Below are 56,628 nucleotides of genomic sequence, written 5' to 3' on the forward strand. Positions count from 1 at the left end.
TCGAAAGCATCGTCGATGGCGAAGACACCGAGCAAGGCGCCCCGAACGTCGACGACGGGGACGCGACGTATGCCGGCCATCCGCATGCCTTGCAGAACATCGCTCAGGTCTTCGTTATCGTTCGCGATCAGTGGTTGTCGCGTCATGAGATCGTCGACGCACAGGGCCTCCGGGTCCACTTTCTTGGCGATGACTTCGACGATGATGTCACGATCGGTCAACACACCGATCGGGCGGCGAAGGTCGTCGCCGAACTGGTAAATGACCAGGAAGCCGACATGCCGCTCCCGCATCAGTTGCGCCGCAGCCGTGATGCTTTCGGTATTGGCGATCGAAATGGCGTCTCGCTGACAAATCGCACCGACTTTCATGACACCCTCCAGAACTCGTTGGAAGACTCCGCTGCGAGCAGTGTTCATCCTCACGTCGCGGCCAGCCATGCGGGGAAGGCCGTAAACGCTACGGGTACGGCCCCGTCTCGCTCAGGCCTCGATTTCCGCCGCCGGAGCTTTCTTGTCCACCGGGATCTCGGTCATGGTCGCTTCGGTGAGCAACAGCACGCTTGCGACGGAGACAGCATTCTCCAGCGCAACGCGCACGACTTTGGTCGGATCGATGATGCCGGCCTCGAACAGATCCACGTAGCGATTACGCGCAGCATCGAAACCGACATTCGAATTCGTTTCCAACATCTTGCTGACCACGACGCCGCCATCGACAGCGGAATTCACGGCAATCTGCCTCGCCGGCGCTTCGAGCGTGCGCCGTCTGGCCGCGCTGCCTTTAAGGAAAACTGGCAATCCAACGCGGCTTCCCCGGGGATTGCTGCCGCAAAGTCGCGTTCTGCGGGGTTTCCAGCAGGCGCTCACGGGTTGTCCGTGTGTCCACTGCTGTCACGCAGACCACAATTAACAAGAAATATCGACAACACTCTCTGGAGGAACCATGCCGCAGTTGATGAAAGCCGCTGTATTCGTCGAGCCGGGTCGCATCGTGCTGGAGGAGCGTCCCATTCCCGACATCGGGCCGCTGGACGCCCTGCTTCGCATCACGACGACCACGATCTGCGGGACCGACGTGCACATCATGAAGGGCGAGTATCCGGTCCGGCGCGGATTGATCGTCGGCCATGAGCCGGTGGGCGTGATCGAAAAGCTCGGCTCGGCCGTGCAAGGTTATCGCGAAGGGCAACGAGTCATCGCCGGGGCCATCACGCCCAGTGGACACAGTCACGCCTGCCTTGCTGGTGTTGGCGCGCAAGATGGCGCAGGCGCAGCTCATGGATGGAAGCCGATGGGCGGCTGGAAGTTTGGCAACACCATCGATGGCTGCCAGGCCGAGTACGTGCGGGTGCCCGACGCGATGGCCAACCTGGCGCCGGTGCCCGATGAGCTGACTGACGAACAAGTGTTGATGTGCCCCGACATCATGTCGACCGGTTTCGGCGGCGCGCAGCGAGGTCGCATTCAGATCGGCGATACCGTCGCCGTGTTCGCTCAAGGCCCCATCGGCCTGTGCGCAACCGTCGGCGCGAGGTTGATGGGTGCGACCACGATCATTGGGGTAGAAACAGTTGAAGCTCGGGCGCGTGTTGCTCGCCAGCTCGGAGCGGATCACATCGTCGACTTTCGCAAGGAAGATCCCGTGGAAGCCATCATGAGACTGACGCGCGGCCGAGGTGCGGATGTGGCCATCGAAGCGCTCGGAACGCAAGCAACGTTCGAGGCTGCCCTGCGAGTCCTGAGACCTGGCGGCACGCTTTCCAGTCTTGGCGTGTATTCCAAGGATTTGAGTATTCCGCTGGGCGCATTCGCCGCAGGCCTCGGCGACCACACCATCGCAACCACGCTGTGCCCGGGCGGCAAGGAACGCATGCGTCGGCTCATGGAGGTCATCGCGTCCGGTCGCGCCGATCTGAAGCCGCTGGTGACTCATCGGTTCAAGCTCGAGCAGATCGAGCAGGCTTATGAGCTATTCGCGCATCAGCGCGACGGCGTGCTGAAGGTGGCCATCACACCCTGATTTCATGATCCCTGCGGCGCAGATCAGTGCGGGATCTGCGCCACTTCCTCGGCAAGTTGATGTTGACGCTGCGAGACCTTCACCGGCGCTTGCAGCACGTGCTCCAGCGTACGGTATGCTGGCGGCAGTCTGGCCAGCTGCTCGGCGCAAAAAGCCCGAACGTCGTCGAGAGCCGGAGCGCAACACAAGCGGCGGCCATTCGTCATCACTTCGTGCAGCAGTGGCTGACCCTCGATCACCTCGTCCTCGCAAGCAAGCACGTCCCCCCCTAGGTAGCCGCTCGAGTCATACTGACGATAGACCTGCCGCGGCCCCGGCCAGGTTTCCTTCCACTGCGACAGCTTGCGCAACGGGCGGCCGGCGTATTGCTGCAACTTGTAAGCGCAGTCCAGCGATGGCGCATCTTCGGACACCGTCAATCTCGTGCCGAGACAGAACGCATCGATGGGCGCCTTGGCCGCGACCAAGCCATCGATGGCGTATTCGTCAAGATTGCCGCTGACGAAGATGCGTATGTCTTTGCAGTCGCCGCGATCCAACACGGCTCGAACCTTGCGCGCCAACTCTCCCAAGTCGCCACTATCGATCCGAACGCCCTGGATCCGAATGCCGTCGCTGCGTAAGCGGTGCGCCACCTCCACGACCCGCTCCGCTCCGCGGACTACGTCGTAGGTATCGATGAGCAAAACGATGTTCTGTGGATGACATCGCGCAAAATTCAGGAAGGCCTGCGATTCGAGCTCATGCGCCTGCACGAACGAATGCGCCATGGTACCGGCGCGTGGGATGCCGTATCTGTAGGACGCCTCCACCGTCGCGGTTGCATCGATGCCGGCAATGTAGCTCGCACGGCTCGCAAGGCAACCCGCCTCTGCGCCGTGCGCGCGACGCATTCCGAAATCGATGAGCTGAGCCTTGGGTGCAGCGAGCCTGCAGCGCGCCGCTTTGGAGGCCACCAATGTTTGATAGTGAAGCAAGCTCACGATGCGGCTCTCGACCAGCTGCGCTTCGGGCAAGGGCGCTTCCACTCGCAAGATCGGCTCGCTCGCGAAGAACACCGTTCCTTCGGGGACCGCGAACACTCGCCCCGTGAAACGGAACGAAGCCAGCCGCTTCAAAGTGCTGCTGCTCAGCTGCTTGGTGGAGGCAAGCCAGGCGATCTCTTCGGGCGTAAAGCGCACGTTCTGCAAGTAATCCAGCACTTGATCCAGGCCCACCGCCAGCAGAAAACTGCGCTGCTGGGGCAGGCGGCGGACGAAGAACTCGAAGATCGCTGTCTGCTCCATGCCCAGCCGGTAATAGGCGTCGAGCATCGATAGCTGATACCAATCCGTCAGCAGCACGGCAGACAGATTGCCAGACGCACTCTGGGTCGACTCGTGTGTCGTCATTTCCAGCTCCTGAAACCTGCTTCTCATAGGTCGGTCCGTTCGCGCACCAGCAGGACGGGCACCGGCGTCGAGCGCACCACCAGCTCCGCGTCGCTGCCCATGGCCAGGCGCGACATGCCGCGCCGACCGTGCGTTCCCATCACGATGAGGTCGGCACCCCATTGGGTGGCGGCTGCGACGATGCAATCGGACGCTCTGCCACCTATGGTTTCGAGCAACTGCGTTTCTACGTCCGCGCCCTGCCTCCTGGCGATGGTCTGCGCCTCCGCGAGGGTCGCCTTGCCAGCTTCTCGAAGGGTCTCGATCAATCGATCGTGATATTCGGAAGGAGCCAGGGCCGGCTCGGAGATCAGCTCGTTGACGACGTGGATCAGCTTGATGCGCGCCTTCAACAAGGCGGCGAGCTTGATCGCTTCTTCCAGGCCTTTGAGAGAACAGCTGCTGCCGTCGATCGGAACCAGGATTCGGCTGTACATGATTGCCTCTCGCGAAGGTGGCTGCCCTGGAGCTCGCCGCTCGAGCGCCTGGTCCGATGGACTCTAGGCCCGACTGCGTCGCTGCCGAACCGGGACTTCTGCGGAATCGACACGCACTTTTCGCGGACCCTGCAACGCTGCCTGCTAAGGAGCGCCGCGTAGATCACCTCGGGAACGCTCAGGTTCCCGGAGTTGTCGAGGCGCTCATACTGCTCAGCACGATGATCACGGAGCCCGCTTCATGGTGCGTGTTGCTGTCCTGACGAGTGGCGGAGACGCGCCCGGAATGAACGCCGCGATACGCGCGGTCGTTCGCTGCGGCGTGTTGCAGGGCCTGCAGATGTTTGGCGTCCGCCGCGGCTATGCCGGGCTGATTGGCGGCGACCTCACTCACCTCGGTCCGCGCGAAGTCGGCGGCATCGTTCATGTGGCCGGCACGATGCTCGAAACCAGCCGTTGCGAAGAGTTCAAGACCGATGCCGGCCAACGCATGGCGGTTCAGCAGTTGCACGACCACGATATATCGAACCTCGTAGTGATTGGCGGCAACGGATCGCAAGCCGGCAGCCACGCGCTCGCCTGCCGCGGCATCCGCGTCGTGGGGATTGCATCGACCATCGACAACGACCTGTGCGGCACCGACGTTTCCATCGGAACGACCACCGCGCTGGGCACCGCCCTCGACGCAATCGATTGCTTGCGAGTCACTGCCGCCTCGCATGAGCGAGCATTCATTGTCGAGGTCATGGGACGGCACAGCGGTTATCTCGCCGTATCCGCCGCAATTGCCGGCGGCGCCGAAGCCGTGATCATCCCGGAAGCGGAAACCTCGCCCGAGGATCTCGTGCGACAGCTGCATGCATCCAGGGAGCGCGGCAAGAAACATGCGATCGTGGTGGTTGCCGAAGGTGCGAAGTACAACGCGGACGCGCTGGTGCGCTACTTCGATCTGCATGCGGCCAAGATCGGCATTCAACTGCGCATGACGCGGCTCGGCCACGTGCAGCGGGGCGGAACGCCTGGCGCGTTCGACCGCATTCTCGCCAGCCGACTGGGCGCGGCGGCCATCGATTTGATCGGGCGCGGTCAGTCCGGCTGCCTGGTCGGCATCCAACGCGGTGACATCGTCTCGACGCCCTTATCGGAAGTGGCCGGGCACAGCAAGCCGCTCGATCCCCATCTGCTCGAGCTTGCCCGGGCTCTGGCCACCTGACCGACGGAGGTATTCGTCATGAACTTGAAAGAACTCTGTGTCCTGGATGTCGCCTGCTGTCACAAAGAAACCAGCGTCGCCGAGGCCGCCCGGCTGATGCGCCAGCATCACACTGGCGATCTCGTCGTCACCGATGAGAGCGACGGCACGCGCGAACCCGTCGGTGTCGTCACCGATCGTGACATCGTCATGGAAGTCATTGCCAAAGGTCGCGACCCGGAACGGACGCGAGTTGGCGAGGTGATGGGTAGTCCGGTCGTGCTCGCATCCGGCTCGGAGAACCTCGCGACGGCGATCGACCGCATGCGCGCGCACGGCGTGCGCCGGCTTCCGATCGTGGACGACAGAGGCGCCGTCTTCGGCATCGTCACCTTGGACGATTTGTATCGGGTGCTCGCCGAGCACACGGCCGCCCTGGCGGCCATCGTCAGTAAGGAACAGACGCGGGAACAAAGGGGCCGGCGCTGACCGGCTCGGGCCCGCTGCATCATCCCCAAACATCACAACGCGCAGGAGTCGGACCATGAAAACAGATGAACAGCTCGAGCGGGACGTAGAAGCCGAGTTGAACTGGGATCCCAGCATCAACGATAGCGGCATCATCGTGTCCGCCAAAGACGGCGTGGTCACGCTCGGAGGTCATGTGCCGTTTTACGCCGACAAAGTCTTTGCGGAAAAGGCTGCCAAGAACGTCGCCGGCGTCCGCGGCGTGGCGAACGATATCGAGGTCAAACCGAGCATGGCGCATCAGCGCCCGGACTCGGCCATTGCCGAGTCGGCCGTGAGCGCGCTCAAGGCGAGCGTCGCCGTACCCGCCAACGACATCAAGGTCGTCGTCCGTGACGCATGGATCACGCTGGAGGGCAACGTTTCGTTCAAGTATCAGAAGAGCGCCGCTGAATCCGCGGTGCGAACGCTCTGGGGCGTCAAAGGCGTCACCAACTCGATTACCATCACCCCGTCAGTGAGCGCCACGGACATACGCAGCAAGATCCATCGCGCCTATCAGCGGCACGCTGCTGTCGACGCCAACAAAGTAAACATCGACGTCTCCGGCAGCACCGTGACCTTGAGTGGCGAAGTCCACTCCTGGCACGAAAAAGACGATGCCGAGAACGCGGCGTGGGCCGCGCCGGGCGTCAAGGTCGTGCATAACCATCTTTCTGTAGTCACTCTTTGACCGAGACGATCCGAGGGGCCGGCGGAAACGCCCGCCCCTCTCACTTATATATGCGTGCAATCAGCAATTCAGTCCGCCTGAGCTTCTACGGCGCCGCCGGAACCGTCACCGGCTCGCGCTACCTGCTGGAAACGGGCGAGCAGCGGATCCTGGTCGACTGCGGTCTGTTCCAAGGTTACAAGCAACTGAGGCTGCGTAACTGGGCGGCCCTGCCTTTCGACGCACGCGCAGTCGATGCGGTTATCTTGACTCACGCGCACATCGATCACAGCGGCTTTCTTCCGGCGCTGACGCGCGAAGGTTTTCGTGGCCCGATCTACTGCTCGGAAGGAACATTGGAGCTTTGCAAGATCCTGCTCCCGGACAGCGCTCATCTGCAGGAGGAAGACGCCCGATTCGCGAATCGACACGGGATATCCAAGCACAAGCCGGCGCTGCCGCTGTACACGCAGAACGACGCTCTCGCCTGCTTGCAGCAGTTTCAAGCTGTACCGATCGACAGAACGACGGCGCTGAGCGCCAGCACGTCCTTCACGCTCAGGCACGCTGGCCACCTGCTGGGCGCCTGCTTCGCGCGCCTCGAATGCCGCGGGTTGTCCGTCACTTTCACGGGCGACCTGGGCCGGCCGAACGATCCGATCCTGCAGCCTCCCGCCGATCCCTCTGCGACGGACTACCTGGTGTGCGAGTCGACGTATGGAGATCGCACGCATCCGGCAGTCGAACCTGAAGTCGAACTGGGACGATGCCTCGCTCCAGCGATCGCGCGAGGCGCCGTCGTCGTCGTGCCTGCATTTGCCATCGGTCGCGCCCAGACGCTGTTGCTGCACATCGCCCGTCTCAAACACAAAGGCGCGCTGCCCGACATTCCTGTGTATCTCGATAGTCCCATGGCGATCGATGCCAGTGGGCTGTATCGCCGCTTCATGCACGAGCATCGGCTCAGCGCAGCGGATTACGATCTGCTGTGTCACGCGGCTTCTTTCATCAACACGGCGGAACAATCGAAGTCGCTCGATCGCCGCACCGGCCCGATGATCATCGTCTCCGCCAGTGGCATGGCGACTGGCGGCCGCGTCATCCATCACCTGAAGTCATTCCTCGGCGACGAACGCAACTTGATCCTGCTTACCGGCTTTCAAGCGCCCGGCACGCGAGGTGGTTCGCTTGCGAGCGGAGCCTCGACAGTGCGAATCCACGGGGAAGACTTTCCGGTCCGGGCAGAAGTTCGCCAGCTGCAGGCAGGCTCTTCGCACGCCGACGCCAATGAAATCCTGGCCTGGATGGGCAAGCTGCCGAAGCCGCCGCGGCAGACGTTCATCACACACGGCGAGCCAAGCGCCAGCGATGCGCTTCGTCAACGCATCGAGCGGCAGCTGGGTTGGTCAACGCTGGTTCCGGAGTATCGGCAGACGGTGGAGCTTACGCCGCCGTCCGGATGAAGGGTTGCGGCGGCACGCCGACGCGCCCCGCGCTACCACATGTCCCTAGTGCTTGCACTAGGGCGGATGTGTACAGGTTCCAGTGAGCTGTCAGCCCGCCATCGGGCTCTGGAACCAATCGGATTTCCCCGCCGAATAGCTGTCTGAGAATCAACCGGGCCTCGAGCGCTGCGCGCGGCTCTCTTTCGAGCCCAAGCGTGATCTGTCGCCTGTAGGCTTCCGCTGCCTTCGGCAGCATCGTGAACGCCTTCATCGCTGGCGCGGACGCCGCATCCAGAACCCCAAGTTCTCTGGCCTTTGCTTCGGCCCTTTCGATGGCCGCTTGCAGCTCATCCGCAGTCATGTCCGGGTCGCCTCGGTTAAGACGGGCCCGCAACCGATCGAGCTGCAATTCCTGCGGTCGCTGCGTCTCTCGCATCTGAACTGCACGCAGGTGCTCCACATACGAAGCCCGCATTTCCTTCGCCATGCGCTCGACCCGCTCGGGCGAGAGCAAGCCCTTGCGGATCGGGTCGAGCAGTACAGCTTCCGCGCGGTGACGACGAACACGGACGCCGTTGGAACACGCCCGGCCATCGTGAAAGCTGGAACAACCGTAGCTGCGCTGGTCAGTGACGACGTAATGCGCTCCACAGGTGCCGCAGACTAGAAGCCCCGAGAGCAGAATTTTCGGCTTGCCGCCTGACCTGATGCGTTCGCCTTCCTTCACCGGGCGCATGCGCCGCTGAGCGCGCCCCCAGAGTTCGTCCGAGACGATCCGCAGCGATTCATCGACGGAGCTGATCCACTCGGCACGAGGGCGCATCACTCGCTTGCGCTTACCGGTATCTGGGTCCTTTCTCCACTGACTGCTGTTCCAGTGAACAACCCCGCGATATCGCTCATTCCGAACGATCACGCGTATCCCGGAGCCCATCCAACCTTTCGCTCGACGCTGCAATCGTTTCCAGCTCGCGCCCGGCGACGGGATGCGTCGCGCGTTCAAATCTGCGGCAATCGAACGCTTTCGATGGATGATCTGACAGAAGTCCCCTTTTTCGCCACCAGATTTCCACCACGCTTAGACCCTTCAATTTCGTTTCGTCTCGATCGCGATACTGCATTCGTCGGGAGAAGCCGGCGGATGAAATGCCGTGTGCAGGCACACGAAGCCAATCGTGTGGAATTCTGGACGGTATTCCATGGGGTCACCAGTGTAAGGATTGCGCCAGCGCGAAGATGAAACCACGGCTTCAACGTCTGGTCCCGGCTTCGGCTCCAATTCCGCCTGGAGCATCACAAGGGAAATTCGCCCATTCTGGTCTTGCACGCGAGCGACGAACTGCTCGGGATCCCAGTTCGCGTTGCGAAACGCGGTGCGCCCTCCCCAATTGAAAAGTGAAAGTGGACGCTCGCGCAGATCATGTTTCAGCGGCCGGTACGCACCTTGTCTGTAATACTCCTCAGGCGTCAGGGCCGATCGGAGCCGCATCGGAACGATGATCTTCAAATATAGATCGTTCAATGTTGCGTTTTTCTGAAGGGTCCGCTGAATGAACCAAGATGAGCCGATCGCCACGGGTGGCGTTTCGCTGAGTACGGCGATGCGCGCTTCGGACAAGAATGCCTGGCCTATGTCGGATTCTTCCGCGGTCATCGGCCGCAAAAAATGACGAATGGTCTGAATTTCAGTTTCGGTCAACTCGCGTTGCCTCATCAAGGCTGAGAGAAAGTCCAGGGTATTTTGCATTCCGGCAAGCGATATCATTTTCGCGACGAGAGTGTCGCCCTCTCGTAACATGGTCGTCCAAAAGCGAAAGTCTTCCGCTGCTTTAGTTAGCAGGTCCGAAGTGGAGTTTTGTCGAAGGCTCATCGCCAATCGGATGCGCCCTACATCGAGAATACGGCCGTACGGTGGGCCTGGCGTGTAGGCATCGCGCTCCTGGCTCTCGACGAAGTGCTCCTCGCGGATCATCAATTCGTAGCGATTCAGAAGCACCCCAAGACGAGCGTCCTTTGTATCCAGCGGTGTGACCTCTGCAATCAGGCGGTCCGCACAGTCCAAGTGCACCCGTGCGTTACAGTCGAGACTCTTGAATCGGGTTTGCCAGACGTCGCGCTTCGCTGTCCCGCCGAGGAACGCGTTCATCTCTTCGGTATCGAGGATGATTGGTTTACCACGCAGAAAGCGTTCGTGTAGAGCCTGAAGGATCTTCTCCCCGGCGGCCCGAGGGTCCAGGCCGTCGGCCGCAATGAATCCAAGCGCAATCGGGTACGCATTTTCTTCAAGTAGCAGCGGTTCAACTTTCTTGAGTCTTGCCAGTTCCGGGTGGAGTGTCGCGTCAAACCATGAAAGATTGACGAGTAACGCAACCGCCCCGAGGAGAAGCAGCCCTGCAACCAGCGAACCGACCGCAAAGATCAGCGAGCGAATCAGACTGCGTGCGAACACGACAGTGCGCTCGAAATGCAAAAGTCCTGCAGATGTTTCGCCGACCCGTGAGCGACGCCTTCTCGCTGGAGTCCAATGATCCGCTCGATAGTTCGGTTCGTCACTTTGTCCTCATCGAGAATGGCCGATACCTGTGCACGGCACTGATCGACAATGACAGAACAGTCACAGCGTGATTGACCAAATGCAGCGGATGCGATCATCCAGACCTAACCGCAAGTATTGCTCTAGCGAAAATGTACTATTCTTCTGCCTTGTTTTCGAGCGCTAGGATGATTAGGACACCGCTCTCGGGACGTAACTTGGGAATCAAGTGCCTTTCGACCAACCAACACGCTGATGCTTACTTCAAACGCGCTGACTGCGCAAGGGGCGGGACAGCCCACATCACGCCCGCGCTAGCTTCAGCTTTCAGCCATTCTCACGGACCATCAGCACGGGAACCGGCGCCGATCGCAACACCATCTCCGCATCGCTGCCCAATGCCAGGCGCTGCAATCCGCGACGGCCATGGGTCCCCATGACGATGAGATCCGCCGGCCACCTTTTCGCAGCCGCGACGATGCAGTCGCAGGCTCTGGCGCCGATCGTTTCGACCAGTTCGGCATCGACCTCTGTATGCTGCTGTTTAGCCAGCGCCTGCGCGCTCCGCAACGCTTTCCGGCCGCACTCCCGCATGTTCTCAATGGAATGCTCGTAGTAGACCGACGGAACCATGGCGGGATCGTTGATCAGCTCGTTCACGACATGAATCAATTTGATCCTTGCCTGCAGCGCCCTGGCGAGCTTCAATGCCTCGGCCAAACCCTTGAGCGCTGTGTCGCTACCGTCGACGGGGACCAGGATTCTGGTATACATGGTAGTCCGTTGCTGGGTGGATGATCAGGCGCTTCAGTTATTCACGGTCCCGTCGCTGTTCATCCTGTCCCGGTCCCTCACTGGACCTCGCATGCGCGACAGATAATCAGCGACGGCAGTGGCCTCTTCGGTGTCCAGGCTGTCGAGAAATCTCACGAGGTCCGCGTCGACATTGAGTCGATGCCACGAGGCGATGCTCCGCATTTGACGCACCAAGTACGAATAGTGCTGATCGCGCACGGAAGGAATGAAGCCGTCGTCATCGCCGCGCCCATCCTCCTCGTGACAATACGCGCATTGTTCCTGAAAGATGGCTTCGCCGAGCTCCAGGCCGCGCCCGTCGCCCGTCTGCGGAAAGCTGGCCCGCGGCAAAGAGTTCAGATAACCGGAGAGGTCCGCCCAAGCCTGCTCGCTCGACAACTCCGCCTGCGAGACCACAGTGTGCATCTCCCGATTGGAGCGCTCCTCCTCGCTGAAATCGGCCAGCTGTTTCACCAGATAGGCGCGCCGCTGTCCTGCGAGCGATGGAATCACTTTTGCAGCGCTTCCGAGCGCCTGCGGACCGTGACACTGTACGCAGTAGGTGGAATAGAGTTTCTGGCCGTTGGCTGGGCGCTGATCCAGCTGCAAAGCGTTGCGCACCTTCTCATCGACGGACAGAGGAGAAGCCTGCGACATTCCCGTTGCCAGCGAACACAGGACGGCTGCAGTGAGCGCTGGCAGCACGATACGCATAATGGATCTCCATCCAACGGTCCTGACCCGTTACAGAGTTTCCCGCCGCACGCACCGGCATCGCCACCGGTGGATTCCCCTAACCTACCCGCGAAAGCCGCGTTCATGGCCGTTTTCAACGCCGCAGGTGAAGCGCACAATCCAGGGACGACATGGGAGCAACGACGAGATGGCCACAAATACAGAAAAACAATCGAAGCCGGTGGTTTACATCGTGGATGACGACGACGGCATGCGTCGGGCGCTGTCCACGCTGCTGACCACCATCGGGCATACCACTGTCACTTATGCCAGCCCGGCGGAGTTTCTGTCGAAGTACGATCCGGGCCGGCCCTCCTGCCTGGTGCTCGATGTGCGCATGCCGGAGATGAGCGGGCTGGAAGTGCAGCAACAGCTCAATCGTACGGGCTCGATCTTGCCGGTCATCCTGATCACCGGACACGGAGATATTCCGATGGCCGTGCAGGCCATGAAGGACGGCGCCTTCGATTTCCTGCAAAAACCTTTTCGTGATGAAGAACTGCTCGACCGGATCAGGCGCGCGTTACAGCGGGATGTGGAGAACCGCGAAAGTATCCAACGCCACGCCGACCTGCGTCAGCGCGCCAGCTCACTGACGCCACGAGAGCGGGAGGTCATGGCCATGGTCGTGGACGGCCGCGCCAACAAGGTCATCGCCATCGACCTTGGCTTGAGTGAGCGCACCGTGGAAATCCATCGAGCCAATGTCATGGAGAAGATGGGTGCGAGCTCGGCGGCCCATCTGGTGAAGATGCATCTGTTGCTCGAGGCCGAGGCTTGAGCAGCCGCCCCCCGGAAAAGCTTGCGCCCGCTATAAGCCGCTGCTCGGCATGAGCGACTTCTCTGACGGTAGCAACGAAGCTGTCCGGGTTGAGCGATATAGAGTCGATGCCGCACTCCACCAGATACGCGGCAAACTCCGGATAGTTGCTCGGCGCCTGGCCGCAGATTCCGATCTTGATGCCGGCGGCATGAGCCTTCTCGATCGCCTCGCGCACGAATCGCTTCACCGCTTCGTTGCGCTCATCGAATAGCCGCGCCAGATCGCTCGAATCACGATCCACGCCAAGCAGCAGTTGCGTGAGATCGTTGGAACCGATGGAGAATCCGTCGAACCGCCGAGCGAACTGCTCGGCAAGAATCACATTCGCAGGAATCTCGCACATCATATAAACCTGCAGACCCTCCTTGCCGCGTCGGAGACCGCCCTCCTCCATGGCCGCGAGGACCCGGTCGGCTTCATCCGGCGTGCGGCAGAAGGGAACCATCACGATCACGTTGTCGAAACCGAGCTCGTTGCGCACTTTCCGGAGCGCACGGCATTCCAATGCGAATCCGGCGCGATAACGTTCGTCGTAGTAGCGCGAGGCTCCACGCCAGCCGAGCATCGGATTCTCTTCCTTTGGCTCGAAGCTCGCTCCCCCAAGCAGCGCTGCGTATTCGTTGGTCTTGAAATCGCTCAATCGCACGATCACCGGATGTGGATGATATGCGGCGGCGATCTTGGCCACCCCACGCGCCAGCGTGTCCACGAAGTAATCAGCAGGACTCTCGTGGCCACGCGTGAGCGCCTCGATTTCTCGCCGGATCGACGGGTCCGTGACCCGCTGCGGCTGCAAGAGCGCCATCGGATGCACCCGGATCGAATTGCTCACGATGAACTCGATGCGGGCGAGCCCCACACCTTTGGCCGGCAGCCGCCACCAGCGCAGCGCCGTTCCCGGACTCGCGAGATTCACCATCATCGCGGTGCGAGTCTGCGGAATGCTCGTGAGATCGACATCCTCGGTCTCGAACGGCAACAGGCCGTCATAAACGACGCCTTGCTCGCCCTCCGCACAGGACAGCGTCAGCTCCTTGCCATCCTGGAGCAACTCGGTGCCGCGGCCCGTGCCGACGATCGCCGGCACGCCCAGTTCGCGGCTCACGATCGCGGCATGGCTGGTGGTGCCACCGTGGTCCGTGATGATGCCGGCGGCACGCTTCATGATCGGCACCCAGTCGGGGTCGGTCATCTCGGTCACGAGAATCGAACCGTCGCGAAACCGTTCGATGTCTTCAGCCCGCCGAATGAGACATGCCCTGCCGGCCGCGATGGCCTCACCGATCGCCGCGCCGGTGAGCAGCACCTTGCTGCGCTTCTTGAGCTTAAATGTCACAAATGCACTCTTGCTTCGCAGTGACTGGACCGTCTCGGGCCGTGCCTGCACCAGATACACCTCACCGGTTTCCCCGTCCTTGGCCCATTCCATATCCATCGCGCAACCGTAGTGTTGCTCGACGATGCGCGCCCAACGCCCCAGCTTTACGATCTCAGCATCGGAGAGCACGTACGCGCGCTGCTCCTTCAGCGTTGTCTGCACGGTCGACGTGCGCGCGCTGCCGCCTGTCGCATAGATCATCTTGCTCGTCTTGGTGCCGAGGGTCTTTTCAAGGATCGGCTGCAGACGGACATCCTCGAGCAATGGTTTGAACACCACGTACTTATCGGGGTCCACCGTGCCCTGCACGACCGTCTCGCCGAGGCCCCACGCCGCGTTGATCACAGCGGTGCGCGGGAATCCCGTCTCCGTGTCGATAGAGAACATCACACCCGCGCCGGCCAGATCGGAGCGCACCATGCGCTGTACTCCGATCGAAAGCGCGACCCGCAGATGATCGAAGCCCTTCGTATTGCGATAGGCGATCGCGCGATCGGTGAACAGGGATGCATAACAACGTCGGCACGCATCCAGCAACTCACGCTCGCCCCGCACATTCAAGAACGTTTCTTGCTGTCCGGCGAAGCTGGCGTCCGGCAGGTCCTCCGCCGTGGCGCTCGAGCGTACGGCGACACTCGCCTCGCCAGTCGGAGTTGCTGCCGAAAGCTTCCGGTACGCTTCGCGAATCGCACCGGCGATTGGCGCCGGAAACTCTCCATCCAGGAACAGCCGACGCACGGCTTCACCTGTGTCGTGCAAGCTCGCTCGACCGTTTGCGAGCGAATCCAGACGTTGCGCAAGAGCTTGCGCTATGCCGTTCGCCTCGACATACGCGCGATACGCCGCCGACGTGGTGGCAAAGCCGGGAGGAACCAGCACGCCCTGGGCTTCCAGGTGCCGGACCATCTCGCCTAGCGAGGCATTCTTGCCGCCGACGAGCGCTACGTCTGCCCTGCTCAGGTCCTCGAACCAGATGACGATCTTCATATCGGTGGGCTGAGGGACCATATCGGCGCTCCTATCGGATGTTTGGGCATGCTCGCTACTCGCTCGCATGATCTGTATCGAACCGCTCGCGCACTCCTGCTTCGATGAATGGCCCCCTCACCTGCGCGATGGATGGTCCCGTCGTACGCGACGCGCGAATCGCATTGGAGAAGCGCGATCCGGCGCTTGTACTCAAGTGGGTTGCACTGTCACGCTAGCTCACCGCCAGCGCTCCTCGACGCCAACCCGGGAAATCCCCCAATCGCCGCGTGGAATCCCTGTCCACGCCGACACGCCGCCTCCGGGGCGGTACGGAACTATGTTCCTGTTTCTCGGATGTGCCGCAACGACCGCGAGGCGTACGGTCTAACGACCAATAGGGAGGTCACGACCATGTTCGAATATCTCGTGATGTTTCTGGCGCTGTGCGCCGTGGGCCGGATCGCGCGTCGAGAGACGGTCGCCGTCCGATATCTACGAGTCGGAGATGGCCGCCATGGGTACGGGGCCGACGCCATGGAGCCTCGCTCATGAACGCGTCACGATACATCTACCCGATTGCGACCGTCCTGCTGGGCGCCGCGACCACGACGTTTGCGGCTGAACCGCCGTCGACGCCGACGAAAGAGATGCGCGCGAACATGGCTGCAGCCCACGAAAGGATGGCTGCGTGCCTTCGTTCCGACCGCGCATTCACCGACTGTCAAAAGGAAATGCAACAGAACTGCTCGGAAATGATGGGCGAGCAAGGCTGCATGATGACGGGCATGGGCAAGCGTCGGGGAATGATGACGCCGCCGCAAGAGAAATGATGAGCTTCCGCCCTGCGGACAGGTGGTTTGCGTATGCATCTCCTCAACACGCGATCCGAGCACGGTCTGGTCAGCCGAGCGCTCCACTGGGTCATCGTGCTGGCCATTCTGACGCAGTGGTTGCTGGCGGAAGCGGATGAGGACTCCACCCCGATCCCTGGATCAGGATTCGATGCTCTGACGCTGCATCAGTCCATCGGATTGACGGTCCTGCTGCTTGCGATCGCGCGCTTGATATGGCGACTCGTCAATGTCGTACCGGCGTGGCCGGCCGATATGAAGCCGTACGAGCTGGTGCTGGCGCGTGCTGTACACTTCGCCTTCTACGTGCTTCTGTTTGCAATTCCATTGACTGGCTGGGCGTTGGCTTCTGTCGAGGATGAGCCTCTGAGATTCTTCAATTGGTTCGAGCCGCCGAGAATTTTCCTGGCGGGAGAAGAAACCTTGGAGGAGGTCCACGAGACGTTGTTCAACGTCCTGGTCGCGCTCGCGGTGTTGCACGTCCTCGGGGCAGCGAAACATTGGCTCGCCGCCAGACTGCGGCGCCGACGCACAGTCACGGCCTGAGCTTCCGACATGAAGACAACGATTTTTCTCAGTTTGATCCTCTGCTTCGGCCTGACACAGGCGGCGCCTGCCGCGGACGACGCGCTGATCGGCGAACTGCCGAACATGCGCCAGCCAGCGGACAACCGAATCGTGAGCGGCGCGATCGATGCGTCGGATATTGGTCGCATTCGCGCGGCAGGCATCAAGCATCTGATCAACTTGCGCCCCCCGGAGGAGAGCCAAGATCTCGACGAGGCGCGCATTGCAACCGGACTAGGCCTGGATTACCACGCCATTCCCATCGCCGGCGCTCAGTCGCTGACCAAAGAGAATGCGCGCAGGCTGGATGAGTTACTCGAGCAGGCCGGCGATGAACCGACCTTGGTTCATTGCGCCAGCGGTAACCGTGTTGGCGCTCTGATCGCAGTACGCGAGGCGTGGATCAAAGGGCAGTCCATGGAAGCCGCGATCGCCGAAGGCAAGCGCTGGGGGTTGACCTCACTTGAAGGCGAAGTGCGCGCAGCGCTCAACGACGCGTCGAAATAGGTGGGCATCCCTCAGTCCTCTTGTATGGATCGCAGGTAGCCGACGAGTCGTTCGATGATCGAGTCTCCGCGCGCTCGCTCCTCCGCGGCATCGGGGCTCTCGGGATCGTAGAACTTCAAACCCCACACCGGCATGTACGGCAGCCCGTGAGCCGGCCGCTCGAATCTTCCGTCGATCGTGCGCGTCACCTGCTCTTCCGGAAATTCGCCACCATGGCGGCGGGCGATATGGGTCAGGTCGGGAACGTCGATTTTCAGCATCGGAGCCATTGGGCCGTCGCCTTTTCCGCCCACCCCATGACAGCTCGTGCATAGCTGGCGATACGTCTCCATTCCGGACATCTGGGACATCTCCACGCGTGAGGGGTGACCGGCGCAAGCTACGACTGATGCAAACGCAGCAATCGCAATCATGCTCGAGGATCGCACGCTGGTCCCTCCCCTCCAAGGCGGCGCACGGCTAATAAATGCCGCGAGTAGTGAAATTGTTCGGACGTTCGGACGTTCGCGCGTGCGAGCACGACCAGGCATACGGCGAGGAACCGCCGCATTCCGAAACGACTTACTGAAGCACGAACTTCGCGTGCCGAGCCATGCGCCGTTTCCTCTTCATTCTGATCGCGATCAGCCTGTCGTCGGCAACGACGAGCTATGCGTGCAGTATGAGCGGCCTGGTCGCGCAGGTTGCCTGCTGTTGCGAGGGCGCATCAGAGCGTGCCCCGGAAGGTTCACCAGGTTGCTCCGCAGAAATGATGCCTGACGTGCGAAGCGACGGATGTTGCTCCATCGTCACAGCTGCCAGCGTCTCTAATCAAGGCCAGGCTGAAAGTCTCACCGCGCCAGATCCGCCTGTATCTGGCCGATCGGCGATATTCACCATAGCGCGGCCGCCCCCGTCCACTCTCGGCGTTGCCCCACATCAGCTCGCTCGCACGGCCGATTCGCCACCTCTCTATCTGCTGATCGGCCGTTTGCTCAGGTAGATCTGCCTCACGTCTGTCACCCGGACCGGCTGCAAGTGGCCTTCGAACCTTTCTCAAGTGAGGCGAGCCATGTCAATTCGTAACGTTTGCCGCAACTCGAATATTGCGGCCTCATTGGTATTATTCAGTGTCGTCCTGACTCTGAGCACGACGAGCGCCGACTCAACCGCTCGCCCCGATACCGCGCGCGGCGAGCAACCGCTCAAACACACCACTACCGCCTGCAGCACGATCGATCGCCCCAAATACAGGATCCGCAAGTGCGCATGCACGCCGAGCGCGCTTGCCAAGGTGGGATCGATCGACGCTGCAGAAATTCTGCGATTGCTGACTGGCGACCGCGGTTGTCAGAGGAGCGTGGGCGGAGCCAGACACTAACGGAGCATGAGGAGCTATCCGGTCAATGTCGCTGCGATGGGCGCGCGGCTGAACTGCCATCGTCTCCAGATGGCGTACGCGGCGGGCAGCACCAGGAGAGTGAGGAACATGCAGGACCACAGTCCGCCGACGACCGGCGCCGCCGTTCGCGCGGACAAGTCCGCTCCAACACCAGCTTCCCAGAGCAGCGGCATCAATCCGAATACGGTGGTCGCAACGGTCATGAGCATGGGGCGCAGGCACTTCGACGCGCCTTCCACGATGGCGGCATCGATGTCGTTGCCGCTGCGTAACCGTCCAGCCGCGAGAGCCTCTTGATATGCCTGGTCGAGATATACGACGACCACGATTCCAGTTTGCGCCGCTACGCCTCCGACCGCGATCAAGCCGACCCACACGGCGGTCGAGAGGTTGTAATCCAGCACTGCCAGCAGCCAGATGCTGCCAGCGATTGCAAAGGGAAGACTCAGTAGCACGAGCCAGGTCTGCGCCCAGCCGCGCATGGACAGATAGAGAAGTGCGACGACGAGAACCAGCGTGAGCGGGATCACGACGCGCAATCGCGCCTCGAGCTCCGCCATGAACTCATACTGACCTGTCCACTGCAGCCGCAAACCCGCTGGCAGATCCAGTTGCTCGGCAACGACGCGCTTTGCATCGTCGACCCATCCGCCGAGGTCGCGCTGCGAACTGTCGATATCCGCGAAGACATATCCAACCAGCGCTCCATTCTCGTTCTTGATCATCGGCGGTCCGGTCACAACACGCACGTCGGCGAGCGCCGCGAGCGGCACGACGTTCCCGCTTTGCCGCCACTGCTCCCAAACTCCGCTTGAATCGGAGCTGGGCGCCATGCTTGGCGCGCCCCCGGCGTTGGACCGCATTCCGCCGCCCTCGCCCATGCCTTCCATGCCGCCACGGCTCTGCACTTCGCCCATCGCAGCAGCCGACGCACCTCGCCCCGCAGTTTCGCCGCTGGAGAAGGGCAGCGACTCCGTTGCAGGAATCGGCACCAGCAATTCCTGAAGCACGCGCGGGTCGGCACGGAAATCGGCTGCATATCTCACGTTGACCGAATAACGCGCCCGGCCGTCGACCACCGTCGAAACAGGCATGCCGCCGATCGCCGCTTCGACGAGGTCCTGAACGTCTCGCACACTGAGCCCGTATCGCGCGATGGCGTCCCGATTCGGTGTGATGTCGATGTACTCTCGTCCGGTCTGCCGCTCGGCGAAAGTGCTGCGGGTTCCGGGCACCTGTCGCAACATTCCTTCGAGCTCGAGGCTTGCGCGCTCGATACTGTCGAGGTCGGGGCCGAAGACCTTGATACCCACTGGTGTACGCACGCCGGTGGTGAGCATGTCGATGCGCGTTCGGATGGGTGGCGCGATCGCCATCTGATAGCCAGGCATCCGCAGCGCTGCGTCCAGATCCCGCGCCAGTTCGGACAACGTTCGCTTTCGTCGATCGGGCCATAACGGGCGTAGCGCACTCTTCATCCATTCCGGCGCCCACGCGCTGTACCAACGTGGCGTTGCCACGAGCGGCCACTCGTCGCGTGGCTTGAGCGTGACAACGGACTCGATCATGTCCAGCTGCGCCGGGTCGGTCGCAGTTTCCGCCCGTCCCGCCTTGCCGTGAACGGTGGCGACTTCCTCGAAACCCACGATCACTCGATGCTGAGCATTGAGCGCGCGTCGAGCTTCTTCGATCGAGATGCCGGGGAACGTGGTCGGCATCACGAGCAGCGAGCCCTCATCGAGCGGCGGCATGAACTCCGATCCCAGCCGCATGAATACCGGAATGGTCGCGACCATCGCGAGCGCCGCCACTCCCGTCACCGCGACGCGCCAGCGTACGATGAAGGCAGCGATCGGACGATAGAACGCTCCGAGCACACGATTCACCGGATTCTGCTGCTCCGTCCGAATCCGTCCATGCAGCAGCCAGATCATCAGCGGTGGCGCCAGCGTGATCGATAGCACAGCAGCCGCGAACATCGCGAGCGTCTTCGTATACGCGAGCGGTGCGAAGAGCTTTCCGGCCTGGCCAGTCAGCGTGAAGATGGGCAGGAAGCTCACCGTAATCAGCAGCAGCGAATAAAAGATCGGGCGTCCGACTTCTTTGCAGGAGTCGACGATGACTCTGACGCGGTCCTCCGGACGAGGATCCTCGGCGAGGCGTTTGTGCGCACTTTCGATGAGAACGATCACCGCATCGCTCAGCTCGCCGATCGCGATCGCCACCCCGCCCAGCGACATGATGTTCGTGGACAGGCCCAGATAGCGGATGCCGATGAACGCGAGCAGCACCGACAGCGGTAGAATGATCAACGCCACCAGTGCCGAGCGCAGGTGCATGAGGAACACCAGGCAGATGATCGCGACGATGATGCCCTCTTCGATGAGCGTGAGGCGCAACGTTTCGACGGAGCCGAGAATCAGCTCGGAACGATCGTAGGTGGGTACGAGGCTGACGCCCGGAGGTAGCGACAAGTCCTCGATCTGCGTTTCGAGCGCTCGAATCACATCCAGTGCGTTCGAGCCGATGCGCATCACGACGATGCCGCCGACGGCCTCGCCCTGGCCATTCAGATCCGCCGCCCCGCGCCGGATTTCGGGACCGAACTGCACGGTCGCCACATCACGGACGCGGATCGGCGCGCCGCCGCTTGCGACGGCGATCACGCTTTGTTCCAGATCATCGAGCGTTCTGACGTAGCCGCGTCCTCGCAGCACATACTCGCGCCCGCCCATCTCCAAAACGCGGGCGCCGACCTCCGCGTTGGCATCGCGTACCGCGCGTGAAACATCGAGCGGCGTCACACCGAAGGCGGTGAGTTTCCGCGGATCGAGCAGAATTTGATACTGACGCTCGAAGCCTCCGATCGATGCAACCTCCGCGACCCCTTGCACACCTTGCAATGCCGGGCGGACAGTAAAATCCTGTAGCGCACGCAGCTGCGCGAGGTCCATGCGCCCCGATGCGTCACGTAAGACATATTGATAGATCCAGCCGACTCCACTCGCATCCGGGCCGAGCGTTGGAGCAACGTCCGCCGGCAGTTGTTGCTGTACGCGGCCGAGCTGTTCAAGCACACGCGTGCGCGCCCAATAGATGTCTGTCTCATCGCCGAAAATCGCATAGATGAAACTCATGCCGAACATCGAGTAGCCACGCACGGTGCGTACACCGGGCGTGCTCTGCAAGGCTCTCACGAGTGGATAGGTGATCTGATCTTCGACCAGGTCGGGGCTGCGGCCCATCCATTCCGTAAAGACGATCACCTGCGGATCGGACAGATCGGGAAGCGCATCGAGCGGCGTCTTGCGAATCGAATCGATGGCCCAGCCGGCGAGCATGAGCGTGGCGGCGAGGACCAGCCAGCGATGCTGAGCAGACCATTCTATGATGCGCTCGATCATGGTCAGTGTTCGTGCGCTGGCATGTTGTTGTTCGCTTGTGTATCGGCGCGCTCGACCTGCGCCTCACCACCGTGTCCTGCGTGTCCGGTGGCGCCGGAGGCGCGCAACCGGCTCTCCGAGTCGATCAGGAACACGCCAGCGGTCACCACATGATCGCCCGTCGACAATCCCTGCGTCACTTCGATCCGATCCGATAGCCGCGCGCCGATCTTCACGGTGCGCGGCTCGATTATGTTGTCGGCCGTATGAACGAAGACGTGCTGCGACGTGCCGGTGTCCACGACAGCATCCCTCGCGACCGTCAATGCTTCGCGTGCAGCGACTTTGAATTCGGCGCTGCCGTACATGCCGGGCCGGAGCGCGCCAGTCTTATTATTCAAGGAAAGCCGAACCCGGACCGTACGCGTTCGCTCCGTGAGCGTCGGGTAGATGAACTCGACCTTTGCCGAGAATGGCTCGGCCTGCGTCATCGGAAAGCTCACACTCGCGACGGAGCCCGGCCTCACCTGAGCAGCCTCACCCTCTGCCACCTCCGCAATCACCCACACATAGGACAGATCAGCCAAGGTGACGAGCACAGTCGAGGGATCCACCGACGTTCCAGCACTCACGCCGCGGTTCAACACGATGCCGCTTCTCGGCGCTGTGATGGTGACGAGCCGCTGCGCCTGCCTTGTTTGTTCGAGTCGCTCGATCTGCGCGCGACTCACGCCCAGCAATTCGAGCCGCGTGCGCGCCGCCTCCAACACCGCACTTGCCGGGCCGCTATCGGCGCGGCGCAAGGCGGCCAGATATTCCTGCTGAGATGAGTACAGCTCTTGCGAGAAGATCGCGGCCAGCGGTTGACCCGCACGCACGGCCTGGCCAGTCGTACTGACGTACAACTCCTCTACCCAACCTGCGATACGCGCGTGAACGTGGCTGATGCGTGATTCGTCTGCGACGACAGTAGCAACCGCACGGACAGGATCGTCGATCGGCTGCACCTGCACGGGTTCAAAGCGCACGCCCAAAGCTTCCATCTGCTGCTCCGGGACTTCAATCGGCGCCCGTGCAGCGGCGTCCTTGCGTGAGACGTCAGGGCGTGGTCCATGCGTCTGCGCCGTTTGGGATGCTCCTAGGGAATGATGCCGAGAGAACGGCCATGCATGCCTCTGATCCTGGATCACGAGAAACATGAGCAGACTCAGCGCGATCGTGCTGCTGAACATGGCCATAGGAGAGCCCAGCTTGATCATGGCACTCGCTCCTGCACTTCACCGATGGCACGGTGTAGACGCGCCCACGCTTCCCCAAGCGCCGCTTCCGTCATGACCTGTTCCGCTTGAACTTCCCACAGAGCACGAGCCGACTCGATGACTGAAATGAGCGTGCCCTGGCCGGACGAGTACGCCGCGAGCGCAGTCTCCGTGGCCGCCCGTGCCCGTGGCAGGACCTCATCCTCGATCACCACAAACTGCGCCCGGGCGGCCTCGACAGACTCGCGCGCGTTCACTGCTTCTCCTTCGACCATGCGGCGCATGGCGCTCAGATCGGAATCGGCCATGCGTTGCATCGCTCGCGCCTCCGCGACTCCTGCCCGCAGCCGTTCGCGCCAGATCGGAACGCTGACACCGATCATGACCATTGCACCAGGTCCTTCCGCCATCGTGGATGCGCGACCGACTCGCACAGTGGCCATCGGTTTGTACATCGATCTCATCACCTCGACTTCCGCTTTCGCGCGCGCTATTTCCGCCTCGCCCGCAACCAGCTCCGGTCGGCGCAACAAGGCACGCTCGACAGCGGCATGTGCAGTCAATGGAAGATCGCGACTCGGAACATGAACCAGCTCCGGAACCCGCTCGGCCGGTGCGCGGCCCATGCTCGAATTGAGCATTGCCTCCGCCGCACGTGTCTGCGCTACAAGCGCCTGCTGCGCTCCGCGCACGCGTGCCGCTTCGACTTCGGCCCGAAGCACGTCCGCTTGTGAACCAGTGCCACTCGCGTAACGAGCGCTGGAAGCGCTGATGAGTTGGTGAGCAAGCGCCTCTTGTTCTCCCAGCACACTGCGCATGCGACGCCGTTCAAGCAGCATGAAGAAGCTTCGCTGCACGTCCAGAGCGATATCGAGCTGCGTATTGTCGGCCTGCGCTTTGGCGCGATCGGCATCAGCGCGCGCTGCGTCTCGTCGGTATCCACGCACGCCGGACAACGGGAAGCGCTGCTCGACGCTGATACTCCAGTCATAGCGCTGCCCGCCGCCGCCCTCGCCCATCTCGCCTTCTTCATTGGGCATATCGAAGGGATAGTGGTCGATCGATGGGGAGATCATCGGATCCTCGAGTGCCCCGACGATGGCTGGGCGCTCTGCCATGGCTTCGGCACGCGCGTTTGCCGCAGCCATTTCCGCCCGGTTGCGAACGGCCATGTTGACCGCGTCCGCGAGCTGCAGCGAGTCTGAGTAGACAGATTCCGACGCAGCAACCAAGCCCGGAACAGCCAGGCAGGCGCAGAGCCACGCCGCGATGAATGCAGGCACATGGATGGCATGACGGGCGCACATGCCAAGGAGCGTACTCGTGCCCCGATCGACGCCCCATGCGTACTGCCTCGGAACGCTTAGACGCTAACCCGTAAGCAACCCCTCGTTAGAGCGACCGGCTGGCTGACGGCTGCACTCGGCTACTCTTCGGGGCACGGCGTCGAAGATCTCGCAAGGTCGGGCGACGGCGCATTCACATCGATCTGGACGTTGTCTTTCAGGATCTGCAAAGCCGTTTCCGGATCGTCGGCATAATGAAACAAATCGAGATCGGTCCTGGAGATCGTGCCGTGCTTCGCCAATGCCTCCAGATTGAGGATCTCACGCCAATAGGATGACCCGTACAGAACGATGCAGATCGAGCGGCCGAGTTTGCGGGTCTGCTTCAACGTGAGAATTTCGAACAGCTCGTCCATCGTCCCGAAGCCGCCCGGAAACACCACGATGGCGCGCGCCAGGTGTGCGAACCAGAGCTTGCGCATGAAGAAGTAATGAAATTGGAACGTCAGTTCCTTATCCACATAGGCATTCGGCCGCTGCTCGGCGGGCAGCCCGATGTTGAAACCGACGGATCGACCACCCGCCTCCGCCGCGCCTCTGTTCGCGGCTTCCATGATTCCGCCACTACCACCGGTGCAGACGACCAGACAGCATCGATGCCGTGAGATGCTCTGCGACCAGCGTGTGACCTTGCCTGCCAGCTCCCGCGCCTCCTCGTAATATCGCTGGAGCGGCCCTGCTTGGGTGATGCGTGCCGACCCGAAGAACACCACCGTGTCGTGTATGTCTGCATCTCTCAGTGCGCGCAGCGGCGCAAGATACTCGGACAGAATGCGTATCGGACGCCCGGCTTCGCTTTCCATGAATTCCCGGTTCAGGTACGCGAGCGCGGCTCGCTCGACAACGGCGTCGCTAGGATTGACTGGCATCACGATCGCTTACCTCATCGTGAGATGAGATTAGGAGATTCAGTCGCCCGCAAAACTAGGGGGCTCCCGCTAGTCCGCAGGTGATTTCCTGAGTGGGAGTGGGACCGACAGCGCTCTAAGCTGGTCACCGTCGAAAATATCCCGCCTTCCTAGCGTGAGGAAACAACCATGAACCATCGAATCGTCATAGCGCTGGCCACTGGAGCGCTGCTGCTCGGGGGAAGCCCCACATTTGCGCAGGGCCGTGACGAGGCCAAGCCACCGATGCACATGCACAAGTCCGACATGGACCATCGTAGCGATAAGCAAGTTGCCACGGAGTACAAGAGCGAGGCGACGCAACTTCGCGAAAAGGCGGAGTCGCATCGTAAGCTTGCGAAGCTCTACCACAATCGCACCCCTCCGAAGGGCGCCGCGAGCTATGAGAACGTTGCGAAGCATTGCGAGCGACTTGCGCAGTACTACGAGGACGCGGCAATGGAAGCGGAGAGCGTCGCGGCGGAGCTGAGCAAATGATCCATGCAGGTGGCCGGGGCTGCGAACGAATCTCAGCCTCCGGCCGCCCACCGGGTCAGAAATGCGAAATCTTCCCGGCGGAAGCTGCGCAGGAGCAGCAGCAAGCCTGACAATGACAGCCACAGCGCTGCGAAACCAACCGTGATGACCAGCGGGTTGTTGAAATTGTCCCGCCCGCGATAGTCCATGGTGTGTAACATCCAGAAGAAATCGAACACTCTCCACGTGCTGTTGCGCGCCTCGACCAAACGTCCATCGTCCGCCGCGAAGTAGAGCGTGGTCTGCCGTTCGTCGTCGAAGCGGGCTTCCCAAGTGGCCGCGGCGTCCCTCGTTTCGAGGGTTGTTGTTGGATGGAATTCGATGGAGCTCACCCGCCCGTCTCCGACGTATCGTCGCTGTGCCAACTCGCGGACGAGGTTCTCGTTCAGCACCAACGGCTCTCCGGTCGCCACGCTGCGCAGGCTGACCCCGATCGTCGTTTGGACGCGCCACACCCACTGATCGAGCAAGGTCGCCAGTCGAATCTCCAGAATCTCGCCTTCTCCAGAGGTCGAGAGCCAGTTCGCCGGCTCGACCAGTGCAGGTGCTCGAGGAAGCACTGTACGCTCCGGTTCCCGCACGCTATGTTCGGCCGAGACCTGGTGATGATCGAGCCATGCAAAGATCAATCCGCTGATACTCCAGAGCACGACCTGCAGGCCGACGATGAGCCCGAGCCACTTGTGTAACTTACGAAGAAATCCCATGAGAGCGTCGGTCCGCGCTAAGCCGTACGACGTGGCGCTGGCCTGCGCCGGAAGCTGAAATACAGGAGCCAGCAACCGCTCAGGACTGTCACCAGGCCCGCGATCGTGCTCGCACGCAACAGACCGTTGTTGATATCCGTGCGTGTGTCGAAGTCCATGATGTGAAACATCCACAGGAAGTCGAACCAGCGCCAGAACCGGTGGCGGCGGGTTACGAGCACGCCCGTATCTGGATGCACGTAAAGGCTGGTCTGTAACCAATCGTCGAAATCGACACGCCAGAGCGGCAGCGGGCGATTCTGGATCTCCAGCGGCGCGTCGCGTTCGATGAGCGTGAGCGCAGCGACTTTGCCCTCACCTGCGTAGTACTCCCGCGCCAGATTGCCGATCGACTCTTCCGCGAGCGGCGAGAGCTCCTGCCCCGTCATTGCATCGACCAGCGACTTTCCGCTGGCGGTGCTGACCTCATAGACAGGTGCGGAGAAACCGGGCAGCGCGCGTAGTGAAGCCTCGGTGACACCTTCGAACCGCCGAGCCACTTCGCCGAACGACAGCTTCGGCGCTTCTCGAGGAAGCGGCACGTGGAGGTTGCGCACCAACGGGTCGCCGTGGATGAAGTCCAGATCGACGACCACCATATAGAAGCCGCTGATCATCCAGAAAACGAGCTGGATTCCGACGATCAGAGCCAACCACTTGTGGAGCGTGCGCGAGAGCAATGCGGGACGCATGAGTTTCACTCGTCTGTTTGCGCGGAGACCACTCTATTTTGCAGCAGCTCCTGGCTTGTTGCAGGGATAAGTTTTCAACGACGACATCAGCCTCTTACCGAACGTCCGGGCCACCGGGCAGCACGGGCTAGTCCGGAGAATCTGCGTGAAGCTCCGGAGCGCGGTTCGCGTCCTTTGCTCTTATAAATGCAGCCGCTCGCCCGATCTGGTTTCGGGCTACAACACACAAGGTGTGAACATGAAATTGGCTGCTGCAATCCTGACCCTTCTCGGCACCGCGACTGTTTTGCCTGCCGCCCATGCGCAAGACGCGGGCGATTGGATCTGGCGGATGGGCGTTCATAACGTGCGACCCAAGTCCAACAACCACGACGTCGTGAATGTCGACACTGGCGCGGCGTTTACGTTCAACGGCACGTACCTGTTTGCGCCCCACTGGGGCGTCGAGCTGCTCGCCGCGCTGCCCTTCGAGCACGATATCGAGCTCAACGGAGGCGGCACGGTTGCAGAGACCAAACATCTGCCTCCGACCCTGAGCCTGCAGTATCACTTCAACCCGAACGGCGCCTGGCGTCCATACGTGGGTGCGGGGCTGAACTACACCTTGTTCTTCGATGAAAAAACCAAGGGCGCTCTGGCCGGCGCCGACCTCGATCTCGATCCTTCCTGGGGTCTGGCCGCGCAACTCGGACTCGATGTGCAGCTCGGCGGCGACTGGTTCGCGAACGTCGATGCGCGATGGCTCGACATCGATACCGATGCGAAGTTGAATGGCGCGAGCCTCGGCACTGTCGAGATCGATCCATACGCCTTCGGCCTGTCGATCGGCCGGCGCTTCTGAGCGCCGCCGAGACGTCCACCAGGTTGCGTGCGCAGATGGCCCGAACCGAGCCGCGCTTGATCCAAGTCAAGGCGGTCCGCTCCGGGCCTCTTATATGTTGCGACTCGAGGAGGTGGATGTCCCATGTTCAACGCATTCATGATCACGCTCCGTGAAGGTATCGAAGCGTTCCTGATCGTTGCCATCACACTTTCATACTTGCGAAAGACCGGCCGCCCGGCGCTCGCTCGGGCCGTTCATCTCGGCGTCGGCGTCGCTCTCATGACCAGCTATCTCGCCTCGCTCCTGTTCGCGCAGGCGGACAATCAGCCATTGTGGGAGGGCGTGCTTGCTTTGTTCACCGCCGTGCTGGTGGGAACTTTCACGGTTCAAGTATTGCGCACATCGAAGTTCATGCAGCAGCAGATCGAGGACCAGGTCGCGCAGGCGGCCCGACGCACGGTCGCCTGGGCGTTCATAGGCGTGTTTGCATTTACCGTGCTGATGATCGCCCGCGAGGGCATGGAGGCGGCGCTGCTGCTGTCCGCCACCTACGTGCAGACGTCGACTCGCCCTTTCTTCATCGGCGGGGTATTGGGACTGCTGGCGGCCTCGGTGCTCGCGATGCTGTGGGCGAAGTTCGGTCATCGCGTCCACCTGGCGCGTTTCCTTCAGGTGACCGCGATCTTCCTGCTGATGTTCGTGGTACAGCTGCTGGTCTACGGATTTCACGAGCTCACCGAATCGGGCGTGCTACCGATCGACAACGGCTATTGGCACATGATCACCGAGCCGTACGGGCCCGAGGGCCGATACGGACAATGGCTCGTCTACTCCATGATTCTGCTGCCGCTGAGCTGGCTCGCGTGGACGTGGTTGAATCCAACGCGGGGAGCGCTTGACCTGGATCAGGGCCACCGTGGACTCCGCAGGCGTAAGTTAGGTTCATGAGCCATGCCACCCTGACCTGTGACCCGGAACTGCTGCGCCGTTACGACCAGCCGGGGCCGCGCTACACCTCGTATCCAACCGCACCTCAGTTCGGTCCACACTTTCAAGAGGACATGCTGCGCGAGTACATCCATCGCAGCAACGAGGAGCTCATTCCGAGGCGCCTGTCGTTGTATGTGCATGTTCCTTACTGCTCCAGCCCGTGCTTCTATTGCGGCTGCAATCGCATCATCACGCGCGACCGCACGGCCGGACGCCGCTACGTCGAGCGCTTGATTCGTGAGATATCGCTGGCCGGGCCGCTGTTCGACCGCGACCGCGAGGTCATTCAGGTGCACTTCGGTGGCGGCACGCCAAACTTTTTGCGCCCCGAAGAACTGCGTGACGTGATGAGAAGCCTCGGGCAGCAGTTCCAGCTGAGCAACGCACCGGTTCGCGATTTCTCGATCGAAATCGATCCGCGCTTCCTCAACGCTGCTGACATCGCCGCATACGCGGACATGGGCCTCAATCGCGCCAGCCTCGGCGTTCAGGACTTCGATCCGGCGGTCCAGGCTGCGGTGAATCGCGTTCAGAGCGTCCAGCAGACGCTCGCCGCCATCAAAGCCTGTCGTCGCAACGGTTTTCGTTCCATCAATGTCGACCTGATCTATGGGCTGCCGCATCAGACCTCGGAGGGCTTTGGCCAGACTTTGGACACAGTGATTGGAATACGCCCGCATCGCCTGGCCGTGTATGGCTATGCGCACATGCCTCATTTATTCAAGCCACAGCGCCGGATCGATGCGAGCCATCTGCCGAATGCCGAACAGCGAATCGCGCTGCTCTGCCTGGCCATCGAGAAACTGACCGGCGCCGGTTATGTGTACATCGGCATGGATCATTTCGCGCTGCCCGAGGACGACTTGACCCGCGCCTACGATGCCGGAACTTTGCATCGTAATTTCATGGGCTATACGACGCACGCCGACTGCGATCTGCTCGGCCTGGGCGTCAGCGCCATCAGCCACATCGGCGACAGCTTCAGCCAGAATCCGCGCGTTCTACCGTCGTGGGAGGCTGCGGTCGATTCCGGCCACCTGCCGGTCTGGCGCGGCCGTCATCTGGATCAGGACGATCAACTGCGCGCCGAGGTCATCCAGCAGCTCATGTGCCGCGGATGGATCGACATTGCCGCCGTCGAGCGGCGCTACGACATCGATTTTCACCGCTACTTCGCAGACTCGCTGGCTCGCCTGCAGCCCCTGGTGGGCGACGGCCTGGCGGTGGTCGAACGATCGCGCATTCTGGCCACGTCGCGCGGGCGCCTGTTGTTGCGTATCATCGCCATGTGCTTCGATCGATATCTAACTGCGAAACCTGCGGCGCAAGCGGCCCAATACTCGAGGGCGGTCTAGCCTGCGCTTGCAGGTCGGCAGCCCGGCGGAGCCTGCCCGGATGAGCGGTACGGAGCAACCTCCCCGCGGGATCGCCGATGACGGCGATGCCTTCCACTTTTGCAGCACTTGCGCGTTCTCGGCTGCGTGTCTCGAGAGCGGTTACGACAAGAGCCAGTTGCGCGACCTGCACGTGCTCGTGGAGCACATCGGCCCCTTTCACGAAGGCGAGCACATTTTCCGGGAAGGCGATCCGTTCACCGCGATTGCGGCCGTGCGTTCGGGAACGGTGAAGACCTATGTCACGGACCACGAAGGCCGGGAGCATGTACAAGGATTTTTCCTCCCCGGCGAAGTCATCGGACTCAACGCGATCTCACAGGCGCGCTATCCGAGCAACGCCGTGGCGCTCGACTCGGCGATCCTGTGCCGATTCTCCTTTCCGAACATCGCCGCGCTCGCGATGCGCATGCCGGGTTTGCAGCAGCAGTTGTTCAAGCTGCTCAGTCTCGACATCGGTAAGGCGGCGCTCTTGTCCGGCAATTTCTCCGCCGACGAGCGCATGGCGGCGTTCCTCATCACCCTGTCGCGACGATACGCGGCTCGCGGCTTCTCACCCAATCGGTTCGTGTTGACCATGAGCCGCACCGACATCGCCAATTATCTGCGCCTCGCCCCAGAAACCGTCAGTCGTGTGTTTCGTCGCTTTCAGGATGAAGGCCTGATCCACGTCGAGCGACGTGAGATCGAGCTCACGGATCGCAAACAGCTGGAAACGCTGTCGAGCGACGTCCTGCGCACCGCCTGAACCGCAAACGGGAACTCGCCTGACCTAGATCAAGGCGTAGCTCTCCACCCGGCAACACAATCCGACCCACGTACCAGTGGGAGAGGATTCATGAACTCGAGTCGTAGGTTGTGGCTGGGACTAGGCGTCCTGCTGCTGTTGTCCTTTTCAGTGTTGTTGTGGGTAGGTGGTGAAATACATCGAGTGATGCCGCCGATTCCGTCGGCGGTCGTGACGGAGGACGGCACGACCGTCTACACGCGCGCCGATATCCAGAAGGGACGCCAGGTATGGCAATCCATTGGCGGCCAGCAACTCGGTTCCATCTGGGGGCACGGCAGCTACGTCGCACCAGACTGGACCGCGGACTGGCTGCATCGCGAGGCCGTCGCCTGGCTCGACATCGACGCCCGGCGAGAAACGTCGCACGCATACTCGAAGCTACCCGAAGACACGCAAGCGGCATTCGCCGCACGCTTGCAGCCGCGCATTCGCAAGAACACCTACGATGCGAGCAACGACACAGTCACGATCTCAACGGATCGTGCCCTCGCGATGGCGCAAGTCGCGGCTCACTACGAATCACTATTCAGTAACGATCCGGCCACGCTGGAACTGCGCAAAGCCTATGCAATGAAGGACAACACGGTGCTCACCTCCGAGCATCGCGCCGCATTGAATGCGTTCATCTGGTGGTCCGCCTGGTCGGCGGTCACCGAGCGTCCGGGCAAGGCTGTGACCTATACAAACAACTGGCCGCACGATGCCTTGGTCGGCAACGAACCGCCGGGGCAGTTGCTGATGTGGACGGTCTTCAGTGAGCTGTTCCTGATCGCAGGCATCGCCCTGCTCGGCTGGCATCACGCGCGACACAAGGAAGAAGCGCCCGCCGCCCTGCCAGCGACGGACCCGCTGGCGCTGATTCGCATCACGCCCTCGATGAAGGCGACGGCAAAATATTTCTGGCTGGTCGTGGCATTGTTCCTGACGCAGATCCTGCTCGGAGCTATTACCGCGCACTACCAGGTTGAAGGCCAGGAAGCGTACGGCTTCGCACTCGCCAACTATCTGCCCTACTCGCTCAGCCGCACCTGGCATACACAGCTTGCAGTGCTCTGGATCGCGACTGCATGGCTCGGTATGGGCCTGTACATCGCACCGGCTATCTCCGGTCACGAGCCGAAGCATCAGCGGTTCGGCGTCAATTTCCTGTTCACCTGCTTGATCGTCATCGTGGTCGGCGCGTTCGCCGGACAGTGGTTCGCGGTCATGCAGAAGCTCGGCCTGGACAAGAACTTCTGGTTCGGCCACCAGGGCTGGGAATACGTCGATCTCGGTCGCTTCTGGCAGCTGTTTCTGTTCGTCGGACTCGGCGTGTGGCTGTTCCTCGTCGGCCGCGCGCTGTGGCCGGCGCTGCGCAAAGGCGGTGAGTCGAAATCCATCACCATGCTGCTGTTTCTTTCCACCGTCTGCATCGGCCTGTTCTACGGCGCCGGCCTGATGTGGGGCGAGCACACCCATCTGTCGATGGTGGAGTACTGGCGTTGGTGGGTCGTGCACCTGTGGGTCGAGGGCTTCTTCGAAGTGTTCGCGACCGCGGTGATCGCGTTCCTCTTCACACGACTCGGTTTGCTGCGCACGAGCACAGCCACAGTGGCGGTGCTGTTCGCAACCATCGTGTTCCTGAGCGGCGGCGTGCTCGGCACCCTGCATCACCTCTACTTCACCGGCACTCCGACGGCTGTGATCGCGCTCGGCGCCAGTTTCTCGGCGCTGGAAGTCGTGCCGCTCGCGTTCATCGGCTTCGAGGCTTATCAAACGTTCAAGCTCGGCTCGGCGACCCCTTGGATGCAGCGCTATCGTTGGCCGATTCTGTTCTTCACCGCGGTGGCGTTCTGGAACGTGGTCGGCGCCGGACTGTTCGGCTTCCTGATCAATCCGCCGCTGCCGCTGTACTACATGCAGGGCCTGAACCTCACTCCCCTGCACGGCCACACCGCGCTGTTCGGCGTGTATGGCTTCCTCGGAGTCGGGTTGATGCTGTTCTGCCTGCGCGGCATCAAACCCAACGTCGTGTGGAACGAGCGCGTGCTGAAGACCAGCTTCTGGGCGTTCAACGTCGGCCTGGCCGGCATGGCGCTGCTCACGTTGCTGCCCATCGGCGTCATCCAGCTCGATGCGGCCATCGAGCATGGCTACTGGTATGCCCGCTCCGCCGAGTTGATGCAGAAGCCGATCATCCAACTGCTGGTCTGGATGCGCGTGCCCGGCGACACGATCTTCAGTGTCGGCGCCCTGTCGCTCGCCTACTTCGTGATCCGCCTGATCGCGCCCAAGCAGGCGACCCTCGAAGTGCCCAAGGGCGTGCAAGTCGCCGAACGTTGAGCCCCCCCACGGAAGTAGCGTCATGAACTCAGTCACTTTGCCCCCCAGCACGTTGCGCATCATCGCGGCTGCCCCCCACCGCCTGATGTTCTTCATAGGAGCAACCAACGTGTTGCTGGCAATGCTGTGGTGGACCTGGTGGCTGATCGATGCGCGCTGGCTTGGAGGAGCCAGCGCGCAATTGCCCGCGCCGCCGGGATGGATGCATGCCGTCATCATGCAATACCAGGTACTGCCGGCTTTCATGTTCGGATTCCTGTTGACTGTATTTCCGCGGTGGCTGTCGTTGCCACCGCTGCGACGTGCGCACTACGTGCCCGTCGGTGTCGGCATGTTCGGAGGACAGCTCGTTACCCTGGCGGCGGTCGTGGGTTTCGCAGACCCGTCGCTGCTGTTGAAGATCGGCGCGGTGCTGACAACGGGAGGCTGGTTCATCGGCACCGTTTGGCTGGTGCGACTCCTGTACCAGGAAGGCGGCCGCACCTGGCATGCCGTCAGCTGCGCTTTCGCGCTCGGCTTCGGCTTGCTCGGTCTGGTGCTCTACTCCCTCTATCTTTATCACCCCGATGCGCGCGTGATGTTCGTTACCATCAAGCTCGGCACGCTGGCCGTTCTGTTACCGATCTATTTCACGATCTGTCATCGCATGATTCCGTTCTTCGCGAGCGCGGCGTTGCGCGGTTACCAACCCATCCGACCGATGTGGACGCTCGCGCTGTTTTGGGCGCTTGCAATGGTGCACCTCTGGCTCGAGCTGCGACATGCCTACGCCTGGCTATGGATAGTGGATGTGCCTCTGGCGGCGATGACGGGTTGGTTGGCCTGGCTGTGGTGGCCGCGCCGGACGGCCATGCCCGCGTTGTTGCGAGTCCTGTTTCTTGGCTTCTTCTGGCTCCCCATCTCTTTTGCGCTGTATGCGATCCAGAGCCTGCAATTCGCGGCGAGCACCGAATTCATTCTGGGCCGCGCGCCTGCGCATGCGTTGTTCATCGGATTCTTCGGCAGCCTGCTGGTCGCCATGGTGACGCGCGTCACTCAGGGACATTCGGGTCGCCCGCTGGTGCTCGGTCGAGTCGCGGCATTCGCCTTCATCATGGTGCAGATCGTGGCAGTCACGCGCATCGTCGCGGAGCTCGTGCCCGACGCGCTCGCCATGCAAGCGGTGGCTGCCATCGGCTGGCTCGTTGCCTTCGCGCCGTGGGTGTTACGATCCGGCTGGATTTATCTCACCCCCCGGGCTGACGGTGCCGCTGGATGATCGAGTTCTATCCGCAGATCAAATCCGTTCATATCGCGGCCGTGATGCTCAGCGGCCTGTTGTTCCTGATACGCGGCGCGGCCGTGAATGCCGGCATGACCTGGGCGATGGCAGCGCCGCTTCGCTACTTGAGCTATCTGATCGATACGACACTGCTGACGGCGGCGCTGATGCTCGCCACCGTGCTGCATCAGTACCCATTCGTGCATGCCTGGCTGACGGTGAAGGTAGTGCTGCTGGCGATATACATCGTGCTCGGCACCTTTGCATTGAAGCGCGGTTCGACCCGAAAAATACGCGTTTTGTGCTGGCTCGCGGCCTTACTGGTGTATGGATTCATCATCACCGTGGCCCGCGCTCACCACCCCGCGGGCCTGTTTGCGGCCATCCCTGATCTACTGCGGACATCAACGCTCGATCCTGGTCAGGAAAATCGCCACCGGCCAGTGGTACACGTGAGCTGGTTTGCGGCGACCGCTTACTGTGAAGCGCAAGGCGCTCGGCTTCCACGTTGGCACGAATGGGAATACGTCGCTGCCGCGAGCGACCGGCAACGCGACGCCAGAAACGATCCTGCCTGGCGACAGCAGATATTGAACTGGTATTCGCGCTCTGGGCGTGGGCCATTGCCCGACGTCGGCGGCACCGCCGCCAACGCGTACGGCATTCAAGATCTGCACGGCGTGATCTGGGAATGGGTGGAAGATGCTGGGGGCATGCTCGTGTCTTCGGACAACCGCGAACAGAGCAGCGCCGATGTCATGCGCTTTTGTGGCGAAGGTGCGCTGACCCTGGAGCAAAAAGAAAACTACGCGACCCTCATGCGCATCGCGATGCTGTCGAGCATGAAGGCCCGCTATACCAGCGCAACGATGGGATTCCGCTGCGCGTCCGAAGTGAGGACAGGATCATGAAACGTTTGTTATTCGCACTGCTGCTGCTCGCCACGGTCGTGCGCGCCGATTCGGCGGGATCCATCTATCAGCTCGAGGCCGCATTGGCCGACCAGAGCGGAGTACTGCGCCGAATGGACGTCTACCGGGGCCATCCGGTGCTCGTCACCATGTTCTATGGCAGCTGCCCCATGGCTTGTCCACTGCTGATCGACACGCTGCGAGCGACCGAGCGCGCTGCGCCGCCCGGCGAGCGGGCCCAACTGCGCTTTCTGCTCATCTCCATCGATCCGGAACGCGACACGGTCGCGAACCTGAATGCGCTGGGCGAGAGTCGAAAACTCGACCTCAGCCGTTGGACGCTCGCGCGCACGGATGCGGCAAGCGTGCGAAAGATCGCCGCGGTGCTCGGCATTCAATATCGCAAGCTACCCGAGGGCGGCTATAACCATTCGAGTATCGTGACATTGCTCGACGCCAACGGCGAGATCACGTATCGAAGCTCGGCCCTCGGTCAAGCCGATCCCGAATTGCTCACGGCGCTCAGGCGCACTACCCAGCCGACACGCGTGGCGCGATAGCTCAGCGCGCGCGAGCGCACCTGTGGTTGATCGCACAACATGCGGGAGAGCAGTTCCTGGCGCATGACCAGCGGCGCCGGCAGTCTCGGCAGCTCCATCGACGCGGACTTGGCCAATGGCAGGTGGTTGTGCCCCCTCTATGGACGATGGGTCCGGCCCCCGCCGCTGCGACCACGCGCACCGACATTCACACATCGCCCTGCCCACCGGCAGGGCGCGATCACGAGACCCCATGTCCACGAACATCTTGATGGTCGTCACCTCGAACGACCGCCTCGGCGATCATGGCGCGACTGGCACCTGGCTCGAGGAACTGCCGGTGCGTACTACACGTTCGTCGATGCGGTACACACGGTCAGCATTGCGTCGACACAAGGAGGCCATGCACGGCAGCCTGCAGGAGCCCTGGCTCACGAGTACTGGCCGAAGATTCCAGCAAGACGCACGCGCCACCGCCGCGTTGAAACGCACGCTGCCGATCGAAGGCGTTGCGGCGGCTATCTCCGTGCCGGCGAACTGCTCGCGATGGAGAGTATCAACAATTCGAAAGATGCGATCGTCGCACGCAGGCTCATTGCCGCGCGAACCTGGTTCGATCCGCATCAGCTTGCAGATCCGACCCGGGCGCTTCCGGAGTGCGTCCGGTGAAATTGGCGCTTAGCTGTATCGCCGAGAGTTCGGCGATACTCGGTCCTCAGGCTAATCACCCTCAGCTTCGATCGCGGCGATGATCAGATCCTGCCACGCATTACATGTCAGTCGATCCGGCGCCTGAGGCTAGATTGCCCTCCCTCACCTTCAATCTCCAACCGAAACCTCCTCGGGTCTTCCTTCATCGCATTCGATCGCGCCAGCGCCTGAAATGCCCTCTGCCTCGAGCTGACATCGAGCCACCGGCTGAAGCCCGCTGCAAAGGCGAGCATACGGGGCAACGGCACGGCATGACCATTCGACATCGCCTTCAGTGCGCTGAGGTAGTCGTCACGATAGATCGTGGGAATGATGATTCTCGTCAGGCCCACATTCGACAAGAAATGATTCATGGCGATACGCGCGGTACGACCGTTGCCGTCATCGAACGGATGCACTTCGGTGACGACGAACATTGCCAGCGCGGCCCGGTTGGCAGGCGTTGCGGCCGCCATCGTGACTTCGTAGCCTTTCATCAGCGTGCCGACGACCTTGTCCGGGTGGACGAAGACGGTCTGCCCGGCCCGGTTCGCCGCTGTTTTGAAATCGCCTGGGTGCTTCTCCCGGCGGGATTCGATGACGAGTCGATTCCAATCTTTGAGCTGAGCGATGAACGCCTCCGCGCTCTGCGGGAGGCTCGGGTCGCGCTTCGAGCCCAGGATGGCGCGGTAGGTTCCCAAGATGTCGTGGGAGTCATCCTCGCGATACTGCAGTGGCCGATCGTTGACCACGATGTCGTGCGCCACTTCGATCTCGAATTCGGTTCCTTCGATGAAGTTCGAAAAATAGGTTTCGATGAATGCCTGCAGCTGCGGATCCTCATTCGCAGCCGCAGGCGGCACTACCATCGGGTTGCTCTGAAGTTCGGCGGCGAGCGTTTCGAACAACGCCACTCGATCGTCGTCGTATGGGCGACGTGCAGCGCGTGCGATCGCCTGAGGCGTGATCAATGTCGCTGCCCGCGTGCCGAGCAGCGCGCCGATCATCGCATCCAGCCTTTTGAATTCCTCGTTGAGACCCAATGGTTCCGCAATCGATCGGGCTTGATCGCGAAGCTTGTTAACCTCATTGCTCACATCACGACTGATGAATCGCTCGAGCCACTCTTCTACGAAGGAGGCACCCAGCGTGCGCCGTTCCGCTGGATCGCCACGGCTGAGCGAAAGATTCTCCAGTAGAGCCCGAGCCTGACTCGAAATGAATGCGTCGGCGCTCTGCAGTGGCAGCCTGATGTCTGTGTCAGTGGGACCAGAGCCCTGCGCGTAACGCAGCTTCACACCAGGCAGTTGCACCTCGCGCCGGTAGGGGCCGGTGAGGAAGTACTGCCCGCCGCCTGTCGGCCGGTGCTCGAACGCGGAACGATGCGACACGATGCAGCCCGGCATGATGAGCGCGCAGATCTCATTGAGGTGCCTGCGGATGACCGACTCGATGGGCGCATCCAAGTTGTCGGTATAGACGCCGGGTGCCAGCCGCTGCAACTGCCCTTGCCGAGCCAGCCGCTGCAGGCGTCTGGCCTCGGCTCGGTCATTGCCGGCGATTTTCAGCACGTCGCTTTTCTCCGCATAAGAAGGCAACAGGAGGCTGGGGCGTCGCTATTTTAGGCGCAAGACGGTGTCTGTGTCGCTATTTTAGGCACAACATGGGGATTCATGTCGCCATTTTAGGCATAAGACAGGCCCTGCTGTCGCCAAACTCAGCACAACGAGTATCGGTGGGACCTTCGGGAGCCCTCAACCCCCGCAAGGCCCGTACCGTAGCGTCACGCACATTACCTGCGGCAGTTGGACGCTTAGTTCTCGCTCGTGGGCTTACTTCGTCTCGCTCGGTAAGAGGCGATGCAGATGTCTCCGTAAGCCCACTAAATACTCGGCATCGTTCATCGGAATCCGGCCACCATGCGCGGACGACTACGTCGTGCGACAACTGCTTGCCCTCGCCGGCGGCTGTAGAGTGCTCAAACAATCCGCATCCAAAGCCGGAGATGGCCCGATGGAGGATCTGTACGCGCGCTTGGAAACACTCATCAACGAGCGCATTGCAAGTTTTCCGGTGCCGCCACTCGACCTGGCAGGGGATGGCGATGGCGATTAGCGAGCGCGGCCCTCATGTTTTATTTCCGCGGCGGACACCGCCAGGCATCCATGGGCGTGGTATCCGGCTGAACCAGCGGTTCGCCGTTCGCGGTCCATTTCAGCTCATCGATATGCATCGCCCGGCAGCGATCCCGCTTCCCGTCCGGCAGCAAGTTCCATGCGTGATACGCCATCACCATGCGCCCCCTGACCTGCAGGATCGACTGATGTCCGGGTCCAAACCAACCGAGCGGCTGCGTGGGCGTTTTTAGAATCGGCTGCGTGCTTGCGTCCTTGCACGGTCCAAGCGGCCCTTCGCACCGTGCATATCCAACGGCGTAAGCGGCCTTGTCGTACGCATTGGCTGAATAAAACAGATAGTACGCGCCCTCCCGCTCCATCATGGTGGGCGCCTCGATCACGTGTCCTTCCCAGGGCTGATCGTTACTCACGCCGAGCTTCTTCGTCGGGCCAATGGCTGTGAGCCCTGTCGAATCCAGCTCGCGACCGAAAATCGAAGTCTCCCGTCCGCAGCAGTTGCCGTCATTCTTGTAGTAGAGATAGAGCCGATCGCCATCGCGAAACGGACTCACATCGATCACGCCTTCGGCGAATTCGTCGCAGATCATCGGCGAATCGCTCGGCACGAACTCGCGATCAGGGTGTCTGCTGAGCGCCGTGCCGATACACAACCGCCCCACTCCGTCGGGTCTCGTGACCGATTTGGAACGAGCACTGAAGTACAACACGTAACGGGAGTCGACGCGCAAGACCTCCGGAGCCCACACGTCTGGTTTGTTTTGATTCACCCATGCAGGCAAGCGAGCGAGCGCATCGGTCGGCGTCGACCAATGATTGAGATCAGTGGACGACGATACCTGGACGCGGAGCCCGTCGGAGTTGGTGGCATACGCATAAATGCGCCCCCCGGCTTCGAGCAGAAAGGGATCAGGAAAATTCCGGCGCAGCACGGGATTGCGGGCCGCATCCGCCGCCATCGCCTGACAGGCGCTCAGCAGCCAGAAAGACAACAAAGCACACCGATTCAGCATTGCCCCGCCTGCGTTGCGCCCAAGCCACAGATAAGGAAATCTTATTGATATGATAAATCTCTTTAAAGCATTCTCTTTTATCATACTAATCATTATATTCCGGTGCGCGGTCGCAAAGCAGCGTCCGATCGGTCACGACTCAGGGGGTCTAAAGTGAGACGGAAAACTACTCTCTTCTACACGGCGTCGGCGTTGGGTCTGCTCGGCGCGCATGGGGCGTTGGCGCAGTCGACCGCGACTGCCGAGACGACACAGCTCGAAGAAATCGTCGTAACCGGCATTCGCGGCAGTCTCGAAAAGGCCGCCGAAATCAAGCGCGAGTCGGTGCAGGTCGTCGATTCGATCGTCGCCGAGGACATCGGCAAGTTCCCCGATCCGACCACTGCCGCCGCGCTTCAGCGCGTGCCTGGCGTGCAGGTCTCGATCGGCAACAACAACGAAATCGTCGGCGTGCTGATTCGCGGTCTGAGCGACATTCAAACGACGCTCGACGGTCGTGAGTTCTTCACGACGACCGGACGCAGCTTCACCTTCCAGGATCTTCCCGCGGACGCCCTCGCCCGCGTCGACGTGATCAAGTCCACCACCGCCGATCTGATCGAAGGCGGCATCGCCGGCGTCACGGATCTGCGGCTGCAGAAGCCGTTCAACTTCAACGATCCGACGGTGGTGGTCGGCGCGCGCGCGAACTACGCGACCAATGTCGAAGAAGTGAATCCGCAATTGAGCGTGCTCATGACCGATCGCTGGGACACGGGCATCGGCGAGCTCGGCGCGCTGCTCAACGTGTCGTGGAGCGATACGGATTTCAGCCGTCCGGTCGTTTACGCGCCAATCCGCCGTTCCATGGGGTTCCGCTACAACCAGCCCGATTTGATGATTCAGAACGTCGCGGGCGGCGTGAATCACTACGGCTCGTATCAGCGTCCGCAGGCCAACGCAGCCTTTCAGCTGCAAGCGACCGACGAGCTGCAGCTCTACGCGGACGCCGTGTTTGCCGGCTACCGCTCCGAGCATCAGTCGGCCTTCATCGAAAGTCAGTTCTTCAGCGCCAACACCGGCGTGCAGGACGTGGGAGAGCCCAGCGGCGACTGCTTCCTCGCCCGCGTCAATGCGGATGGCTTCAACCCCAATGCGGTCCAACTCGCGAACAACGCCTTCACCGTACGGAACGTGTGCAATGTCACCTCCGCGACGTTCACCAACGCCACCGCGTTCACGAGCTCGCAGTCACGCGATGAAAGCACGGATAACTATCTCGGCGCGCTGGGCGCCCGCTGGGAAGGCGAGCGCCTCAATCTGAAGGGCGAAGTGTCGTTCCAGGACTCGACGTTCGAGCAGGAAGTCTTCATCGTCGATATCGGCAAGCGCATTCCCACGATCACGGTGAACTCGGACTTCAATGACGGCGGTCTCTACAACATGCCCGGCAATCCGCTCGGCTCGGCCGACGGCATGTACTTCCGCAACGGCCTGAACCAGAACTTCAACAAGTCCACGGGCGACATGTTCGCCACGCAGTTCGACGCCGATTACCGGCTCGATTCGTTCATCACCAAGCTAGAAGCCGGTCTGCGCTACGCGGACCGCGGCGCGGAGTTCGAACAGGCCCAAGTCAATCGTACGGCGCCTGGCGGCGACCTCAACACACTGGTCAGCGCCGCAGGCGTGCCGGACAACTTCTACTCGTATACGCCCGGCATCCCTCGCATCAACGGCGGCGCCCCCGCATTGGTGCCGAACCCGGATTATCTGCGCAGCGACGCGGGACGCGCCCTGCTCCGGCAGTTCTTCGGCTTCGGCGACGGGAGCGATCCGGTGTACGCGCCGGAGCGTCACTTCGATGCGACCGAGAAAACCTACGCTGGCTATGTGCAGGCCACCTATGAAACTCAGCTCGGCAGCTCGATCCTCGACGGCGTGATCGGCGTGCGTCCGACGCGCACCGAGCGCTCGATCAGCGGCGCAGGCCTCGTCAGCAACGTGATCGTCCCCGTGAGCGCTGACACGACCGATACTGACGTATTGCCGAACTTCAGTGCGCGCCTGGTCATCACCGATGGTTTGCAGGCACGCCTGAACTATTCCAAGACCATTCGCCGCCCGGGCTTCTCGGCGCTCAATCCCGGCATCAACTACATCGTCGCGACCAATCCAAGCGTCATCAACTCGGGCAGCGCGGGCAATCCGGATCTGAAGCCGCAGACCTCCGACAGCTACGACGCCACCCTCGAGTACTACTTCGACTCCGGCTTCGTGGCCGCGGGTGTGTACTACCGCGATATCAAAGACCGAGTGATCAACGGCGTCACCGCGGAAGTGATCGATGGCATCACCTACAATATCACTCGGCCCCGTAACGTCGCGACTGCGGAGTTGCAAGGTGTCGAGATCGGTGGACAGATGTTCTTCGACTTTCTGCCTGGCGCCTGGGCCGGCTTCGGCGTGTTCGGCAACTACACGTGGGCCGACTCGGAAGTGAAAGCCGACCAGACTCTCGAGGGCTTCCCGCTGCAGGGCGTGTCCGAGCACAACTTCAACGCGGGTCTGCTGTACGAGCGCTCTGGCTGGTCGGCACGCGCGGTGTACACGTACCGCTCGAAGTACTTCGACGAAGATCTCACCGGCGGCAACGCGCTGCGCCCCATCGATAACACGGCGTTTCTCAGCTACGTGCGCGCGGCGGGTCGTCTCGACTTCAGCGTCGGCTACGACATCACCGAAGCCGTGCGCGTCGACCTGGGCGGCACCAACGTGCTCGGATCGAGGTACCGTAGCTACATGGGCGAGTCGTACTTCAACCGCGACTATCGGTATGACGATTCGATCTACACGCTCGGCATGCGGGTGCGCTTCTAATGAAGCGCATCTTCGCTCTCGTCGCGCTTTTCGTTTGCAGCGTCGCCTCGGCCGCCGACCGCCCGAATATCGTGCTGTTCATCGCCGACGATCTGAGCTGGCACGATCTCGGCGCGTATGGAAATCAGGACGTGCGCACGCCGAACGTCGACAAGCTGGCCCGCGAAGGCGTGACCTTCCAACGCGCCTTCGCGGCGTCGCCGACCTGCGTACCGTCACGCTCTTCGCTGTTCACCGGCACCTATCCGATGCGCAATGGCGCACATGCGAACCACAGCCTCGTCTCAGCCGACGTTCGCACGCTGCCGCAGTACCTGACCGCGCTCGGTTATCGCACCGTGATCGCGGGCAAGACGCACTTCGGCCCCCGCGAGATCTTCCCCTTCGAGTACCTGCCGAACTCGAACGTGAGCCCGCCAGGAAAACCGGAGGTGCTGTACACCGATCTGGGCACCCCGGCCATCGAAGCGCTGCTGAAGTCGCACGATCAGAAGCAACCGCTGGCTTTGGTGGTCGCCGCTCATTCGCCGCACGTGTTCTGGCCTGATAACAACGGCTACACGCCCGAGAACTTCACTCTCAAGCCGTACATGCTCGACACGCCGGAGACGCGCAAGGCGCTCGCGAAGTACTACACCGATGTCACGCAGATGGATCGCGAGGTCGGCATCGTGCGCGCGGCCCTCGATCGCTATGGCTATGCCAAGAACACACTGTTCATGTTCACGGCCGATCAGGGCGCTCAATTTCCTTTCGGCAAATGGTCACTGTACGAAGCCGGCATGCGCGTTCCGTTCATCGCGGTATGGCCTGGCCACACACCTCGCGGCGCCTCGAACGGTGCGATCGTGTCACTCGTGGACGTGCTGCCCACGATGGTCGAAGTCGCAGGCGGCGAAGCGCCACAGAACATCGACGGCCGAAGCTTCACGGCGGTGATCGAAGGCAAAGCCACCAAGCATCTCGATGCTGCTTTCGCCGCTCACACGGGCGACGGCAAGATGAACCGTGCTCCGATGCGTGCGATTCGCACCGAGCGCTTCAAGTACATCGTGAATCTGCGCCCTGACCTACGCTATGGAACTCACATCAGCGAAGGCGACGGCGTCGATGGCCGCGATTACTGGGCCTCCTGGTTGAAGCTCGCCGAAACCGATCCCGCGGCGGCGCGCATGGTTCGTCGCTATCAAGTCAAACCGGTGGATGAGCTCTACGATCTCACCAACGATCCTTTCGAGCTCGTCAATCTGGCCGGCGATCCCGCCTACGCAGGCACGCAGGCGGAGCTACGCGGACGACTGGATGCCTGGCGCGTGCAACAGGGTGAGCGACTGGATTTCGCTCCCATGCCGGAAGACGCCAGGCGCGGCAAGCTTCCGTATCGCGAATAAACGTCTCAGGACGGCGCGATGTGGCCCCTGCCACGTCGCGCCGGCCTCTTACTGCGGCAAGCTCCGGCGCCAGCTCACGACCTTCTCGGTGAGCGAGCTGGCAACCTCTGGATTCTCTTTGGCGACGTTGCTCGACTCCGACGGATCGCTCGCGAGGTTATAAAGCTCGGCATTCGTTCCATCCCCGCGCGCCAGCAATTTCCAATCGGCAGCACGAATGGCAAACGGCGGACTCACGTCGCTGTCACGAAACGGACGCGGCGATTTGCCCGGAACGCCGAAGCCGCCGTAGGCATAGAAAATATCGGGCCGCGACTTCAGGGGCTGACCGGTCCAGGCAGACGCGAGACTCACTCCGTCGAGATCGGCCGGCAGCTTCGCGCCAGCGAGTTGTGCAAGCGTCGGGAACAGATCGACGCCGTTCGCGACGGTCGTATCGTCCCGCTTGCCGGGCGCGATGCCCTGCGGCCAATGGACGATCAGCGGCAATCTCACACCGCCTTCGTAAAGACTGCCTTTGCGGCCACGGAAGTTGCTGGCATCGCCCGGCGGCGTGGCGCCATCCTTGTAGTACTGTGGCGAGCCACTCGGGCCGTTGTCGCCCGTCAGCACGATGAGCGTGTCGTTCAACTCGCCGTTCGCGCGCAACGTGTCGATGAGCCGGCCGATCTGCGCATCCATCGCCACGAGCACGCCGAACAAGCGCTCCTCGTCTGCGTCGTCGCCCTTGCCCTGCACGGCCTGCAACTGCGCTTCGTCGGGGTGCCACGGGTCGTGCACATCGTCGAGCCAGAGCTGTACGAACCAGGGGCGATCCTCGCTGCGCTCGATGAAATCGAGCGCCTTAGAGACATACCGCTCGGTCAGCGTCGACTTCGGCAGCCACTCGATCGGGCCGCGTCCGAGCGCCGCGCTCTGCGAGGCGAGCTTCGCGGTGTCTTCTTTCATCAGCGCGCGCGGGCCGAGGCCTTCGAACTGCGTGTAGCTTTCATCGAAGCCGTATTCGGTGATCAGCGGCGCTTCGCCCACGTCGCGCCCGCCACCGAGATGCCATTTGCCGATGTGAGCCGTGGCGTAGCCCGCATCATGCAGGGATCGCGGCAGTGTCGGCACCTGCGGATCGAGCCAGTTTGCCTGCCCCATCTGTTCATTGTGCTTGCGGCTGCTGATGAAGCTCAGGATGCGCAGCTCCGAGGGGAATCTGCCGGCCATCGTGCCAGCGCGCGAGGCCGAGCAGATCGGCGATGGAGCCGTGTACTGCGTCATGAGCAGGCCCTGCTCGGCCAGTCGATCGATGTTCGGCGTCTGCACCTTGCGGTTTCCGGTGACCGAAAAGTCCGCATAGCCGAGATCGTCGACCAGAATGAACAGGATGTTCTTGGGTTTCTGCGCGCCGGCGTGCTGACCGGGAGTTGCGCAGCTTGCGAGTATCAGGCCGCAGCACACGAGCAGGCTGCGAATCGCGGTCATTTTCCGTCGGGCCATTCTCGATCGTCCCCCCTTGGCATCGATGCGAGGTTATCCTTGCACATCTTTGTCGTAATTATAAGATAAATCGGGTTTATCAAGTTTCAGCGAGTTCCAGCGATGACACGTAATTGGTACAGAATGGGATGGGCCGTCGGCGTCGCCGCGGTTATGGCGGGCTGCTCAGGTTCCACGACTCCGACGGCAGCGGCCCCTCCCGCCTCCACCTACACCAATCCGCTATTGCCCTCTGGGCCTGACCCGTGGATCACGCAGGTCGACGGCGTCTATTACTACACGCATACGCTGGGCAACCGGATCTCCCTCTGGCGCACGGACAACATCGCGAAGCTTGCCGAGGCCAAGGAGGTGGTGGTCTGGACCGCGCCCCCGACCGGACCGAATGCCCACTCCATCTGGGCTCCCGAGCTCCATCGCATCGACGGCAAATGGTTTCTGTACTACTCGGCGACCGCGAGCGGCTTCGAGGACGACGCGCATCGCGGCGTGTTCGTCCTGGAGAACGATTCGGCCGATCCCATGAACGACAACTGGATCGATCGCGGCCGCATCAACACCGCTCGCGCGGGCATCGACGGCACGGTCTTCAGTCACGGGGGCAAGCGCTACTTCGTGTACTCACCCTACACCGAAACGGACACTTCGCTCGCGATCGCGCAAATGGAGAATCCATGGACGCTCACCGGCCCGGAGAATGTGATCGCTCGTCCCGATCAGCCGTGGGAACAACAGGGCGGCCGCCAGATCGTCGAAGGCCCGGAATTCCTGCAGGGTCCCAAGGGAGATTTGTTCCTGACCTATTCGGGTAGCGCTTGCTGGTCGGACGGCTACTCGCTGGGCCTGCTGCATGCGGCGCCCGGCTCCGATCCACTCGATCCTTCCGCGTGGACCAAGTCGCCGCAACCGGTGCTGAAAAGCGGCAACGGTGTCTATGCGACGGGACACAACGGCTTCTTCGTGTCGCCCGACGGCAAGGAAAACTGGATCATCTATCACGCCAATTCCGGCCCCGACATGAAATGCACGTCGAAGCGCGCTCCACACATCCAGCGCTTCGATTGGAATGCGGAGGGCTGGCCGCAGTTCGGCGAGCCCGTGCCCGAAGGGACTCCACTGCCCGCGCCCTCGGGCAATCGCTGATCCGCGATTGATCGCGACCGTCGAGGGTTGCTCGCAGCCCTCGGCGACTAGCCTTCAGTCTCGAGGAAGCCGCGAACTTCCCGATAGAGCTGCAACCGGCTCTGCTCCAGATGCAGGCGATGACCGCCCTGGCTCAACGCGATGAATCGCTTCAGGGGCGCGCCGAGGCGCTCGAACAGCCACATTCCCTGCGCGGGCGGCGTGACCGCGTCCCACTCTCCCTGGATGACCAGCGTAGGTGTGGTGATGCGCGCCGGGTCGTATGGAAGTTTTCCTGTCTTATCCAGTTCATCCAAGGCGGCCACCATGCCGGCGGGCACCCGCACGCTCGCCGGCACACGCGTGGCGCTCTGCGTGTCTGTGGCGAGATATGCAGCAGACCATTCAGAAAACATTGCCGGATCGAGGCGACGCGATTCACGCACTCGCCGCTCGAAGCCGTTGAGCTGATCAGCTGCCGAGACTTGGATATACCGCCGGCGACGCACTTCAACCGCCTGTGGACCCTCGACGGGTGCAGGCGCGCCGAAGAGCACCAATCGCGCGATGCGATCGGGGTGAAGCTCTGCATATCGAGCGGCGACCAGCGTACCGGCTGAATGGGCGATCAGGTGGATGGCTGTACCGGGCCGTCGCGAGGAGATCGCGGCCATCGCGCGATCGACCTGCCCTACCATGCTCGTGACATCTCCGAGCGCGGGGCCGCTCGCGTCCTCGGAAACCATTTCGGGATAGTTATCCGACTCTCCGTATCCGAGAAAATCCAGTGAATAAACGTCGTAGCCGTGCTCGGCCAGATCATGCATCCACGACTTTCCATCGATTTTCCACGCCGCGGCGTTGCCCGAAGGGAATGTCGCACCGTGCAGGATGAGCACCGGCGGCCCTCGATGATCGATGTGACGCAGGAACAGATTCAGCGAGCCGATGCCTGACGGAACGCGCAGCGATTCGAGGTTCTCCGCCATTGTCGCGGGCCCGCAGGCAAGGAAAACGATGGCTCCAACAAGCGCGCGTTTTAGCAAAGTGGATTTCCGTATCTTCATGGTTCGTTTGTGTTGCTCAGCCGTGGACCGTGAGTGAATCGTCCGGCGCCTGCTCGCGATCCGTCATGGAGTAATCGCGCAGAACTGCCGCGACACGCAGGCGGTAATCGGTGAAGATCCGGTCGCGCCCTGCCGACTGGACCGCTCGGTGCGCCTCCAGCGTGCGCCACTGCTTCACGGACTCTTCGTCCTCCCAGAACGACAGCGACAGCACCTTGCCTGGATGCGCCAGGCTCTCGAATCGCTCTATCGAAATGAAGCCGCGAACCTCGTTCAGCAACGGGCGCAACGAGGCGGCAGCGTCCAGATACGCGTGCCGTTGGCGCGACTCCATCTCGGCCTCGAAGATCACCGCGATCATGAATGCATCTGTGCTCGGCCAATGTCGCGAACGATTTTAGGGATTGCGTTGCGCCGATGGTTCGCTTAGCGTCGAACCATGAAAGACGGACCGAACATTGCTCGCATCGCCGCCCTGCTCGGCGATCCGGCGCGAGCGGACGCGCTCACCGCGCTCATGACGGACCGCGCGCTCACGGCGACGGAGCTTGCGACGACAGCGAACGTCACCAAACAAACCATGAGCGCCCACTTGTCCAAGCTGCTCGACGCCGCGCTGGTGACCGTCGAGAAACAAGGCCGGCATCGCTACTTTCGCCTCGCCGACGAAGATGTCGCGGGACTGCTCGAATCTTTGATGGGGATTGCCTTTCGTACCGGCGCGGTGCGAATACTTTCGAGTCCGCGTGAGCCGGCGCTGCGCAAGGCGAGAATCTGCTACGACCATCTCGCGGGCGAAATGGGCGTGACGATCTATGAAGCGCTCATTCGACATCGCGCGCTGACGATGTCGAATGACGGGCTCGCTCTCACTGACTCGGGTAAGGATTTGCTCGCGCGCTTGGGCGTGGACACGGAGGCCGCGACTCGGCAACGTCGCATTTTTTGCCGGCCTTGCATGGACTGGAGCGAGCGCCGCTATCATCTGGCGGGATCGCTCGGCGCCGCTCTGTTCTCTCGCTTCCAGTCGCTGGGCTGGGTGAAGCTCGAGAAGAATTCCCGCGTCGTGCGCTTCACCTCCGCAGGCAATCGAGGGCTGCGGAGTCTGCTCGTTGCTTGAGAAGCGTCAGCGCGGATCCTCCACGGAATAACCCGCCGCGCGGAGGCTCGAAACGACTCCATTCCCTCGGAGGATCAGATGAACCGGCAACACCACGAGCGTGGTCTCATTGCGGTTCAATGCTCGTTCGAGCGCACTGAGAAGCTTGTTCTCGGCTTGCCGCTGCAGGTCGACGACTTGCTGCTGACTGAGGAACGGCCAACTGTAAGCCAACGATTGGGCGTACGAAGCATCCGCTTCCACCAATGTTTTCAACACTTCCATATCGCCCAGCGCCCACGCGTTCGCACGAGCGCGGGCTTGTGTCATATCGGTTTCGAGACGATCCATGGTTTCGACCAGATACGTGACGCCATTCTGACGAGCCAGCCGCGAGCTGTTATTGTCGGGCGTAACCGGCCCCATCTCATACGCAAGCGGCCGAATCGGAACGCCATGGCTGCCCGCCTGTCGATATATGGTGCGCCAGACATCATCCGCATGCGTGAGTCCAATCCGTTCATACGCCTGCGCCCGCAGCAACAATGCCGCGGCAGTCGGCAACAGACTCTCCGTCTCCGCGTCCTCGCCGATGTATTCATCCCGTAGCGAGCGCCAGCGTGCATGGACCCGGCGTGGCAGAACGTCTCTGAGCTTGTTTCCTCGCGCCTGATAAGGCTTCGACTCTTTGACTCGCAACGATGCGGAGTACGGTCCGAGCACTTCGTTCGAAGCCGCGATCACCGCTTCAACCTGCTTCGATCGCCAGACCATGCCCCTCGGCGTCGGCACGTAGGTTCCAAGAATCCACAGCGTGTGCCCGCCTTTGGATACTTTCCAGAGCCCCGGCCCAGGCTGTTCGCCCAGCACCAGCACCTCCTCCGGCACGCCGACAGCTGAACGGTTCTCGCTGTCGGCGGCATGAGCCGGCCACGAAAACAGCAGCGAGCAGAATGCTGCCCATCCCGTCCAACGTATGAATGCAAGCCCCGATCGATGCGATGTATTCTTGGTCATGGTCGTCCCTGTCACGAGCGCGCCTATTTATCATGGGTCTGGCGCGCTCGTCTCGACCAATGTGATATTGGCAGCTTGACCCTTGATTACCGGGTTCTCAGCCGCGGCGTCATGACAGCGGCTTCGCGGAGCTGGTGGCGCCCTCCAGCTTCGTGTCCACCGCCACCGACTCCCAGCGCTCGAGGTCAGCGAGCAGTTTCCGGGCGTGATCGCGCACGGCGGCGACGGCGTCGTCGCCGAGTTGCAGACGCAGGGGCGTGCTTGCCGATTTCAGAGCAAGCTCGATGGCGGCAGCGGCCTTCAGAGGATCGCCGAGCTGTGATCCATGCATCTGCTTCGCGAACTCTCGCGTGCCGCCAACGGTCGCCTGATACTCAGGCATCGACGGCATCGCTCGCGTGCCGCCCCCAAGCAGGTTGGTGCGGAAATTCCCGGGCTCGACGATCATCACTTTGATCCCGAAGGGCGCGACTTCGAGCGCGAGCGCTTCGGACATGCCTTCCAGTGCGAACTTCGAGGCCGAGTACGCGCCGAAGCCAGGATACGAGAGCTGGCCGCCCAGACTCGAGATATTCACGATCGCACCGGAGCCTTGGGCACGAAGCGTCGGCAGCGCTGCCCGAGTCACTGCGACCGCGCCGAAGAAGTTCGTCTCCATCAAGGCCCGTAGCTCCTTCTCGGGGGTCTCCTCTACCGATCCAACGATGGAGTAACCCGCGTTGTTGATCACAACGTCGATGCCGCCGAACCGCGCGACGGCTTCCTTCACTGCTTTGTCGGCCGCGCCGGGCTGATCGACATCGAGAGAAAGCGCGAGCACGCGATGGGGCGCTTGGGCGGAAAGCTCCGCCAGCTTCGCTGGATTGCGAGCAGTGGCGACCACGTTGTATCCCTGCGCCAGGGCATAGCTGGCGAAAGCGTGACCGAAACCGGAAGACGCGCCGGTGATGAACCAAGTGGTCGGACGAGACTGGGCCATGAAATCGCTCCTATAGATATGTGTCGAACCTGGCATGGCGAAATCATGCCGCCCGGGTCATCCTTTGATAAGACGGTTCAAATCGAATGGGTTATGCGATACGGTTCATGAATGGACCGCGACCTCCTCGCCCATCTGCCCGTGTTTCTTGGAGTGGCCCGTCATGGCAGCTTCGCCGCGGCGGCCAATGAGCTTGGCATGAGCGCCTCGGCGGTCAGCCATGCTGTACGCACGGTCGAAGAGCGCTTGGGTGCGCCCCTGTTCACGCGCACCACTCGAAGCGTGGCGTTGACGGAGGTCGGGCGGCGACTCAACGAATCGATCGGCGCCGCGTTCAACGAAGTTCAGGAAGCCATCGAGCAGATCCGCTCCGAACGCGGCCAGGTCACCGGGCTGCTACGGTTGAACGTGCCGCAAATCGCCTTGCCTCTGGCGATCACGCCGGTGCTTGCGGAGTTAACCTCGCGCCATCCGCAACTGACCGTCGAAGTGTCGGTGCAAGCGGCCAGCACCGATATCGTGGCGGCGGGTTTCGATGCCGGCGTTCGTCTGGGCGGCATGATCGACGGCGACATGGTCGTCGTCCGACTCACGCCTCCGTTCAAGGCCATCATGGTCGCCTCGCCCGAGTATCTGCAGCGTCACGAGCAGATCACGACTGTGCGCGACCTGGCGAATCACAACTGCATCGGTTATCGCCTGCCGACGGCCGGCAGTCTCTACGCATGGGAAATGCTCGATCACGGTCAGGACGTCGCCGTCAAAGTGAGCGGCACGGCGCTGGTCAACGAGCCCGCCTCTGCCAAGGACCTTGCGCTCGCGGGCATCGGCATCGCCTATATTTTCGAGCCCTTCGTTCGCCAGGAACTGGCGGACGGCCGCCTACAGTGGCTCCTGCCGGAGTCGGCCATCGAAGAGCCCGGTTTGTTTCTTTATTTCCCGACTCGCGCCTCGCAAGCGCCGAAGTTGCGCGCCTTCATCGACGCGGCCAAGGATGTGCTGCGAGTAGAACGTTAGCCCGAAAGGACCTGCGCGAACATCGATCGATCGACGTTGCCGCCCGAGAGCACGGCCGCGACCTTCTTACCTCTGACCTTGTTGCCTTCCTTGGCTAACGCCGCAACGGCCGCCGCGCCGGCGCCTTCCGCCACGTTGTGAGTGCATTCGTAGATGACGCGCATGGCCTCGGCGATGTCATCGTCGCTGACTTCGACGATGCGGTCGACATATTTCCAGATGATTTCGAGCGCTTCCGGTTCGGGCGTGCGACAGGCCATACCGTCCGCCAGGCGCGTCGATACAGGCGAGTCGATCGCTTGCTTCGATGCAAACGAGAGCGAGTAGGCGCGAGCATGTGCAGAGACGACGCCAACCACCTTCGTCTCGGGACTCAAAACATTTCTGACTGCGATGGTCGAGCAGATGCCGGATCCCAGGCCGATGGGAACATACACCGTGTCCAGATCGCAAACGGCGCGAAACAGCTCGACTCCATACGTTGCGACACCCTGAATCAACAGCGGATGGAACGAGGGAACCATGTGAGCTCCGGAGCTTTCCGCGAGCTCGATCGCGTGCTGTCTCGCCTCTTGGAAATCCTCGCCATGCTCGATCAGCTTCGCGCCGAGCGCCCGCATCGCATTGTTCTTTTCGACACTGTTTCCAAACGGCACGACGATGGTCGCGCTCAGGCCATAGCGGCTCGCGCCGAGCGCAACCGATTGGCCGTGATTGCCGCGCGTCGCGGTGATGACCTCGCGCGTCTTTTTCGCCTTGGCCAGATCGGCGAAGTACACCAAACCGCCGCGTACCTTGAATGCGCCGACAGGCGTGTGGTTCTCATGTTTGAGCCAGACTTCGGCGCCGAGCCTCTCGGAAAGCAAGGGCCAGCAGTACTGCGGCGTGGCCGGCACAGTTGCATAAACGAGCTGTTGAGTAGACTCGATCTGATTCAGCGTCGGGAGCATGGGCGTGTCAGCTGATGGACTCAAAAATTCAGTGTAGCGCAGTTGTCAGCGTGTTCAGCGTCTCGCTGGTTGCGGCATGCGAGGCCGTCGCGGGCATTCGCTGCCGCATCTGATATTCTGTGTTTCTGTACAGCGACTTGTCGGAAAAAACAGCAATGAGCCAAGCAAACGTCCTGTCTCCCTATCTCGTGCTCTCCCGCGGTCAGTGGGATGAGGACAAATCGCCCGAGCAGATCCAGACGGCCATCGACGCCTTTTATGTCTGGCACGACCGGCTGGTGAGCGAAGGCAAAATGAAATCCGGCTCACGACTCAAGCAGGAGACCGCGCTGGTGTCGAAGCACGGCGTGACCGACGGCCCGTTTGCCGAAACCAAGGAAGTCATCGGCGGCTATTGGTTCTTCTACGCGACCAGCTTCGAAGAAGCCGTGGCGCTCGCCGCTCAGAATCCCTGCCTCGCCTGTGGCTTGAGCTACGAAGTCCGGCCCCTCGAGCCCGAGCAGTGCTCGGCCTACGAGGAAACGAACGAAACGCCGGCGAGCCGCCGAACCCGCTAGACGTTCCCGAATGTGTTGGCGATCGAGCCGATCGCCAACGCTCACGGCGTCAGCACCACCTTGCCGAATTGCGAGCCGCTTTCGAGCCACGTGTGCGCGGCGCCCGCTTCTGCCAGCGGCAACGTCTTGTCGATGAGCGGCGATACTTTGCCCGCTTCGATCCACGGCCAGACGCGTTCCTCGATGGCCCGTGCGAGCCGCGCTTTCTCATCTGCCTCACGCGCACGCAAGGTCGAGGCCGTCAACGTCAGCCGTTTGAGCATGAGCTTGCGCAGATCCAGTTCGACACGATGGCCGGTCAAGGTGGCGATCACGCTCAAGCGGCCTTCCGGCTTCAGCACGTCGACGTTGCCCTCGAAATAATCACGACCGACCATATCGAGCACGAGATCGACGCCACCGGCGGCCTTCACCGACTCGACCCAGCTTCCCGCGCTTGCATCGATCGCAAGGTCCGCGCCTGTCTGCTTCGCACGCGCGGCTTTCTCAGCGCCTCGCGCCGTTGCGAACACACGCGCGCCGCAGGCTTTGGCCATCTGAATGGCTGTGACACCGATGCCACTGTTCGCACCATGTATGAGGACCGTTTCTCCCGCGACCAGGCGGCCACGCTCGAATACGTTGCTCCACACGGTGAACACCGTTTCCGGCAAGGCGGCCGCTTGCACGGGCGTCAAACCTTTCGGCACAGGCAGCGCGTGGCGAGCATCGACGACGGCGTACTCCGCATAGCCCCCGCCCGGGAGCAACGCCGTCACATGATCGCTGACCTTCCAACGCGTGACGCCGGTTCCAACCGCAGCGACTTCGCCAGCCACTTCGAGGCCCATCACGGGCGACGCGCCGGGCGGCGGCGGATACAGACCTTGCCGTTGCACGATGTCCGGCCGATTCACGCCAGCCCCTCGCACGCGAATCAAGATCTGTCCGTCCGCCGCTGCAGGCGTCGGAATGCGTTCGATCGTCACTGCATCCGCGCCGCCTTTGCCGCCGCGAATGCCGACCACGCGCATGCTCGAGGGAATCGTGTTGTCTGCCATGGGAGTACGGATCCGCCGGATGTCACACCAGGCTGGATCTTACCCGGCTGCGTCCTCGAGCAGGAACTACGTCCGTCCCGACAAGCGAGCCAGCAACGGACTCAACTCCGCGGGCGGCTTTTGCTCGATGCGCCGGTACTCGCTCCCGTCCAACGTCCTCTGCACCAGCCGCCAGGCGATGAGCGCACGCCGTAGCAAAGCGTGATCGCCAAACGCATGCCAGCGTTTGATCAGCTCGCTGATCTGTTTTTCGGTGAGCGTGATCCGATTCGGCAGCCGGGACCACAACACCCACAAGCAAAGGTCCTGCAGGTTGGAGCGCGTCGGCCACCGCATGAGCCGACCTTGCGCATCGAACTGGCGCATGGCTCTCTCGATCAGCGCGTAGTCGACGGGGGCCGGCGCCGGCGCTTGAACGGCCGGCGGCGCGTCCAGTCGCTGACGAGCCTCCATCACCCCTTTGCAGTGCTGATAGTTTCTGAACCCCGCCGAACGGCACAGCAAGTTCAGCATTTCGACGTGCCCCGGTGGCTCCGGCAGCTTGCCGAGTTGCTCACGAAGGGATTTGGCAAATCCCGACAAGTCGGAGATTTGCAAAGACAAAGCGGCTCTGGACATGACTCATCCTTTCGCGCCGTTCTCTAGGAGCGTCGATGGTCGCCGACTTTCGACCACGGCACGGGATCAGTGCGTGTCATTGGGAGATGAGCAGGTTTAGCTCCCCTGGACGGGGCGGCGACGCCTCGGTGAACTGCAGACCGTGCCGCGATGATAGCGGGAATGCAGCGCGAAGGCGACAGCCGCGCCTGCCGGGCCGATGGCGGTGTCAGCCCGCCGCGTACTTCGGCGAACGATGCTGGGTGAGGTCCACGAACGGCGTGTGCCGGCCCAGCTCGCGTAGAGAATGTTCCGATTTGGGCAGAACGTGATTCAACGCCTCGATCAGTCGCTTCGGCGTGCCGAGATCGCTCCAGCCACAGGGCGGCACCGTGAGCACCCGTAACATGGAGGGCGAGCGCTGGAGAATGTCGCGCGAGAAATCGAGATCGGGCGCGTGATCGTATAAATGACCCAGCAGATCGTGATGCGCCGGGGACTCGCCGGAGGCAACGATGTTTCGCATCTCCGTGACCAGGCGCGGGCAACGCTCCTCGACCGCCCGGAGCAACGTCGCGCCATGCGCGGCGAAGATGAAGGAGTTCCAGACTCCGCCGCGAGCAATCAGACCGCGAGCCACAGCTGCACTGGGCTTTTCAACGAATTCGGTGACGGAACGCAGATCTGCCACGCCGTTACCCTCCGCCACGATGTAGCCCAACTCCGGATCCGCTTCGTCGGGCGAGATCCCGAGGATCACGATCTGATCGGGACGTTGACGGACGCTGCGCATTGCGGCCCGCAGACTGGTCGCCAGCGCGGCCTCGTTGCGTACGAAATGATCTGAGGGCAGCACCAGCAGATTCGCCTTGGGATCCCGGTGCAGGATTCTCAGCAGCGGCAGCAGAATGCCGGTCGCCGTACCACGGTTACGTGGCTGGCGGATGACATTCTCGGACGGAATTCGCAGATCCAGGGCCTGCCACCACAAACGGTGATGTTCGGAGACGACGACGCACGTCCGCTCCTGCGTCGTCACGCTTTGCGATCTAGTCAGCGCGTCATGGAGTAATGAAACATCGCCACCGAAGGAGCAGAACTGCTTGGGCACCGCCACGCCCGACGCGGTCATGGTGAGCGACTGCAGCCGAGTACCCTCGCCTCCCGCCAGCACCAGTGACCAATCGTGGCCCGCGTTCGACAAGATTCGCACGGGCTGGTGTTCGTGAAACATGAGTCGGTCCCCTCCGGCTGCCTGTTGACGGTCGGCATAGACTGTCCACTGTCACGACGAAAGAACAGAGTGATTGCCCCCGGAATTTTACGTAGAAGAACGGAGATGCTTCAGCGCGGTTTTCAGTCGTGGTGTTGATCAATCACCAGAGGAACCGATCGTGAGCAGAACGGAGTGTCGTAGCGGATTATTCGGCAGATATTTCGGGCCGCCGCAAACCTTTGAGCGCATCGCACTGGACTCGATCCACC

General features: G+C 61.9%; 52 protein-coding genes and 2 pseudogenes (1 of these 54 running past the window's edge). 26 read left to right on the top strand and 28 right to left on the bottom strand.

Annotation, left to right across the window (positions count from 1 at the left end; genetic code table 11):
* A protein-coding gene (locus tag VGD45_RS08025) for a CBS domain-containing protein (RefSeq protein ID WP_331154759.1) crosses the window boundary here: on the bottom strand, positions 1-371 show its 5' portion. It extends 82 nt beyond the left edge of the window; only the first 371 of its 453 coding nucleotides appear in the window; its start codon is at positions 369-371; its stop codon lies beyond the left edge, outside the window.
* Positions 372-482: 111 nt separating this feature from the next.
* Positions 483-767: pseudogene (locus tag VGD45_RS08030) on the bottom strand (TCP-1/cpn60 chaperonin family protein); the annotation flags it as partial.
* A 178-nt stretch (positions 768-945) separates the two neighbouring features.
* Here VGD45_RS08030 and VGD45_RS08035 point away from each other — a divergent pair.
* Complete coding sequence (locus tag VGD45_RS08035; RefSeq protein ID WP_331154761.1) at positions 946-2,022, top strand: NAD(P)-dependent alcohol dehydrogenase; 1,077 nt, start codon at positions 946-948, stop codon at positions 2,020-2,022.
* Between the two features lie 23 nt (positions 2,023-2,045).
* Here VGD45_RS08035 and VGD45_RS08040 read toward each other — a convergent pair whose 3' ends face one another.
* The gene (locus VGD45_RS08040; RefSeq protein WP_331154762.1) at positions 2,046-3,413 is read right to left on the bottom strand and encodes a nicotinate phosphoribosyltransferase; all 1,368 of its coding nucleotides are present in this window, start codon (positions 3,411-3,413) and stop codon (positions 2,046-2,048) included.
* A 23-nt stretch (positions 3,414-3,436) separates the two neighbouring features.
* A complete protein-coding gene (locus VGD45_RS08045) occupies positions 3,437-3,889 on the bottom strand; it encodes a universal stress protein (protein ID WP_331154763.1) in 453 nt (150 codons plus the stop codon).
* A gap of 241 nt (positions 3,890-4,130) precedes the next feature.
* Here VGD45_RS08045 and VGD45_RS08050 point away from each other — a divergent pair, with 241 nt between their 5' ends.
* Genes VGD45_RS08050 through VGD45_RS08065 form a run of 4 tightly spaced genes read left to right on the top strand, consistent with a single transcriptional unit; the run spans position 4,131 to position 7,724 of the window.
* The gene (locus tag VGD45_RS08050; protein WP_331154764.1) at positions 4,131-5,102 is read left to right on the top strand and encodes an ATP-dependent 6-phosphofructokinase; all 972 of its coding nucleotides are present in this window, start codon (positions 4,131-4,133) and stop codon (positions 5,100-5,102) included.
* Positions 5,103-5,120: 18 nt separating this feature from the next.
* Positions 5,121-5,570, top strand: coding sequence for a CBS domain-containing protein (locus VGD45_RS08055; RefSeq protein ID WP_331154765.1), 450 nt, complete (start codon positions 5,121-5,123; stop codon positions 5,568-5,570).
* Positions 5,571-5,625: 55 nt separating this feature from the next.
* Positions 5,626-6,282: a BON domain-containing protein gene (locus tag VGD45_RS08060; protein ID WP_331154766.1), complete on the top strand. Its 657-nt coding sequence runs from the start codon at positions 5,626-5,628 to the stop codon at positions 6,280-6,282.
* Between the two features lie 50 nt (positions 6,283-6,332).
* Entirely contained in the window at positions 6,333-7,724 is a 1,392-nt protein-coding gene (locus tag VGD45_RS08065) for an MBL fold metallo-hydrolase (protein WP_331154767.1), read from the top strand.
* Here VGD45_RS08065 and VGD45_RS08070 read toward each other — a convergent pair.
* From VGD45_RS08070 to VGD45_RS08085, 5 genes and pseudogenes are all read right to left on the bottom strand, one after another.
* Complete coding sequence (locus VGD45_RS08070; RefSeq protein ID WP_331154768.1) at positions 7,705-8,442, bottom strand: zinc ribbon domain-containing protein; 738 nt, start codon at positions 8,440-8,442, stop codon at positions 7,705-7,707. The genes VGD45_RS08065 and VGD45_RS08070 overlap by 20 nt on opposite strands.
* 6 nt (positions 8,443-8,448) lie before the next feature.
* A pseudogene (locus VGD45_RS34325) lies at positions 8,449-8,742 on the bottom strand (recombinase family protein); the annotation flags it as partial.
* Positions 8,743-8,793: 51 nt separating this feature from the next.
* On the bottom strand, positions 8,794-10,155 hold the full coding sequence (locus VGD45_RS08075; protein ID WP_331154769.1) for a hypothetical protein: 1,362 nt from the start codon (positions 10,153-10,155) through the stop codon (positions 8,794-8,796).
* A gap of 411 nt (positions 10,156-10,566) precedes the next feature.
* On the bottom strand, positions 10,567-11,013 hold the full coding sequence (locus VGD45_RS08080) for a universal stress protein (RefSeq protein ID WP_331154770.1): 447 nt from the start codon (positions 11,011-11,013) through the stop codon (positions 10,567-10,569).
* A gap of 33 nt (positions 11,014-11,046) precedes the next feature.
* Positions 11,047-11,748 (bottom strand): c-type cytochrome, encoded by a 702-nt coding sequence (locus tag VGD45_RS08085; protein WP_331154771.1) that lies wholly within the window; start codon positions 11,746-11,748, stop codon positions 11,047-11,049.
* Positions 11,749-11,917: 169 nt separating this feature from the next.
* Between VGD45_RS08085 and VGD45_RS08090 the strand changes: the two genes are divergently transcribed.
* Entirely contained in the window at positions 11,918-12,550 is a 633-nt protein-coding gene (locus tag VGD45_RS08090; protein WP_331154772.1) for a response regulator transcription factor, read from the top strand.
* Here VGD45_RS08090 and ppsA read toward each other — a convergent pair.
* Positions 12,477-14,978, bottom strand: coding sequence for a phosphoenolpyruvate synthase (gene ppsA, locus VGD45_RS08095; RefSeq protein ID WP_331154773.1), 2,502 nt, complete (start codon positions 14,976-14,978; stop codon positions 12,477-12,479). The two genes, VGD45_RS08090 and ppsA, sit on opposite strands and share 74 nt — an antisense overlap.
* Positions 14,979-15,487: 509 nt before the next feature.
* Between ppsA and VGD45_RS08100 the strand changes: the two genes are divergently transcribed.
* Genes VGD45_RS08100 through VGD45_RS08110 form a run of 3 tightly spaced genes read left to right on the top strand, consistent with a single transcriptional unit; the run spans position 15,488 to position 16,864 of the window.
* Positions 15,488-15,769 carry a hypothetical protein gene (locus VGD45_RS08100; protein ID WP_331154774.1) on the top strand — a complete coding sequence of 94 codons (282 nt, stop codon included), beginning with the start codon at positions 15,488-15,490 and terminating at the stop codon, positions 15,767-15,769.
* A 33-nt stretch (positions 15,770-15,802) separates the two neighbouring features.
* Positions 15,803-16,336 (top strand): cytochrome b, encoded by a 534-nt coding sequence (locus tag VGD45_RS08105; protein WP_331154775.1) that lies wholly within the window; start codon positions 15,803-15,805, stop codon positions 16,334-16,336.
* A 9-nt stretch (positions 16,337-16,345) separates the two neighbouring features.
* Positions 16,346-16,864, top strand: a complete 519-nt coding sequence (locus VGD45_RS08110; RefSeq protein WP_331154776.1) for a protein tyrosine phosphatase family protein — start codon at positions 16,346-16,348, stop codon at positions 16,862-16,864.
* Positions 16,865-16,875: 11 nt separating this feature from the next.
* Here the strand turns inward: VGD45_RS08110 and VGD45_RS08115 are convergent, their stop codons facing one another.
* From VGD45_RS08115 to VGD45_RS08135, 5 genes are all read right to left on the bottom strand, one after another.
* Complete coding sequence (locus VGD45_RS08115; protein WP_331154777.1) at positions 16,876-17,394, bottom strand: cytochrome c; 519 nt, start codon at positions 17,392-17,394, stop codon at positions 16,876-16,878.
* Positions 17,395-18,238: 844 nt separating this feature from the next.
* Positions 18,239-21,649, bottom strand: a complete 3,411-nt coding sequence (locus VGD45_RS08120; protein WP_331154778.1) for an efflux RND transporter permease subunit — start codon at positions 21,647-21,649, stop codon at positions 18,239-18,241.
* A 2-nt stretch (positions 21,650-21,651) separates the two neighbouring features.
* Complete coding sequence (locus VGD45_RS08125) at positions 21,652-22,887, bottom strand: efflux RND transporter periplasmic adaptor subunit (protein ID WP_331154779.1); 1,236 nt, start codon at positions 22,885-22,887, stop codon at positions 21,652-21,654.
* Positions 22,884-24,194, bottom strand: a complete 1,311-nt coding sequence (locus VGD45_RS08130) for a TolC family protein (RefSeq protein ID WP_331154780.1) — start codon at positions 24,192-24,194, stop codon at positions 22,884-22,886. Before VGD45_RS08130 ends, VGD45_RS08125 begins: the two co-directional genes overlap by 4 nt.
* 119 nt (positions 24,195-24,313) lie before the next feature.
* Positions 24,314-25,102 (bottom strand): TIGR00730 family Rossman fold protein, encoded by a 789-nt coding sequence (locus VGD45_RS08135; protein ID WP_331154781.1) that lies wholly within the window; start codon positions 25,100-25,102, stop codon positions 24,314-24,316.
* A gap of 168 nt (positions 25,103-25,270) precedes the next feature.
* Between VGD45_RS08135 and VGD45_RS08140 the strand changes: the two genes are divergently transcribed.
* On the top strand, positions 25,271-25,618 hold the full coding sequence (locus VGD45_RS08140) for a hypothetical protein (RefSeq protein ID WP_331154782.1): 348 nt from the start codon (positions 25,271-25,273) through the stop codon (positions 25,616-25,618).
* A gap of 32 nt (positions 25,619-25,650) precedes the next feature.
* Here VGD45_RS08140 and VGD45_RS08145 read toward each other — a convergent pair whose 3' ends face one another.
* Positions 25,651-26,364 carry a PepSY domain-containing protein gene (locus VGD45_RS08145; RefSeq protein WP_331154783.1) on the bottom strand — a complete coding sequence of 238 codons (714 nt, stop codon included), beginning with the start codon at positions 26,362-26,364 and terminating at the stop codon, positions 25,651-25,653.
* A gap of 17 nt (positions 26,365-26,381) precedes the next feature.
* Positions 26,382-27,095, bottom strand: a complete 714-nt coding sequence (locus tag VGD45_RS08150; protein ID WP_331154784.1) for a hypothetical protein — start codon at positions 27,093-27,095, stop codon at positions 26,382-26,384.
* Between the two features lie 238 nt (positions 27,096-27,333).
* On the opposite strand from VGD45_RS08150, the gene VGD45_RS08155 reads away from it, so the two are divergent.
* The 9 genes from VGD45_RS08155 to VGD45_RS34330 all read left to right on the top strand — a co-directional run bounded on the left by VGD45_RS08155 (position 27,334) and on the right by VGD45_RS34330 (position 36,794).
* A complete protein-coding gene (locus VGD45_RS08155; RefSeq protein ID WP_331154785.1) occupies positions 27,334-27,936 on the top strand; it encodes an OmpW/AlkL family protein in 603 nt (200 codons plus the stop codon).
* A gap of 123 nt (positions 27,937-28,059) precedes the next feature.
* On the top strand, positions 28,060-28,866 hold the full coding sequence (locus VGD45_RS08160; RefSeq protein ID WP_331154786.1) for an FTR1 family iron permease: 807 nt from the start codon (positions 28,060-28,062) through the stop codon (positions 28,864-28,866).
* Complete coding sequence (gene hemN, locus VGD45_RS08165) at positions 28,863-30,263, top strand: oxygen-independent coproporphyrinogen III oxidase (protein ID WP_331154787.1); 1,401 nt, start codon at positions 28,863-28,865, stop codon at positions 30,261-30,263. The genes VGD45_RS08160 and hemN overlap by 4 nt, the downstream gene beginning before the upstream one ends.
* Before the next feature lie 40 nt (positions 30,264-30,303).
* Positions 30,304-31,050 (top strand): helix-turn-helix domain-containing protein, encoded by a 747-nt coding sequence (locus VGD45_RS08170; RefSeq protein WP_331154788.1) that lies wholly within the window; start codon positions 30,304-30,306, stop codon positions 31,048-31,050.
* 90 nt (positions 31,051-31,140) lie between these two features.
* Positions 31,141-33,414: a nitric-oxide reductase large subunit gene (locus VGD45_RS08175; RefSeq protein WP_331154789.1), complete on the top strand. Its 2,274-nt coding sequence runs from the start codon at positions 31,141-31,143 to the stop codon at positions 33,412-33,414.
* A gap of 22 nt (positions 33,415-33,436) precedes the next feature.
* A complete protein-coding gene (locus VGD45_RS08180) occupies positions 33,437-34,672 on the top strand; it encodes an NnrS family protein (RefSeq protein ID WP_331154790.1) in 1,236 nt (411 codons plus the stop codon).
* Complete coding sequence (locus VGD45_RS08185; protein ID WP_331154791.1) at positions 34,669-35,586, top strand: SirB2 family protein; 918 nt, start codon at positions 34,669-34,671, stop codon at positions 35,584-35,586. Before VGD45_RS08180 ends, VGD45_RS08185 begins: the two co-directional genes overlap by 4 nt.
* Positions 35,583-36,146 (top strand): SCO family protein, encoded by a 564-nt coding sequence (locus VGD45_RS08190; RefSeq protein WP_331154792.1) that lies wholly within the window; start codon positions 35,583-35,585, stop codon positions 36,144-36,146. The genes VGD45_RS08185 and VGD45_RS08190 overlap by 4 nt, the downstream gene beginning before the upstream one ends.
* 525 nt (positions 36,147-36,671) lie before the next feature.
* Positions 36,672-36,794 (top strand): oxidoreductase C-terminal domain-containing protein, encoded by a 123-nt coding sequence (locus VGD45_RS34330; RefSeq protein WP_414717562.1) that lies wholly within the window; start codon positions 36,672-36,674, stop codon positions 36,792-36,794.
* A gap of 107 nt (positions 36,795-36,901) precedes the next feature.
* On the opposite strand, the gene VGD45_RS08200 is transcribed toward VGD45_RS34330, so the two are convergent.
* A complete protein-coding gene (locus VGD45_RS08200; RefSeq protein ID WP_331154794.1) occupies positions 36,902-38,386 on the bottom strand; it encodes a Fic family protein in 1,485 nt (494 codons plus the stop codon).
* Positions 38,387-38,753: 367 nt separating this feature from the next.
* Between VGD45_RS08200 and VGD45_RS08205 the strand changes: the two genes are divergently transcribed.
* On the top strand, positions 38,754-38,930 hold the full coding sequence (locus VGD45_RS08205; RefSeq protein WP_331154795.1) for a hypothetical protein: 177 nt from the start codon (positions 38,754-38,756) through the stop codon (positions 38,928-38,930).
* Positions 38,931-38,949: 19 nt separating this feature from the next.
* Here the strand turns inward: VGD45_RS08205 and VGD45_RS08210 are convergent, their stop codons facing one another.
* Positions 38,950-39,963, bottom strand: coding sequence for a glycoside hydrolase family 43 protein (locus VGD45_RS08210; RefSeq protein ID WP_331154796.1), 1,014 nt, complete (start codon positions 39,961-39,963; stop codon positions 38,950-38,952).
* Between the two features lie 153 nt (positions 39,964-40,116).
* Between VGD45_RS08210 and VGD45_RS08215 the strand changes: the two genes are divergently transcribed.
* The gene (locus tag VGD45_RS08215) at positions 40,117-42,822 is read left to right on the top strand and encodes a TonB-dependent receptor (RefSeq protein WP_331154797.1); all 2,706 of its coding nucleotides are present in this window, start codon (positions 40,117-40,119) and stop codon (positions 42,820-42,822) included.
* On the top strand, positions 42,822-44,213 hold the full coding sequence (locus VGD45_RS08220; RefSeq protein WP_331154798.1) for a sulfatase: 1,392 nt from the start codon (positions 42,822-42,824) through the stop codon (positions 44,211-44,213). Before VGD45_RS08215 ends, VGD45_RS08220 begins: the two co-directional genes overlap by 1 nt.
* Positions 44,214-44,261: 48 nt before the next feature.
* Here the strand turns inward: VGD45_RS08220 and VGD45_RS08225 are convergent, their stop codons facing one another.
* Positions 44,262-45,698, bottom strand: coding sequence for a sulfatase family protein (locus VGD45_RS08225; RefSeq protein WP_331154799.1), 1,437 nt, complete (start codon positions 45,696-45,698; stop codon positions 44,262-44,264).
* A 102-nt stretch (positions 45,699-45,800) separates the two neighbouring features.
* Here VGD45_RS08225 and VGD45_RS08230 point away from each other — a divergent pair, with 102 nt between their 5' ends.
* Entirely contained in the window at positions 45,801-46,841 is a 1,041-nt protein-coding gene (locus VGD45_RS08230) for a glycoside hydrolase family 43 protein (RefSeq protein ID WP_331154800.1), read from the top strand.
* Positions 46,842-46,888: 47 nt separating this feature from the next.
* On the opposite strand, the gene VGD45_RS08235 is transcribed toward VGD45_RS08230, so the two are convergent.
* Positions 46,889-47,809: an alpha/beta hydrolase gene (locus VGD45_RS08235; RefSeq protein ID WP_331154801.1), complete on the bottom strand. Its 921-nt coding sequence runs from the start codon at positions 47,807-47,809 to the stop codon at positions 46,889-46,891.
* Positions 47,810-47,903: 94 nt separating this feature from the next.
* Positions 47,904-48,248: an antibiotic biosynthesis monooxygenase gene (locus VGD45_RS08240; RefSeq protein WP_331154802.1), complete on the bottom strand. Its 345-nt coding sequence runs from the start codon at positions 48,246-48,248 to the stop codon at positions 47,904-47,906.
* A 78-nt stretch (positions 48,249-48,326) separates the two neighbouring features.
* On the opposite strand from VGD45_RS08240, the gene VGD45_RS08245 reads away from it, so the two are divergent.
* Entirely contained in the window at positions 48,327-49,007 is a 681-nt protein-coding gene (locus VGD45_RS08245; RefSeq protein WP_331154803.1) for a winged helix-turn-helix domain-containing protein, read from the top strand.
* A 6-nt stretch (positions 49,008-49,013) separates the two neighbouring features.
* Here the strand turns inward: VGD45_RS08245 and VGD45_RS08250 are convergent, their stop codons facing one another.
* Together VGD45_RS08250 and VGD45_RS08255 are read right to left on the bottom strand one after the other, a co-directional pair.
* Positions 49,014-50,003, bottom strand: coding sequence for a TraB/GumN family protein (locus VGD45_RS08250; RefSeq protein WP_331154804.1), 990 nt, complete (start codon positions 50,001-50,003; stop codon positions 49,014-49,016).
* Positions 50,004-50,112: 109 nt separating this feature from the next.
* Positions 50,113-50,982 (bottom strand): oxidoreductase, encoded by an 870-nt coding sequence (locus tag VGD45_RS08255; RefSeq protein WP_331154805.1) that lies wholly within the window; start codon positions 50,980-50,982, stop codon positions 50,113-50,115.
* 111 nt (positions 50,983-51,093) lie between these two features.
* Here VGD45_RS08255 and VGD45_RS08260 point away from each other — a divergent pair, with 111 nt between their 5' ends.
* Positions 51,094-51,999, top strand: a complete 906-nt coding sequence (locus VGD45_RS08260; protein WP_331154806.1) for a LysR family transcriptional regulator — start codon at positions 51,094-51,096, stop codon at positions 51,997-51,999.
* Here the strand turns inward: VGD45_RS08260 and VGD45_RS08265 are convergent.
* Positions 51,996-52,949, bottom strand: a complete 954-nt coding sequence (locus VGD45_RS08265) for a threonine dehydratase (protein ID WP_331154807.1) — start codon at positions 52,947-52,949, stop codon at positions 51,996-51,998. The two genes, VGD45_RS08260 and VGD45_RS08265, sit on opposite strands and share 4 nt — an antisense overlap.
* A 155-nt stretch (positions 52,950-53,104) precedes the next feature.
* Here VGD45_RS08265 and VGD45_RS08270 point away from each other — a divergent pair, with 155 nt between their 5' ends.
* Positions 53,105-53,506, top strand: a complete 402-nt coding sequence (locus tag VGD45_RS08270; protein WP_331154808.1) for a YciI family protein — start codon at positions 53,105-53,107, stop codon at positions 53,504-53,506.
* 41 nt (positions 53,507-53,547) lie between these two features.
* Here the strand turns inward: VGD45_RS08270 and VGD45_RS08275 are convergent, their stop codons facing one another.
* The 3 genes from VGD45_RS08275 to VGD45_RS08285 all read right to left on the bottom strand — a co-directional run bounded on the left by VGD45_RS08275 (position 53,548) and on the right by VGD45_RS08285 (position 56,377).
* A complete protein-coding gene (locus VGD45_RS08275) occupies positions 53,548-54,546 on the bottom strand; it encodes an NAD(P)H-quinone oxidoreductase (protein WP_331154809.1) in 999 nt (332 codons plus the stop codon).
* Positions 54,547-54,612: 66 nt separating this feature from the next.
* Positions 54,613-55,164, bottom strand: a complete 552-nt coding sequence (locus tag VGD45_RS08280; protein WP_331154810.1) for a DUF2087 domain-containing protein — start codon at positions 55,162-55,164, stop codon at positions 54,613-54,615.
* Positions 55,165-55,372: 208 nt separating this feature from the next.
* Positions 55,373-56,377 (bottom strand): sugar phosphate nucleotidyltransferase, encoded by a 1,005-nt coding sequence (locus tag VGD45_RS08285; protein ID WP_331154811.1) that lies wholly within the window; start codon positions 56,375-56,377, stop codon positions 55,373-55,375.
* Positions 56,378-56,628: the final 251 nt, after the last annotated feature.

Origin of the sequence: Steroidobacter sp. (assembly GCF_036402275.1) — a bacterium.
GTDB lineage: Bacteria > Pseudomonadota > Gammaproteobacteria > Steroidobacterales > Steroidobacteraceae > Steroidobacter.

Bases quoted from the DNA above. Each gene is read 5' to 3' on its own strand.
- VGD45_RS08035 (WP_331154761.1), top strand. From the start codon at position 946: ATGCCGCAGTTGATGAAAGCCGCTGTATTCGTCGAGCCGGGTCGCATC.
- VGD45_RS08040 (WP_331154762.1), bottom strand. From the start codon at position 3,413: ATGACGACACACGAGTCGACCCAGAGTGCGTCTGGCAATCTGTCTGCC.
- VGD45_RS08045 (WP_331154763.1), bottom strand. From the start codon at position 3,889: ATGTACAGCCGAATCCTGGTTCCGATCGACGGCAGCAGCTGTTCTCTC.
- VGD45_RS08050 (WP_331154764.1), top strand. From the start codon at position 4,131: ATGGTGCGTGTTGCTGTCCTGACGAGTGGCGGAGACGCGCCCGGAATG.
- VGD45_RS08055 (WP_331154765.1), top strand. From the start codon at position 5,121: ATGAACTTGAAAGAACTCTGTGTCCTGGATGTCGCCTGCTGTCACAAA.
- VGD45_RS08060 (WP_331154766.1), top strand. From the start codon at position 5,626: ATGAAAACAGATGAACAGCTCGAGCGGGACGTAGAAGCCGAGTTGAAC.
- VGD45_RS08065 (WP_331154767.1), top strand. From the start codon at position 6,333: ATGCGTGCAATCAGCAATTCAGTCCGCCTGAGCTTCTACGGCGCCGCC.
- VGD45_RS08070 (WP_331154768.1), bottom strand. From the start codon at position 8,442: ATGCGCCCGGTGAAGGAAGGCGAACGCATCAGGTCAGGCGGCAAGCCG.
- VGD45_RS08080 (WP_331154770.1), bottom strand. From the start codon at position 11,013: ATGTATACCAGAATCCTGGTCCCCGTCGACGGTAGCGACACAGCGCTC.
- VGD45_RS08085 (WP_331154771.1), bottom strand. From the start codon at position 11,748: ATGCGTATCGTGCTGCCAGCGCTCACTGCAGCCGTCCTGTGTTCGCTG.
- VGD45_RS08090 (WP_331154772.1), top strand. From the start codon at position 11,918: ATGGCCACAAATACAGAAAAACAATCGAAGCCGGTGGTTTACATCGTG.
- ppsA (WP_331154773.1), bottom strand. From the start codon at position 14,978: ATGGTCCCTCAGCCCACCGATATGAAGATCGTCATCTGGTTCGAGGAC.
- VGD45_RS08100 (WP_331154774.1), top strand. From the start codon at position 15,488: ATGAACGCGTCACGATACATCTACCCGATTGCGACCGTCCTGCTGGGC.
- VGD45_RS08105 (WP_331154775.1), top strand. From the start codon at position 15,803: ATGCATCTCCTCAACACGCGATCCGAGCACGGTCTGGTCAGCCGAGCG.
- VGD45_RS08110 (WP_331154776.1), top strand. From the start codon at position 16,346: ATGAAGACAACGATTTTTCTCAGTTTGATCCTCTGCTTCGGCCTGACA.
- VGD45_RS08115 (WP_331154777.1), bottom strand. From the start codon at position 17,394: ATGCCTGGTCGTGCTCGCACGCGCGAACGTCCGAACGTCCGAACAATT.
- VGD45_RS08120 (WP_331154778.1), bottom strand. From the start codon at position 21,649: ATGATCGAGCGCATCATAGAATGGTCTGCTCAGCATCGCTGGCTGGTC.
- VGD45_RS08125 (WP_331154779.1), bottom strand. From the start codon at position 22,887: ATGATCAAGCTGGGCTCTCCTATGGCCATGTTCAGCAGCACGATCGCG.
- VGD45_RS08130 (WP_331154780.1), bottom strand. From the start codon at position 24,194: ATGTGCGCCCGTCATGCCATCCATGTGCCTGCATTCATCGCGGCGTGG.
- VGD45_RS08135 (WP_331154781.1), bottom strand. From the start codon at position 25,102: ATGCCAGTCAATCCTAGCGACGCCGTTGTCGAGCGAGCCGCGCTCGCG.
- VGD45_RS08140 (WP_331154782.1), top strand. From the start codon at position 25,271: ATGAACCATCGAATCGTCATAGCGCTGGCCACTGGAGCGCTGCTGCTC.
- VGD45_RS08145 (WP_331154783.1), bottom strand. From the start codon at position 26,364: ATGGGATTTCTTCGTAAGTTACACAAGTGGCTCGGGCTCATCGTCGGC.
- VGD45_RS08150 (WP_331154784.1), bottom strand. From the start codon at position 27,095: ATGCGTCCCGCATTGCTCTCGCGCACGCTCCACAAGTGGTTGGCTCTG.
- VGD45_RS08155 (WP_331154785.1), top strand. From the start codon at position 27,334: ATGAAATTGGCTGCTGCAATCCTGACCCTTCTCGGCACCGCGACTGTT.
- VGD45_RS08160 (WP_331154786.1), top strand. From the start codon at position 28,060: ATGTTCAACGCATTCATGATCACGCTCCGTGAAGGTATCGAAGCGTTC.
- hemN (WP_331154787.1), top strand. From the start codon at position 28,863: ATGAGCCATGCCACCCTGACCTGTGACCCGGAACTGCTGCGCCGTTAC.
- VGD45_RS08170 (WP_331154788.1), top strand. From the start codon at position 30,304: ATGAGCGGTACGGAGCAACCTCCCCGCGGGATCGCCGATGACGGCGAT.
- VGD45_RS08175 (WP_331154789.1), top strand. From the start codon at position 31,141: ATGAACTCGAGTCGTAGGTTGTGGCTGGGACTAGGCGTCCTGCTGCTG.
- VGD45_RS08180 (WP_331154790.1), top strand. From the start codon at position 33,437: ATGAACTCAGTCACTTTGCCCCCCAGCACGTTGCGCATCATCGCGGCT.
- VGD45_RS08185 (WP_331154791.1), top strand. From the start codon at position 34,669: ATGATCGAGTTCTATCCGCAGATCAAATCCGTTCATATCGCGGCCGTG.
- VGD45_RS08190 (WP_331154792.1), top strand. From the start codon at position 35,583: ATGAAACGTTTGTTATTCGCACTGCTGCTGCTCGCCACGGTCGTGCGC.
- VGD45_RS34330 (WP_414717562.1), top strand. From the start codon at position 36,672: ATGGAGAGTATCAACAATTCGAAAGATGCGATCGTCGCACGCAGGCTC.
- VGD45_RS08210 (WP_331154796.1), bottom strand. From the start codon at position 39,963: ATGCTGAATCGGTGTGCTTTGTTGTCTTTCTGGCTGCTGAGCGCCTGT.
- VGD45_RS08220 (WP_331154798.1), top strand. From the start codon at position 42,822: ATGAAGCGCATCTTCGCTCTCGTCGCGCTTTTCGTTTGCAGCGTCGCC.
- VGD45_RS08225 (WP_331154799.1), bottom strand. From the start codon at position 45,698: ATGGCCCGACGGAAAATGACCGCGATTCGCAGCCTGCTCGTGTGCTGC.
- VGD45_RS08230 (WP_331154800.1), top strand. From the start codon at position 45,801: ATGACACGTAATTGGTACAGAATGGGATGGGCCGTCGGCGTCGCCGCG.
- VGD45_RS08235 (WP_331154801.1), bottom strand. From the start codon at position 47,809: ATGGCGGAGAACCTCGAATCGCTGCGCGTTCCGTCAGGCATCGGCTCG.
- VGD45_RS08240 (WP_331154802.1), bottom strand. From the start codon at position 48,248: ATGATCGCGGTGATCTTCGAGGCCGAGATGGAGTCGCGCCAACGGCAC.
- VGD45_RS08245 (WP_331154803.1), top strand. From the start codon at position 48,327: ATGAAAGACGGACCGAACATTGCTCGCATCGCCGCCCTGCTCGGCGAT.
- VGD45_RS08250 (WP_331154804.1), bottom strand. From the start codon at position 50,003: ATGACCAAGAATACATCGCATCGATCGGGGCTTGCATTCATACGTTGG.
- VGD45_RS08255 (WP_331154805.1), bottom strand. From the start codon at position 50,982: ATGGCCCAGTCTCGTCCGACCACTTGGTTCATCACCGGCGCGTCTTCC.
- VGD45_RS08260 (WP_331154806.1), top strand. From the start codon at position 51,094: ATGGACCGCGACCTCCTCGCCCATCTGCCCGTGTTTCTTGGAGTGGCC.
- VGD45_RS08265 (WP_331154807.1), bottom strand. From the start codon at position 52,949: ATGCTCCCGACGCTGAATCAGATCGAGTCTACTCAACAGCTCGTTTAT.
- VGD45_RS08270 (WP_331154808.1), top strand. From the start codon at position 53,105: ATGAGCCAAGCAAACGTCCTGTCTCCCTATCTCGTGCTCTCCCGCGGT.
- VGD45_RS08275 (WP_331154809.1), bottom strand. From the start codon at position 54,546: ATGGCAGACAACACGATTCCCTCGAGCATGCGCGTGGTCGGCATTCGC.
- VGD45_RS08280 (WP_331154810.1), bottom strand. From the start codon at position 55,164: ATGTCCAGAGCCGCTTTGTCTTTGCAAATCTCCGACTTGTCGGGATTT.
- VGD45_RS08285 (WP_331154811.1), bottom strand. From the start codon at position 56,377: ATGTTTCACGAACACCAGCCCGTGCGAATCTTGTCGAACGCGGGCCAC.